The 57,671-nt window shown below is 42.8% G+C and carries 36 protein-coding genes and 1 riboswitch (2 of these 37 running past the window's edge); of the genes, 7 read left to right on the top strand and 29 right to left on the bottom strand.

The window, feature by feature from the left end; all coding sequences use genetic code 11:
- Positions 1–579, bottom strand: partial view of a TolC family protein gene (locus LC454_RS16210; RefSeq protein ID WP_223583519.1) — the beginning only. It extends 804 nt beyond the left edge of the window; 579 of the gene's 1,383 nt are visible here — the first part of the coding sequence; it begins with the start codon at positions 577–579; its stop codon lies off the left edge, out of view.
- Positions 580–843: 264 nt separating this feature from the next.
- Between LC454_RS16210 and LC454_RS16205 the strand changes: the two genes are divergently transcribed.
- Together LC454_RS16205 and LC454_RS16200 are read left to right on the top strand one after the other, a co-directional pair.
- Entirely contained in the window at positions 844–1,215 is a 372-nt protein-coding gene (locus LC454_RS16205) for a BlaI/MecI/CopY family transcriptional regulator (protein ID WP_120259032.1), read from the top strand.
- On the top strand, positions 1,208–2,677 hold the full coding sequence (locus tag LC454_RS16200) for an N-acetylmuramoyl-L-alanine amidase (protein ID WP_223583518.1): 1,470 nt from the start codon (positions 1,208–1,210) through the stop codon (positions 2,675–2,677). The genes LC454_RS16205 and LC454_RS16200 overlap by 8 nt, the downstream gene beginning before the upstream one ends.
- A gap of 60 nt (positions 2,678–2,737) precedes the next feature.
- On the opposite strand, the gene LC454_RS16195 is transcribed toward LC454_RS16200, so the two are convergent.
- Positions 2,738–3,502 (bottom strand): DUF3050 domain-containing protein, encoded by a 765-nt coding sequence (locus tag LC454_RS16195; RefSeq protein ID WP_223583517.1) that lies wholly within the window; start codon positions 3,500–3,502, stop codon positions 2,738–2,740.
- Positions 3,503–3,713: 211 nt separating this feature from the next.
- Positions 3,714–3,807: riboswitch (SAM-I-IV-variant riboswitch) on the top strand.
- Between the two features lie 67 nt (positions 3,808–3,874).
- Between LC454_RS16195 and LC454_RS16190 the strand changes: the two genes are divergently transcribed.
- The gene (locus LC454_RS16190) at positions 3,875–4,138 is read left to right on the top strand and encodes a 5-oxoprolinase (protein ID WP_223583516.1); all 264 of its coding nucleotides are present in this window, start codon (positions 3,875–3,877) and stop codon (positions 4,136–4,138) included.
- A 98-nt stretch (positions 4,139–4,236) separates the two neighbouring features.
- Here the strand turns inward: LC454_RS16190 and LC454_RS16185 are convergent, their stop codons facing one another.
- The 14 genes from LC454_RS16185 to LC454_RS16120 all read right to left on the bottom strand — a co-directional run bounded on the left by LC454_RS16185 (position 4,237) and on the right by LC454_RS16120 (position 30,779).
- Positions 4,237–5,754, bottom strand: a complete 1,518-nt coding sequence (locus LC454_RS16185; RefSeq protein ID WP_223583515.1) for a RagB/SusD family nutrient uptake outer membrane protein — start codon at positions 5,752–5,754, stop codon at positions 4,237–4,239.
- Positions 5,755–5,759: 5 nt separating this feature from the next.
- Complete coding sequence (locus LC454_RS16180; protein ID WP_223583514.1) at positions 5,760–8,957, bottom strand: SusC/RagA family TonB-linked outer membrane protein; 3,198 nt, start codon at positions 8,955–8,957, stop codon at positions 5,760–5,762.
- Positions 8,958–9,068: 111 nt separating this feature from the next.
- Positions 9,069–11,420, bottom strand: coding sequence for a glycosyl hydrolase family 95 catalytic domain-containing protein (locus tag LC454_RS16175; RefSeq protein ID WP_223583513.1), 2,352 nt, complete (start codon positions 11,418–11,420; stop codon positions 9,069–9,071).
- Between the two features lie 6 nt (positions 11,421–11,426).
- Complete coding sequence (locus LC454_RS16170) at positions 11,427–13,412, bottom strand: sialate O-acetylesterase (protein ID WP_223583512.1); 1,986 nt, start codon at positions 13,410–13,412, stop codon at positions 11,427–11,429.
- A gap of 97 nt (positions 13,413–13,509) precedes the next feature.
- Positions 13,510–15,708, bottom strand: a complete 2,199-nt coding sequence (locus tag LC454_RS16165) for an alpha-galactosidase (RefSeq protein ID WP_223583511.1) — start codon at positions 15,706–15,708, stop codon at positions 13,510–13,512.
- A gap of 12 nt (positions 15,709–15,720) precedes the next feature.
- A complete protein-coding gene (locus LC454_RS16160) occupies positions 15,721–17,961 on the bottom strand; it encodes a glycosyl hydrolase family 95 catalytic domain-containing protein (RefSeq protein WP_223583510.1) in 2,241 nt (746 codons plus the stop codon).
- 21 nt (positions 17,962–17,982) lie between these two features.
- The gene (locus tag LC454_RS16155; RefSeq protein WP_223583509.1) at positions 17,983–19,578 is read right to left on the bottom strand and encodes a solute:sodium symporter family transporter; all 1,596 of its coding nucleotides are present in this window, start codon (positions 19,576–19,578) and stop codon (positions 17,983–17,985) included.
- Positions 19,579–19,596: 18 nt separating this feature from the next.
- Positions 19,597–20,637 carry a GntR family transcriptional regulator gene (locus tag LC454_RS16150; protein ID WP_223583508.1) on the bottom strand — a complete coding sequence of 347 codons (1,041 nt, stop codon included), beginning with the start codon at positions 20,635–20,637 and terminating at the stop codon, positions 19,597–19,599.
- A gap of 9 nt (positions 20,638–20,646) precedes the next feature.
- Positions 20,647–22,671: an alpha-galactosidase gene (locus tag LC454_RS16145; RefSeq protein WP_223583507.1), complete on the bottom strand. Its 2,025-nt coding sequence runs from the start codon at positions 22,669–22,671 to the stop codon at positions 20,647–20,649.
- Between the two features lie 11 nt (positions 22,672–22,682).
- Positions 22,683–23,861 (bottom strand): DUF4998 domain-containing protein, encoded by a 1,179-nt coding sequence (locus LC454_RS16140; protein ID WP_223583506.1) that lies wholly within the window; start codon positions 23,859–23,861, stop codon positions 22,683–22,685.
- A gap of 20 nt (positions 23,862–23,881) precedes the next feature.
- Positions 23,882–25,072 carry a DUF5000 domain-containing lipoprotein gene (locus LC454_RS16135; RefSeq protein ID WP_223583505.1) on the bottom strand — a complete coding sequence of 397 codons (1,191 nt, stop codon included), beginning with the start codon at positions 25,070–25,072 and terminating at the stop codon, positions 23,882–23,884.
- Positions 25,073–25,094: 22 nt separating this feature from the next.
- Positions 25,095–26,993, bottom strand: coding sequence for a RagB/SusD family nutrient uptake outer membrane protein (locus LC454_RS16130; protein ID WP_223583504.1), 1,899 nt, complete (start codon positions 26,991–26,993; stop codon positions 25,095–25,097).
- A gap of 13 nt (positions 26,994–27,006) precedes the next feature.
- The gene (locus tag LC454_RS16125; RefSeq protein WP_223583503.1) at positions 27,007–30,198 is read right to left on the bottom strand and encodes a SusC/RagA family TonB-linked outer membrane protein; all 3,192 of its coding nucleotides are present in this window, start codon (positions 30,196–30,198) and stop codon (positions 27,007–27,009) included.
- Between the two features lie 275 nt (positions 30,199–30,473).
- Entirely contained in the window at positions 30,474–30,779 is a 306-nt protein-coding gene (locus LC454_RS16120) for a hypothetical protein (RefSeq protein ID WP_223583502.1), read from the bottom strand.
- Positions 30,780–30,994: 215 nt separating this feature from the next.
- On the opposite strand from LC454_RS16120, the gene LC454_RS16115 reads away from it, so the two are divergent.
- The gene (locus LC454_RS16115; RefSeq protein ID WP_223583501.1) at positions 30,995–31,564 is read left to right on the top strand and encodes a DKNYY domain-containing protein; all 570 of its coding nucleotides are present in this window, start codon (positions 30,995–30,997) and stop codon (positions 31,562–31,564) included.
- Position 31,565: 1 nt separating this feature from the next.
- On the opposite strand, the gene LC454_RS16110 is transcribed toward LC454_RS16115, so the two are convergent.
- Complete coding sequence (locus tag LC454_RS16110; RefSeq protein ID WP_223583500.1) at positions 31,566–32,660, bottom strand: hypothetical protein; 1,095 nt, start codon at positions 32,658–32,660, stop codon at positions 31,566–31,568.
- 16 nt (positions 32,661–32,676) lie between these two features.
- Positions 32,677–33,489: an RNA polymerase sigma factor gene (locus LC454_RS16105; protein ID WP_223583499.1), complete on the bottom strand. Its 813-nt coding sequence runs from the start codon at positions 33,487–33,489 to the stop codon at positions 32,677–32,679.
- Between the two features lie 1,740 nt (positions 33,490–35,229).
- On the opposite strand from LC454_RS16105, the gene LC454_RS16100 reads away from it, so the two are divergent.
- Complete coding sequence (locus LC454_RS16100; protein ID WP_223583498.1) at positions 35,230–35,730, top strand: helix-turn-helix domain-containing protein; 501 nt, start codon at positions 35,230–35,232, stop codon at positions 35,728–35,730.
- Between the two features lie 616 nt (positions 35,731–36,346).
- On the opposite strand, the gene LC454_RS16095 is transcribed toward LC454_RS16100, so the two are convergent.
- The 11 genes from LC454_RS16095 to LC454_RS16045 form a co-directional block, all read right to left on the bottom strand.
- Positions 36,347–37,810, bottom strand: a complete 1,464-nt coding sequence (locus LC454_RS16095) for a polysaccharide lyase 6 family protein (protein WP_223583497.1) — start codon at positions 37,808–37,810, stop codon at positions 36,347–36,349.
- Positions 37,811–37,850: 40 nt separating this feature from the next.
- The gene (locus LC454_RS16090) at positions 37,851–38,606 is read right to left on the bottom strand and encodes a hypothetical protein (protein ID WP_223583496.1); all 756 of its coding nucleotides are present in this window, start codon (positions 38,604–38,606) and stop codon (positions 37,851–37,853) included.
- Between the two features lie 24 nt (positions 38,607–38,630).
- Positions 38,631–40,184 (bottom strand): RagB/SusD family nutrient uptake outer membrane protein, encoded by a 1,554-nt coding sequence (locus LC454_RS16085; RefSeq protein ID WP_223583495.1) that lies wholly within the window; start codon positions 40,182–40,184, stop codon positions 38,631–38,633.
- 86 nt (positions 40,185–40,270) lie between these two features.
- Positions 40,271–43,369, bottom strand: a complete 3,099-nt coding sequence (locus LC454_RS16080) for a SusC/RagA family TonB-linked outer membrane protein (protein ID WP_223583494.1) — start codon at positions 43,367–43,369, stop codon at positions 40,271–40,273.
- A gap of 260 nt (positions 43,370–43,629) precedes the next feature.
- Positions 43,630–45,765, bottom strand: a complete 2,136-nt coding sequence (locus tag LC454_RS16075; protein WP_223583493.1) for a glycoside hydrolase family 31 protein — start codon at positions 45,763–45,765, stop codon at positions 43,630–43,632.
- Between the two features lie 5 nt (positions 45,766–45,770).
- Positions 45,771–46,907, bottom strand: coding sequence for a glycoside hydrolase family 105 protein (locus LC454_RS16070; RefSeq protein WP_223583492.1), 1,137 nt, complete (start codon positions 46,905–46,907; stop codon positions 45,771–45,773).
- A 121-nt stretch (positions 46,908–47,028) separates the two neighbouring features.
- Positions 47,029–48,198 carry an NRAMP family divalent metal transporter gene (locus tag LC454_RS16065; RefSeq protein WP_223583491.1) on the bottom strand — a complete coding sequence of 390 codons (1,170 nt, stop codon included), beginning with the start codon at positions 48,196–48,198 and terminating at the stop codon, positions 47,029–47,031.
- Positions 48,195–48,953: a LamB/YcsF family protein gene (locus LC454_RS16060; RefSeq protein ID WP_223583490.1), complete on the bottom strand. Its 759-nt coding sequence runs from the start codon at positions 48,951–48,953 to the stop codon at positions 48,195–48,197. Before LC454_RS16060 ends, LC454_RS16065 begins: the two co-directional genes overlap by 4 nt.
- Complete coding sequence (locus LC454_RS16055; protein WP_223583489.1) at positions 48,946–49,902, bottom strand: biotin-dependent carboxyltransferase family protein; 957 nt, start codon at positions 49,900–49,902, stop codon at positions 48,946–48,948. The genes LC454_RS16060 and LC454_RS16055 overlap by 8 nt, the downstream gene beginning before the upstream one ends.
- Complete coding sequence (pxpB, locus tag LC454_RS16050; RefSeq protein WP_223583488.1) at positions 49,892–50,617, bottom strand: 5-oxoprolinase subunit PxpB; 726 nt, start codon at positions 50,615–50,617, stop codon at positions 49,892–49,894. Before pxpB ends, LC454_RS16055 begins: the two co-directional genes overlap by 11 nt.
- 347 nt (positions 50,618–50,964) lie before the next feature.
- The gene (locus LC454_RS16045) at positions 50,965–54,195 is read right to left on the bottom strand and encodes a TonB-dependent receptor (RefSeq protein ID WP_223583487.1); all 3,231 of its coding nucleotides are present in this window, start codon (positions 54,193–54,195) and stop codon (positions 50,965–50,967) included.
- Between the two features lie 470 nt (positions 54,196–54,665).
- On the opposite strand from LC454_RS16045, the gene LC454_RS16040 reads away from it, so the two are divergent.
- Both LC454_RS16040 and LC454_RS16035 read left to right on the top strand, forming a co-directional pair.
- A complete protein-coding gene (locus LC454_RS16040; RefSeq protein ID WP_223583486.1) occupies positions 54,666–55,142 on the top strand; it encodes a hypothetical protein in 477 nt (158 codons plus the stop codon).
- Between the two features lie 569 nt (positions 55,143–55,711).
- Positions 55,712–57,671 carry the 5' portion of a SusC/RagA family TonB-linked outer membrane protein gene (locus tag LC454_RS16035; RefSeq protein WP_223583485.1) on the top strand. 1,166 nt of this gene lie beyond the right edge of the window, so 1,960 of the gene's 3,126 nt are visible here — the first part of the coding sequence; its start codon is at positions 55,712–55,714; its stop codon lies beyond the right edge, outside the window.

Genomic DNA, 57,671 nt, shown 5'->3' with positions numbered 1-57,671 from the left:
ATCCTGCTCGATCAGCAATTTGTTGCGATAGGCTAAATCCAGATCCAGAAACAAGTTACAGATCTCCAGCTTAATCTGTGCCGTGGAGCTTTTCCAATCAATGTTGGCCAGTTCCATTTCGAGCTTTTTTGATTCGATTTTCATAAGATCCCGATGGCCGTTGTAGAGGTTCAGGTAGAAATCGAGTCCGGTATCATACAGGTAATGGATAACATCGTGTTGTGATGGTTTGGCAAATATTCCCCGATCGTAGACCGGCATATTGCTCGCATAACTGGCGGAAGCCCTGACACTGATTTTCGGTAGCAATTCCATCCGTTGCTGCCGCAGGGCTATTCCTTTTTCCTGTAATTGCAAATGCGACTGTTCGATATACTTACTGTTTTGCAACGACTTACTGATCAGATCAGCGAGTGAGGTGCGTAGCGAGTCCTGGGCCTGCGTTTCTAAAACCGAGCATACAAGTACCACGATGGTGCCCATTGCTTTTGCCCAATACGGCGAAAAAAAGTTCAATGTCTTTCTGTTATTTTTTTGCGTTGCAAACTTAGACACTAATTGGAAAATGAATTTCTTCACAAACGCCAATATGTTATGTAAAAAAGACATTTTTTGATCAATTTTCCACAAAAGGACAAAATCTGCCAAAAATCCTCTCATCCCCTGGCATCTAATTCAGCCAACGATGGATACTCCCTACCCGCTTATCAGGCGGTGGCCGACTACCTATTGAAAAAATAAAATCACTAATAATCAATACATTATAGTTAATCAACTTATTTTTCAGTTTTAAAACTGAAAAACAAGTTGATTAACTGAAAAATAAGTTATAGCTTTATAACTATGGAAGAATTAACAAAAAAAGAAGAAGAAGTTATGCATGCTGTATGGAAATTAAAGCAGGCTTTTGTCAAAGATATTATTGAATATATGGATCCGACACAAACAACGCCTTATAATACCATATCATCCATTGTACGGATTTTAGAGAAAAAAGGGTATGTGGGTTTCAATTCCTATGGAAAGACTTACCAATATTATCCGCTGATCTCCAAGATGCAATACCGAAAGTTTTTCTTTTCGCGTGTCATGAACAAGTATTTTGATGATTCTGTCGAAAATCTTGTATCATTCATTGTCAAGGAACAAAAAATCAGCGAAACAGACATTGAGAAAATCAAGGAAATTATCAATAAAAGTAAAGAAGATGAATAACCTATTTTCCTATAGCATAGAGGCCAATATCAGTTTACTTATTTTAGTCTCGCTCTTTGTCCTGGCTTTTCGGCAGCTTTCATTTTTTCGTTGGAACCGGCTTTTGCTTATTGCGTTGGTGAGCTTTTGTACGCTGGTTCCTCTTCTTAAATTTAAGACTGATTATGTCAAATTAATCGATTCCAAAACAAATTCAAATCAGGAAATACAGTCGCCAGAGCAGCTGGGTTATTCCAATGCACCTTTTTTGATCGAACCCGAAGAACAGCTCAATCTATGGGACCGAATAGAGTTAAAAAAAATACTCGCTTACGCTTACTTATTGATCGTCATCTTCTTTCTGACACGATTAGTTTATCGCAGCTTAAAGCTCGTATGCTGTTTAAAGAAGATAGATTTTCAGGAGCATCAGGGAATTAAAGTAATCCCGCCGTTTAATCGCTTCAATAATTGTTCGATCTTTCATTATATCATTATGGATAAAAGCGCACTTGAAAATCCCGAAGGCAAGCTCATCTTTGCCCACGAGGCACAGCATATTTTAAAAGGACATGCCTGGGACAAATTATACATCGAGCTGATGTGCTGCATCTTCTGGATAAACCCCGCCATTTATTGGGTTCGGAAAGAACTGCATCGCCTACATGAGTTTCAAGTCGATATAGCGGTGGCTGAATGCTATGGAAAGACCGATTATGCGAGCTTCCTGCTGAATATGACACAACAAAATCAACAATTAGATTATATGCAAAGTAGAATTTTAAAAAACCAAAATGAATTGGTAGAACGCATCGACAGGTTGATGCGAAATCTATCACCACGCACGAAAGGTTATCAGTATCTGCTGTTTGTTCCTTGTATATTCGTGTTAATTGTCTCTTTTTCTTTTATTAATCCTCCGAAAGAAAAGATCTCCGCTACTAGCGCTGTTAAAAATGGCATAAAGACCATTGTTCTGGATCCGGGACATGGTGGCAAAGATAGTGGTGCCACCAACAGCAAGGGCCTCAAAGAGAAAGATCTCACTTTACAGGCTTGTAAGATGATTCAAAATGAACTTGAAAAAGAAGGTTTTCAGGTTGTATTGACCCATTCGAAAGACGAATTTATGATGCTCAAAGACCGTGCGGCCTTTACTGGTGACGCATTAATTTCTATTCATTTTGACATTGATCCTTCAAACGCCAAGCAGCCAATCGGCCTACGATATCCAAAAGCTGCTGAACTACCCAAGATACAGAATCAAAGCCGAGAACTTGCGTTCCGTCTCACAACAAATTTAAAAAATCAAGGATTAAGCACGCAGAAACCGGTTGAAAGCCATAGCCATGCGATCTTACGGGGAGCAAAAATACCAGCGCTCATTGTCAGCTTAGGGAATATGAATACCTTTTCCAACACATTGGATCCACAATTTATCAGCGCTTTTACCCAAGCCCTAAAAACGTCTCTGTCGGAGTAGTTTTCCGTAAAATTATCAGATCAATTCTTTTTACAAAGAAGCCAAACAATAGAAGATTCCTTATAGGGAATCTTCTATTGCGTTCCAGAGTTCAATGCGCTTTTGAAGCGCCTGTTTACTTATTATTTTCATTTCTTCCCACTTCTCATCATCCTCTTTGGCTAGATCGGCGATCATCTGCATTGCCAAAGGGCCATGCTCATCACCGTCCAAATCAATATGACGTTGGAAATAGTAGATAAAATTATCTAAGCTCGATTCAGGAAAGTTGGTTTTCAGCTCCTGCAAAATGGAGGTAAACATACCCGGGATAAGATCCTCACGACCAAATGTGAAAGCGGCAGCAATTTTATGTACCTCCCCTTCTTCGATCAATTCGAAAGTAAAATTCAGAAAATCTTTGATCCTTTTATCCAAGGTTGTCAATGCAATGGCATCAAAAATACTTTTGGATTTCTTGGCGTTCACGATAAACTTGTTAACCAGGTGCAGGTCTGCTCCCATTTCACTCATTGCGTCCAGATACATTTCAAAATGGCTCAAACGGCGACCATCGATATATTCATCGGATTCTTCCGCTAATACAATTTCGTTAATCAGATAGCGTGTCGAAGGATGCTCACTTGCAAACCAAGGCAAAGTTGTACAGGTCAATTTAATTTGCAAAGCTTTTAATAAAGACATAAAATCCCAAACGGCATACACATGCCCTTCGGTAAAAGAACGTAGATTCTTGATCGTTTTGATTTTAGGATACAAGGAGTGTTGCAATAATACCTCGCGTTCGGCAGCAATGTATTCGTTAATTTCCGCAATTCTATTCATGGCGCAAAAGTATTGTCTTATCTCTGTTTTTTAAAGTATTTTCAATGAGATTACAGTAACATGATAAATTACCGTCCAGCTATCCGCTTCATAACCAAATCACAGGCAACAGCCCGCCCCTGCTTTTTCACCTCCCCAGTCCTGTTGCTAACACTCATTTACAGTTAAAAACAAAAATATTTTTTATAATAAAAAATAATCTACTATATTTGTAGAGTATTCAGAATTGCATGATGCAATACCAACCGAGTGTAGACACCGCGGTGGTAAATTAATACGGGTTTCGACCAAAATAAACGTTATACAACGGTTATTTTCCCCAACAAGATCTGGATACAGTTTATGGTTTAATCCTTTAAATTTTTAAATTGTATGGCTACAACAACAAATCTTTACCAACACTTACTGGAAAAATTCAGCTACTATTCTACAGACGAACTGATACAGCTCAACAACGATACTATTTTGGGACAAGGCTGGGGTTCGGCCAAAGCGACCTTCCGGACAGCGCTGCTCAGTACCTTTTCCAAAAGAGGACTGGATCTCTCCAACATCATTTCCAAGGAAGACGGTTTTACCTCGGTGAAGCATGTTCCTGTACGCTTGGAACAGAACGTCTTGATTCCTTTACAGTAATCGTTATCGGCACAAAAATAGCGCGCATCGAAAGGACTTCGTGCGCGCTGCTGTTGTTGGTTTAGGAAATTGCCGATCTAAAGAAGGCTATAATCTTATTATTTATAGTTTGGATTCTGAATTAACACACCTGCGCTTTTCTCAATTTCTGTTTGTGGTAATGGCCAGCGGTAAAATTTGTCTTCAAAATGATATGGCACTTTACTGTCTTTGACCGCATTGAGTACTTCACCCGCGATATGCCAACGAATCAGGTCGTAATGCCGCAGTCCTTCGAAAGCAAGTTCTACTCTTCTTTCATGGCGAATACGGTCACGCATTTTTTCCTTGGTATAACCGGCAGGGAACCCGGGCATCTGGACGCGGCTCCTCAGGGTATTCATGGCATCGTAAACCGATGGATCTGGCCCGGCGATTTCATTTTGTGCTTCGGCATACATCAGTAGCACCTCTCCAAAGCGCAATACAACCGCATCCTGTTGGCTCAATGTTGAAAAGCCAAAAGGTAGGTTGGCCGGATCCAGGAATTTCAACACCCCATAACCTGTAGGCCTCGGATTCGACGGTGTATGGATCTTACCGCCGCCAAAGTCGGGATGATCCACGAAAATTGTTTTGCTCAAGCGCGGATCCCTATCTTTGAAGGGATTGGCTCGGTCAGTTAACGGTGATTCACCATAAGGCAGACCGTCTTTGCATTCATAGGTATCCACCAGGTTTTGCAACGGCGAAGCTGCTATCCAATCGCCTAGGTACATGTCCCAAGGGGCTGTATTATTCGGTGCCAGAAAATTGACCGAAAAGATAATCTCGGTATTGTTCTTCTGTGTCGCGTCGCGAAAGACATTTTCAAAAGCTGTACTCAGAGTATACTCTTTCATGACATCGGTGCATAAGTCTTTTACTTCTTTCAAAATTGCTAAATCGGGTACCCCTTTGTCGCCATAAGCCGCAAATAATAAAACCCGTGCTTTCAAGGCTTTTGCTGAACTTGCGGTCGCATGCCCCCCATTATTGAAATAAGGTTTAGCCGCTAAGTTGGCGATCCCAAAATCCAGATCAGCCCGAATTTGTTTTAGAATATTCTCCGCAGTTTCCTTTGGCTGACGCTGATTCTCCAGACTGAGGGAAGTCAGCACAAGCGGCACCTCACCATAAATACTGTACAATTGGAAATAAACAAAAGCACGGATAAAGCGGGCTTCGGCTTCCATGTTCTTCTTCTCCCCATCGTTCATATCGGAGCCGTTATAGCCCTGAAGCTTTTCGATCAGGCGATTGGCACGTCCTATTCCCACATAAGCATCGTTATAAATACCGGTCTCGTAGCCCCCTGTGGTCGGATTTAAGTTCCCACCGACGATTTCATTAACGCTACCTGAGTTGAACTGATTGTAGCCATTGTCGGTCAGACAGTCCCGGAAAGGCATCCCATAAGAGAAGGCTTCACTCTGCAATGACGCGTATACACCGGCCAAGGCATTATCAAAATCCGATTTCTTGCCAAAATAATTGTCCGAAGCAATCTGATCCAAAGGGTTGAGGTCCAAGGCACTGTTACAGGAACCCAATAATAGGCCGGATAGCATCAACGCTGTTATAAATTTCTTTTTCATAGCACTTAAAAGTTAACTTGTACACCAAATGAATAAATCTTGTTTTGAGGATATTGTATTAGATCTCCATTTCCATAGCGTTCAGGATCCAAGCCCTTAAATTTGGTCGCAGTAAGGAGGTTATCACCCGAAAAATAAACCCGCAAGCGATCAATTTTATATTTTTTTAATAACCCATCCGGTAAAGTATATCCTAACACGAGATTTTTCAACCTGAAATACGAAGCATCCTGTATAAAATAGCTGGAAGCCCGGCTGAATTTCTCCGGAGCACTCCACCCCCAATAAATACGGGGCATAGTAGTCGAAGGATTTTCAGGTGTCCAACGGTCTAACCAGTCTTTTGTCGGCGGGCTACCTTGCACAAATGGGGTTACGCCCCAGCCCGACACATAGGATTTGACGCCGTATACCCCTTGTAATAGGGCCGAAAAGTCAAAACCCCTAAAACTAGCACTTAGATTAAAACTATAGTTCAGCTTTGGATCTACACCGGCTATCATTGTTTTGTCGTTCGCATCTATTTTTCCGTCCCCATTGACATCTCGATACTTAAGGTCTCCCGGTAGTGTATTATCATTAAACTGCTTAGGCGCCCCCGCTACTTCGGCATCGGATTGAAATATGCCAATGACTTCGTAGGTATAAAAGCTGTCCATTGCATAGCCATTTTTTTTGATCGTATAGCCGCCGATTTCAGGTTCTCCAAATTTGACCAGCTTGTTTTTGAAACGATCGAGGTTTGCACCTAGCTGATAGCGTAAACCTTCCAATACCCCCGTGGTAAGCTGATTACGATAGGTAATTCCTAATTCAACACCTTTATTTTCAACGATACCGTCATTGATATTTGGGGCGCCCAATCCGACGATTGCCGTGATCTGCGAAGGGCGTAGGATGTCGGTTGTCCGTTTCTTATACCAGTCGAAAGTAATATCCAAATTTTTGAACAGGCTTAAATCTACCCCGACATCTGTCATGGTCGTTGTTTCCCATTTGATCAGTGGGTTGGTCAGTCTTTGCTGTGCCACCCCCGATTGCAGGCTATTGTTATCAAATGAATAATTACCTGTAAGTCCCAATACAGGCTGGTATGGATAATTTAAGGAGTAGCCATTCACATCCACCACGTTCTGATTCCCAAGTTGGCCCCAAGATCCACGGATCTTCAAATTATCCAACCAACCGGAAGCGAATTCCTTGACAAACGATTCTTCCGATACACGCCAGCCTGCAGAGAAAGAAGGAAACGCTGCCCAACGGTTTTTACCGTAAAACTTGGAACTACCGTCGTAACGCATATTGGCTTCCAAGAGGTATTTCCCTTGATAATCATAGTTCAACCGTCCGAAATACGAGATTAGCGCCCATTGGTTGGCTGTCCCGTTTGCCCGTTGAATATCCGATCCCCCGGCATTTAATTCTGTTAGCGTATCGTCGACAAAATTCTGTCTGAAGCCCTGGAGGTAGGTATACTTACTTTTTTCAATGCTATATCCGGCCTGAGCTTTGAGGTGGTGTGCCCCAAACGAGCGATCATAGTTGAGGTAAGTGAATAAATTGGTGTATATCGTTTGCTGATCCTGATCCGTAAGTCCCTTTCCAAGATCCAATGTCGTTCCGAGTGTGCCCGTATGGTAATAATATTCATCCAACGTTGATTTATAATCCTTGTACTTGTCCATATTGAAATTATAGGCACCTTTGGTGTACCAGGAAAGCCCCTTAAACAGCTGTACCTCCATCCAGGCCTGTAAATTAGCCGCATAGTCATCGGTATTGTAGGTGAATTTCCGGTCCAATACAGCCATCGGGTTTTTATTGTTGTACTCCCAGTCGTAAGCTTTGTAAGTATACCGTCCACTGCCATCCGGCAAAAAAGGACCATAGGTTGGTGCCTGCGACATGGCCGACAGGAAGAGGTCTTTGGATCCCCCCGGGATAGATTCCGTATGTCCTGTCTTGAGCAAGATATTTGTTCCGAATTTAATACCCTCCGAGATTTTGGTCGTCAGATTGAGCCGGGCGGAATAACGGTCGTAGTTAAAACCTTTGATCATTCCATCCTGATTGACGTAGCCCAAACCAACATTAAAGGTTGTCTTCTCGTTTCCGCCCTGGATACCGAGATTATGGGTATAAGTCGGTTTAGTTTGGAAAATAAGCCCCAGCCAGTCCGTATTTGGATATTTTATAGGATCGTTGCTATTGCGATAGGCAGCGATCACATCGGCGGGATATAGGCCATCGTTGAGATTGGAATTCTTACGCGCTTCGTTGTATAATTCCATATACTGCGCCGAATTGGTGATCAGATCAAACATTTTCGTGGGCTTATAGATACCCACATTTCCGTCATACTGAACGGTTGTTTTTCCCGATTTCCCTTGTTTCGTCGTGATCAGAATAACGCCATTGGCTGCGCGCGAGCCGTAGATTGCTGCGGAGGCGGCATCTTTCAGCACGCTGACATTTTCGATATCATTGGGATTGACGTCGGAGAATTTTCCCTGCACACCATCAATGAGCACCAAAGGATCCGATCCGGCACCGCTAAAGGTGCCCTTACCCCGAATACGGATGGATACGCCTTCATTGCCCGGTTCTCCCGAGCCTTGATTGATCTGAACACCCGGTACTGCCCCCTGCAGCATGGAAGCTGTATTGACAACGGGCCGTTTGATCATATCTTTGCCACTCACTGTAGCCACGGCACCGGTTAGGTTTACTTTCTTTTGTGTACCGTAACCGACGACAACGACCTCTTCCAAACTCGACGAAGCGTCGTTCAGCTGCACATTCACAGTTCCCTCATTGGCAGCAACAGCCATTTCCCGGCTTTCAAATCCCAGCGAAGAGAACGTCAGTACGACAGTTCCACCCGTCAGCCTGAGCTCGAATTGTCCCTGCTGATCCGTTTGTGTTTCCTGCATCGTATTTTTGACCCGTACTGTCACACCGGGTAGCGGGCGCCCTGTATTATCCAGCACTTTTCCTTTTATTGTACGCTGTTGACGTATTACACCCGCGACTGTGGAAGGAACTTTTTCTGTTGTGGCAAAACGACGATCTGTTTTCCTTAGTGATGCAGCGGAGCCCGTGTAGGGTACAGCTATCGAAAGACAGAGTGCCATTATACTGGCCTCAGGACCGAAGGACAGGCCCTTGATCAAAGGCCATTGTCTTGTCTTTTCTGTTTTCATATTTACTTTTTTTGTTTATAAGGTGCTTTTATCTTGAAATTTTTGGCACAAAGCATCCCCTATCATGCAAAAAATTGCATGATCCAATTCGGTTGAGGACGCTATGTTATGTTATTTTTCTTTTGTACGATAGGCGATCCAGTTATGATCTATACATACGTTAAGTTGTTGTGATTTGGCTGAATAAATCTGATAGTTCAGTATCTTACCATCTTTCCATTCCATATCTAATGTGTGATTTCCCTTGATGCGCATGCCCCTCACCCGACCTTCTTTTTTCCAGGCCTGAGGAACTGCGGGCAGAAGATACACCGTATCCTGATGGGACTGCACCAGCATCTCGGCAATGGCAGCTGCTCCACCAAAATTACCATCGATCTGAAATGGAGGACCTGCTGTTAGCAAATTAGCGTAAACACCACCACCGGCGCCATAATTGATATGTGTATCGACACGTGGGGTCATGAGTTGCCGAAATAATTTATAAGCCCGTTCGCCTTCATGCAATCTGGTCCAGAAGAGAAGTTTATGGGCAATGGCCCAGCTCGGTCCATCATCCCCCCGTACATCTAGGCTTTTTTTAGCGGCAAGCTGCCAGTCCGGATGTTCATCATAACGGATCAGATAACCGGGATACAAACCGTACAGATGCGAGATATGCCGATGCTGCGGATCCACCTCTTCATAATCTTCGATCCATTCCATGATGCGGCCATCTTTGGCGATCTGTACCGCCGGAGCTAAGCGTTTAAGCTGCGCTGCGACCTGCGTTAAAAAAGGATCCGATTGTTTGCCCAATAAACCCGCCGCATGAATGATATTTCCAAATAATTCACGTACGATCTGATTATCTATCGTTGGTCCCATCGTGACGTTTGCCTGCTGCCCATTCGGGAGCTTGAAGGAATTTTCGGGAGATACAGAGGGCGAAGTCAATAGCCAGCCCTTCGTTGGGTGTTCGGTCAGGGCACTGGAATAAAACTGTGCTGCTCCATAGAGAATCGGGTATATCCGCCGTAGATAGTCCATATCTTCGGTATAGAGGTAATGTTCCCAAAGGTTATTGCAGAGCCAGCCCGAGCCTGCATTGGCAATGCCCCAGGAAGCAGACTCTCCGGGTTCTGTATAGCCCCATACATTGGTGATCACATGGGCCACCCAGCCCGGTGCATTATAGTACGCTTTCGCGGTTTTTGCCCCCGGGGCCATAAGGCCTTCCACAAGACCCACCAAGGGTTCATTGAGCTCACCCAGGTTGGCCGCCCCGAGGTGCCAATGGTTCATCTGCACATTGATATCCAGGTGGTAGTCCCCATTCCAGGGTGTCTGAATCTGATTTGCCCATAAGCCCTGTAAGTTTGGTGGTAGCAAGCCTAAGCGCGTACTGCTGATACTAAGGTAACGACCATACTGATAGAATAGCGCTGCCAGCCCAGGATCCTGATCCGGTTCTTTACCAAAGGCCACCAGACGCTGATCGGTCGGTAAGTCATCTTTCGACTGCCCCAATCGGAGCGACAAACGGTTGAACTTTGCTAAATAGTTTCGTAGATGGTCGGCATACTGCTGGCTATAGGATTTTTTCAAAGCCTTTGTTAGCGTTACAGCTGTCGTACGCTCAAAATCCTTACCTTTAAAATCAGTATCTGTCGCCACGTAAATCAGCACTTCGTCAGCCTGCTGGATGACAATAGATTGTCCTTTTAGAAGCTGTTTTCCCCCTTTAATCTGTGCGCGGACACGTGTTTTAAACTGCATTCCTTTACCGTCCACACCATTATCCAATTGCCCTACCAAAACAAGCTCACCATCCTCGGTCCTGGCAGTCGCCCTTTCGGGACGGTCAATCTTGATTTCCAGGCTAATCTGCCCTTTTTTGCTGCTCTGTAAACGAATAACGCCCAGGTCATCAGCAAAGCTTGTCCAATATTCGCGGCTATACCTGACACCTTTGAGCTCATAGCTTGTTTTTGCCATCGCCTTATTGAGGTCCAGTTCCCGACGATAGTTCTGCACTGCGGTGAGATCCGTTTGTCCGTCAAAGGCAAGCATCAAATTGCCGAGCACTTGATAACAGCCCCATTGCTTGCCGCCCGATCCGGGGCCTTTGCAGATAAAATGCTGGTCTATCAGACGCTGAGCGAGGTCGTTTTTCCCACTTTTGATCAGATTTCGAATACTATCCAAATACCTGCTGGCCTCATAATTATTGGCATCCTGAGGACTTCCCGACCATAGGGTGATATCATTGAGTACAATATGGTCATTCTTCAATCCACCATCGGGCATCATGCCAATTTTTCCATTGCCCAGGGGTAGGGTCTCCTCCCATTGTTTTGCCGGCTGCCGATACCAAAGTTTGCCCCCCTGCACTTGCCCAAATAAATTGCCCGAAAAAAAGAAAACCACAAGCGTGCAAAGTAACTTACCTTTCCGAAGATTTATTTTTGATGATCTACTCATGTGGTTTTAGTTTTTTGTCCAGTCATCGGTTCGAAAGGGAGATCCGGGTATCCCGGCTTCGTTGTATAAAGTCAGATCCGGGTTATCGGCCCAGCCGTAGCGCACTGCGACGGGCGACGGTACTTCTTTGGCAGATACGATCAGCTTATTTCCGACCTGTTTGACTTCTGCAGGATAAAAGACCTGATCGGCACCAGCAATTGTGAAACTACCGTTGCGTTTATCCGCTCCTTTCAGCACCAGTTTTTTGCCCATGGGGTTAAAACTAAGTTCCATTTCTGCAGCTTTTGTCGTCCAATGCTGAAGGACAGGACCCGAATAAGGGATATTCTTGCCATAGAGCTGCGCTGTTGCGATCCAGCCAAGTCTTCTACCGACATCCTGCTTATTTTTCGGATGGATATCCTGTGCATCGCCGATATCCGTTATAACAGCCATACCTGTATAAGGCAATTTGAGTGTTTGGCGCTGCGCTTCCCGTAATCTCGCCCAGGAAGAAGGCTGCGGTGTTACACTTTTCGCTTTAAAGTTGGCCAGTTGAACAAAATAAAAAGGCATCTTTTCATTGTTCCACTGCTGGCGCCAGTCCTGAATCAGTGCTGGCAGCAGTTGCTGATAAGGAGCGTCTTTTGAATCCGCGTTACTTTCACCCTGGTACCAAATGGCGCCTTTTATTTTAAAATCCACAAAAGGCTTAACCATGGCATTGTAAAGCACAGTAGGTCTGTTGGGACCCTCCATCGCATTAGGTTTTGCCGGCAGCTTCGCCAGATCATAACCTACTTTGCATTTCCAGTCTCCAACGAGAGATAGCTGTTCGCCATTTGGCCCTTCCAGTCGCGGCTGTTCTGTTCCGCCATATATTCCACCATCGCCGGCTCCATCAAATACGCGAACGGCGATATGCAATAGGCTGCCGTTGTTGGCCGTTGCAGGAACAGTATACTTCCGAATCTGGTCGTAACCGACAGTTTCACCCACTTTTGTACCATTGACATAAGTGATGTCGTTGTCATCAATCGCTCCCAAAATCAACTTGAGGGGTTTACCTTGCCAATGTGCCGGTAGTTCAACGTCTTTGCCAAAATAAACGACACCATCCATTCCCGGAAATAGGTTCTTGTCAAAAAAGCTCGGAATTGTAATCGTAGACCAGCTGCTTTTATCCAATTGTGGCGCAAACCAATTGCCCTGCGTTGCTGTCTTCACCTGATCCTGCTGTTCGGCGACGCGATTCCATTCGGCCAGATCTTTCGCATAGATTTCCTGTGCATCCGGACGTTGAATTTTTTCAATGGCCGCCGTATAGGTTGAAAAAGGTGTAAGTGCCTCTCGGCTCATCCAGGCTTCAATGATTGTTCCGCCCCAGGAGGAATGGATCAGGCCAATGGGAATGCCTGTTTTCTCGTAGATCTCACGTGCAAAAAAATAGGCTGTCGCCGAAAACTCCGGAATACTTTGTGGCGTCACCGGATTCCATCCACCGGACTCCACCTTTACTGCTGTAGTAGGTTGATTGGCGGTTGCTTTTGGAATCTGCAAAATACGAATATTGGGAAAGTTGGCTGCTTTGATTTCCTGCTCAAAGTTATTGATCTTACCCCAGCCCGCCAGGGGCATTTCCATATTTGACTGTCCTGAACAAAACCAGACTTCACCGATCAGAATATTTTTTAGGATTAATTGATCACCATCGTTGATGGTAATTTGGTAGGGTCCACCGTATTTCGGTGTCTCCAGATAGACTTGCCAGCCTCCCTGCTGATCGACCTCAACCTGATAGCTCTTGTTGTTCCAGCTGGTGTTTACGCTAAGTTCCTTGCCGACTGCGGTACTGGTTCCCCAGATCTTGACCTTTTCTTTCTGCTGCATCACCATATTGTCGCCAATAAAAGCTGGCAGCTGTACTTTGGCCTGTAGTGCAGAAAATCCACTGGCAACGCTGAGTAGCAGGGCCAACAAAGTCCGTTTATACTGTTTAGGTTTTATCATGATTTTTGAGTTTGTTGCTCAATTGGGTTTATACATTTGGCGCATCCGAAGTCCGGGCTGTTAGCGTCGGAGCTTCGGATGTGCCACAGTTATTCTTTTAAAGTGCCGATATTTTTAGTAAAACACTGGGGCGGTTGCTATTCAGGTCTGGATTTACGCCAACTTTCATCAGGTAGTCGCCCGAATAGGTTTGTCCCTGGCCTAAGCTCGACTTGGTTCCCGGATACAGGTTGATCTCCTCCACCCGGTATTGCTTTTGGGCATCCAGTCCTTTTAAACGGACAGGATCGGTTGTTCCGATGCCATAGCGGTTATTGACCAGGTAGTTGAAGATGACAGCCTCGGTTTTTTGACTATTCACGTAGCTGAGGGCGGCAAAGTCTCCTTCACGTGGATCGGCCAAACGATACTGCTCCCCATGCCAGATTGTCCCTTTAAGCGCGTCGTAATTCTTTACCGCCTGCTGGCAGAATAACAGATCCTGTTCTTTCAGGTGGCTCACCACAATATCAAAACCCAGTTTACCCATCATAGCTACATCCGTACGGAATTTGAGGGACTGTTTTCCCCAGTCTGTCACATGGTTTGAGGTGCTGATTGCCGGGAAAAAGTACGAATACTCGTACTGCATAAAAATACGCTCCAAAGGGTCTGTATTGTCCGAAGGCCAAAATTCGGTAAAGTACCGAAGTGCCGCATAGTCCACACGACCACCACCGCCCGAACATAACATCATCGGCACTTTCGGATACTTCGAACGAATGCGCTCCAGCACTTTATAAAGGCCTTCCACATACGAAACATAGAAAGCACCCTGGTCTTTTAGAAATGCGGAATGCGCATTGTAAATGACCGCATTACAGTCCCATTTGATATAGGCCAATGTCGGATTTTTAGTAAACAGGTCGTCCAGAATCTGGAAAACAAAATCCTGCACCTTGGGATTTGTCAGATCCAGGATCAACTGATTTCGGAAGTAATGTTCTTCACGCTGTGGCTGTTTGACGACCCAATCCGGATGTTGCTCGTAGAGTTCGGATTTGGGGCTAACCATTTCGGGTTCTACCCAGATTCCGAATTTAACGCCCTGCTTGGTCGCTTCTTCCACGAGTGTTGCGATACCATTGGGCAGTTTTGTCCGGTTCGGTTGCCAATCTCCTAGACTGGAGTGATCGCTGTTACGCGGATATTTATTTCCAAACCAGCCATCATCCAATAAAAATAGATCAACGCCTAGTTTCTTGGTATCCTGGAGCAAACCTTTTAATTTTTGTTCATTAAAATCAAAGTAGGTCGCCTCCCAATTGTTGAGTAAAGTCAGACGTTCGCCATTTCCATCCAGCAGCTGATATTTACGGGCCCAATTGTGCAGATTTCGGGAGGCGGTGCCTTTTCCCTTTGTCGACAAGGTATAGATCAATTTGGGCGTTGTAAATTCCTGGTTGCTGGCTAATTTTACATTGGAAGCGTAGTTATTTATGCCGGCAATGATACGTAGGTTATTGAGGTAATCCACTTCAAAATCCACCTTAAAATTCCCACTATACCCCAGGCTTGCCATCAGTACTGTTCCTTCATCTTCGGATGCCGCCTTGCCCAGTGACACCATAAAGGAAGGTGGCTGGAATAAATTCGCGCGTGTTCCGAGCTTACTGTCCAACACTTTAATGCCATGAGTCAAGGGTGCCTCCTCTACTTGCATTTCTTTTGCCCAGTCGCCATGGTACTGCCGTAGCCAATACGCGTTGGAGCGCAGGGTCAGATTGGCCGAAGCAAATTTTTCCAGCGTGATGACTTTCTTTTCCTTATTTTGGATCGTTGCCCACTGCTCAATGATGTCCTCATTCAAAAACGATTTGTAGTGTAAAACGACATAAATATCGTATACCGGATCTTTTAGGGTGATATCAAGCTGTTTGACATTGGCATCCAGGTTTTTCACCTCATGCTTTTCATAGCGCAGGTCCAGGGACCGGTTACCATCGGCATGAACGACACTGATGGCGGGTTCCAGTAGGTTTTTTGAACCTGAGGGGGTATACGCCGCGTTGGAGAGGCCACTATAATCTGTCAATTGCCTATAACCGCTTGCAATGGTCGAGTACTCTTTAGAATCACTCAATTTTTCACCGTAATAGAGCATTTTCAGTGTTTTCGTGGAATCGTACTCCAACACTAGGGCATTCGATCTGGTTTCAATAGGAATCTGTTTGGACTGCGCCTGTGCCTCCAGATGGACAAGCCCCTGGGTCATCAAAAGCCCGAGTACAACATGTTTAAAATGATGGGTTGGCATATATAAATAGATTTAGGATTTGTTAACGAACTTGACTATTTTGTTTGCTTTCAATTGAACCTTATAAAGGTATTTACCATTGATTTCCTGCTGTGGGCTTAGACCTGCCAATGGGGAAGGACTTAACACCTGAATCGTTTGATCCTGCGGCGAAGAAAGAATAAGCTGCTTAATGCGGCTATTATTCCATTCCATCTTTTCGATGTGTACATTGCCACGGGCTTTGAGTCCTTTAACTGTTCCGGCCGACCAGCGATCAGGCAGTGCAGGAAGTAATTCCAGCACATCCGTTTGCGACTGCAGCAACATTTCACTCACCGCAGCTACATAACCCAAGTTGCCATCAATCTGAAAGGGTGGATGCGCGCAGAGCAAGTTGGCATACACTCCGCCTCCATTGTTATAATCGATGCCCTCTCCGCCAACGAGGTTAATGAAATTCGTTAAAATCTTATAGGCATGATTTCCATCCTGTAATCTCGCCCAAAAGGCAACCTTCCAGGCCATGGACCAACCGGTCGATTCGTCGCCACGCGCGGTGAGGGTAACTCGTGCAGCTTTGGCCAGTTCCGGTGTTTTTAAAACAGAGAATTGGTTACCGGGATACAGACCAAACAGATGCGATACATGGCGGTGCTTGTCCTCTGGATCATCACGATCCGTTTCCCACTCCTGCAGCTGTCCCCATTTACCGATTTTGGGTTTGAGCAGCGCATCGCGAAGTGCCGTGATATGCTTACGGTAATCGGTGTCCAACTTCAGAATTGTGCTCGCCTGGATGTAGTTGTTAAAGAGATCGTAAATAATCTGGTGGTCATAGCTCACGGCATCCTCTGTGGGGCCATGTTCCGGCGACCAGCCCTTTGGCGCCACCACAGTTCCGTCCGGTCTTCGAACCAGACGATCATCCCAAAACTCGCTTATTTCTTTTAAAATCGGGTATGCAAATTCGCGTAGGTATTTCTCGTCCTTGTTAAAGGCATAATGCTCCCAGAGCGCCTGTGCATACCAAGCACTTCCGGGGGTGTTCCAAAGGAAGCTCTCCCCACCGAAGATATTATTTTCGGTCTTTACGGTCCAGCCTCTTACGCCTGGAAATTCCTTTTGTGTATTTATTTTTTTCACCTCACGCATGCTATTGATATAATCGAGGTAAGGCCAGGCCGATTCACGCAGATTAGCGACTTCTGCAGGCCAATAGTTCATCTGTACATTGATATTGGAATGGTAATCTGAGCGCCATGGTGGATTGTTACTGTTGTTCCAGAGTCCCTGCAGGTTTGCAGGCAAACCGCCCTTCCGTGAGGAACTGATCAGCAAATAACGTCCATATTGGTATACCAATGCTTCCAGAGCCGGGATCGGCTGTTTTTTATAGGCTTCCAACAGTGCTTTTGTTGTTTGCTTGCTGTCCAGCTGGCTATGGTCGAGATCAAGCTCCACGCGGTTGAACAGCGCTGTATAATCTGCAACGTGCCGTGCCAGCAGCTTATTTACGCCATATTTTTCCGCTTGCTGCAGATAACGTTCATTGACCTTCATCGGTTCTTCGGCCGACTTCCATTTGGTAGCCCGTGTATTGGCATAATCAGTTGCGGCACTCAGCAGCAGAATAAGTCGATCGGCAGATTTTACGGTAAGGACAGCCTGTCCTTTTTCATCTGTCGTTTTGGAAAGTGAACCACCAACAACCTGCACGCGTACCTGTGCGGCATACCGCATACCATTGTCGAGCGTTCCCTGAAACCACAGATGACCATCTTCTACCTGCACCGCCTGCCCATGTGCATCCTGAAGTGCAATCTGGGCATTGAGTTTCCCTTTTTTACTGTTTGCATAGTCAAATACCATGACCTGATCGGGCTGACTCGCAAAATACCGACGGTTGATTTGCTGTCCATCCTGCTGATAAGCTATTTCATGCAGCCCTTTATCCAAATTCAATTTTCGGCTATAGGTGGTAAAGGATTTATTAACATCGGAGTCAAAGCGAACAAAAAGATCACCAAAAGCCTGATAGGCACCTGTTTCCTGTTCATCACCTGTCCATAGGCTATTTTCATTAAATTGAATATGTTCCTGATTTACGCCCGCGAAGATCATAGCGCCAATTCGTCCATTTCCGATGGGGTATGCTTCAGTCATCCAGTCCGTTGCGGGCTTATTATCCCAGAGGTAATAGCGTTGTGCATACGATGTGGCCGAATAGAGGGTCAAGCATATAAAGATGAGGCATTTAATTTTTCTGTGCATTAACATAGCGACTTATACAATTTATTGAGCGATGCCCAATGGTGAAAAAACAAAATAGATGACAATCATCAATAGGATGAGAAAGGCGCCGATCCGGTACCTTCCCTTCCAATAGCTGCCCTTGTCCTGGCCCGAAAACTCAAATTGATACTCCGATAGATAGTCTGGCTGGCTCAATTTACTTCCTCCCCAGATGACCAGTGCCACAGCGATAAACAACAGCGCGAACAAGTGCAGATAGTGCAGCTCTGTCTTCCAGACAAACACCAGGATGAAATAGCTGAACATGTACAGGAACAGGCCGATTTGTGCCATCCTTGGCGTGACACGGCGCGATAGAATCCCCAAGATCATAATGGTGAAAATGGGCATATTGAACAGCCCCGATACGGTTTGCAGGTACGTATAAAACCCGTCGTGGGCAAAAAGGATAAAAGGTGCAATAAACATGGCCGAGATAGAGATGATCAATTCAAACAGTTTTCCTTTTCTGACCAGCTCCCTTTCACTGAGCGTTCTGTTTTTACGTTCCAGGTAAGGTTTATAAATATTAAAAATAAATAAGCTACCACAGCTCTGAAGTCCAGCAGTATAGGTCGTCATTGCAGCACCAAAGACCAGTGCCAAGGAAAAACCAATCAGCACATCGGGAAAGATCAGTACAATAAGTTTTGGAAAAACGGAAGCTGTAGGCCGCACATGCGGCAATAAGTGTACCGCCAAAAGGCCCGGTAAATTGATCAGCAGCGGCATCAGGAGCTTACCTCCCGCAGCCAAAGTCATTCCTTTCTGTGCTTCCTTTAAGTTTTTAGCGCTTAATGCCTGTTGTGCAATATAGGGTTCCATGCCCCAATAGTAAAAGTTGATCAGGAGCATCCCGGTAAACAAGGTCGAAAAGGGCACAGCATCCTGTTTGGATCCCACAGCATTGAGATGTTCTTTCTTGTCGTGAAATAACTGGAGCACCCCCGTCCAGATATCGCCATTGCCCAAATGCCAAAAGGCAAAAATCGGAATCAGCAGTGCGAGCAAAAACAGACAGAGGCCCAAGCCTAGGTCAGACAGGGAAATCAACTTCAATCCCCCCAATATGCTGTATAAGCTCCCAATGATGCCCAGGGCCCAGACCAGTATCCAGATACTCTGCCAATAACCGATGTGCAACAGTCCGGGCACATCAAACATCGTGGCCAGACTTAGCGCACCACCGTATAATACCGGTGGCAATAAGTTAACGATGTATCCAACCAGAATAAGTATAGATACCAACATTTTAGTTTTTGGATCAAACCGCAGCGCAAGGAAGTCCGGCACTGTCCGAAAACCATGTTTAAAATAGATAGGTAGCAGAAATTCCGAAACCAGGAGCATCGCGACCACCGAGCTCACACCCCAGCCGATGACCGACAGGTTGTTGATATAGACCGATTCATTTTCACCAATAAACTGGTTGGCGCTCAGGTTGGTCAACAGCAAAGCCGAGCCCACCATCCAAAAACTGTTGCTCTTTCCTGCAAGGAAAAAGCCATTTAAGGTATTGGAATAGTTGGTTTTAAACTTCCATAAGGATCCCAAAGCAACCAAACCGGTAAAAAGACAAAAACTAAAAACTATCATCTTAAAAACTTCCTTATTTTAGACAGAGTTGCGGTCTGCCAATGTCGTTGGCACCACTTCTTTGATCAACGTTCTTTCGAGCACAAACTTGGCTGCTTCCGATCCGATACGTGCAAAACTTGTCGAAAAGGTGGTTATACCGCCGCTGATAATCTCTTTGATGACATCATCATTATGCGAAAGAATTCCCAGATCCTGCCCGAGGGTCCAGCCTTTTTGCAGCACCTCTTTCAACATCTGATAGAGCTCCGGATTATGAATGGTAAAATACAGTTTTCCCTTTTTTAGATCCCCCACATAGTATTGCTTTTCGATACGTCCTTTTACTTTATAGTCTTTCAGAAAGCGTAAGAAAGCATTTTTGATTTCATTGGGTTCGGCTGTATTTTCCCTAAAATAGAAGATCACTTCTTTATACTTTTTGATCTTTGGATAAAGTTCCTGAAAAACGGCATAAGTGGCTGCCTCAAATTCCTGGGAAACATAGGAATAATCATCGCCAAGATCCATCAAACGATCAATAATCAATAATTTGGATGCCGGGATGGAACGTAACAGCATTTCGGAATCTTTATTTTCAATCGGAGCAACAATATATACCGTATATCGTCCCTGAATACGATTGAAAATATCTTCAAAGGTTTCCATATTGTTGTGATGGAAAAAGAGATCCACGCTTACTTCTTCGGGAAGGTTGGTCCGCAGTTCATTCACCAAGGTATCTTGAAAGGTATCGTATGCATACAGCAGCACCGCAACTTTTTGTTTCATCTGTGTATTGTTGCTCACCACAAAATATCCTTTTCTGTTTTTCGATTCCACGACTCCGTGGGCAATCAGATCACGGTACGCCTTTGCGAAGGTTTCGCGTGCATACCCCAGGTATTGGATCAAGTTATTGACAGAAGGTAAACTGGCATGTACCTCCAGTTCATTGGCATCAATAGCATCCAACACCCCCTGCACAATACATTCATGTTTAGAGAGTGTATTCAATGCCTCCAGGCGTTTGATCCGATCGATCAATACTTTAAAATTTTCTTCTTTGCTTATCTTCATATATTGTGATTAAAACAGGGCAATCTTAAATAATTTTGCACCTGCCTGCTCAAAGGCAATGGATTTCTCAGCGACAAATTCCTGCGCTGTTTTTTCAAACAGTTCCACCGCCTTATATGTTGTATTTGGCGCCAGGCCAATCTGTTTAAAATCTATGTTTATTGCTGCCGGGGCTGTATTGTAATTAAATACGGCCACATACAGCGCTGTTCCAATCTTTTTGTAATAATACGTATTTGCTGCTTTTCCTTCTACAAATCCTGCCGGACGGAAGCTTTTACCGTCGGCTATGATTTTTAAAATTTCGGGATCCTGCAGATATTGATTCATCTTAGGCTGCCAGTTTTCTTTTTTGGACAGGTCGTCACCAAGGATAATGGTCCCCGTTACCACACCCGAAAGCAATCTGGCCTTATTGACTTCAGGGCTTTCATCATGAAAGACAAGGTGGTCGGCATCGATAAAGTCGTAGAGATAAGTTTGCCACCAGCCGTAACTAACACTATTTAAGGTATACTGTGTTTGGTCGATCGTCTTCCAGGCGTCGCAGGCTATTCTGCGCATGTGTGCAAATTGGGCTGTCGCCAAGGAAGGAGAAATTGCTGCGTAGATCAACATTTTACCCTGCAGCACGTCGACGAGATGTTTCATTCCCACAGCATAAGCCTGCATACCTGTCTGAATTTTCTTATCGTAAAAACCTGTGGATTCGATTGCCGCATGAGAGAGGAAATCGACCTTGATCATTCGGAAACCACAGTCGACCAATTTCCCCAGGATCACATCCATACGGGCCAACGTACCGGGATGTGTCGGATCCAAGGCACGTCCACCATCTAAATTGTGGTAGCCTTTTTGGGTTTTGGTCCAAAGCTGGCCAAAGGTAAACTGGCTTCCCTCCGCCTTGCGGTCGGGTCCACTCCCATGGCCCCAGTCTGTAAAAGGCGCCCAATACACACCGGGCTTGAGGCCCAAAGAGTCACAATAGCGAACAAATTGCTTCAGCTGTGTGTAGTCGCCTGACATACCTCCGGGTGTCATATTATCCCAGAAAGAGTCAAGATCTATAAAAGCCTCGCCATCTGCGTTGCGGAAATAAGGAATATCTTTCGCAAAATAGTCTGCCGTGCCCGTGGCATTCTGAAAATTAAGTTTTTCCTGTATAACGCCCCAGCTGTTCCAACCGACAGGTGTGGCTCCTTGCCAAGATTTCACATAGGCCGGCGATAGCTTCCGGTGGATTTTAGCATAGTTTTCGAGCCCAATGCGCCAATCCTTGTCGTAAGACACGAGGTATTTTGGGGAGCGAATTACATCCCCCTTCACCGTCCCGTGCGCCATGGAATCACGTGTGATAGTTACATCTGTAAATCCCGCCTGTGCTGCCAGGTGGGTATATTGCCCCTGATCTCCTTTGATCGCAATACCCGATTTCCAGACGGATTGATCCAATGAACCAATCAACAGACCTTTTCCACTGTCCTTATCGTATACAACTCCGACCTCGGCGCTGCGCTTACTATTCTTTGCGAGGATATTGTTTTCATACGAAATAAACGTATCGTTATCAAAAGGAACGGCCAGCTGATACAAGGATTTTCCCAGACCGGCAATTGAAGCATTTGACCAGATCGGCACAAGTTCATTACTGGCTATATTTTTACCCCTAACTTCCAGTTCAAGGATGACACCATCTATTGTGTCGTAGAAATAAAAATGCTGCAGCAATGTGATGCCCTGTTGGGTTTTAACAGAAATGGTATACTGTATACCTTTGCCTAAATTGTCCTGAATGGGCTTTTCTGTGACGCTGCGGGTTCCTGTCAGTTTATCTGTACTAATTTTCTGTCCATTAGCAAGTGCCAGATAGGCACTTGCTTGCTGTATATAGGCGACTTGATCTTTACTTAGTGAATATGTTCCATCTTGTTTGTTATAGGTCAACGTTAGGCCATTTTTCTTGACCTGAAAAGGCTGTGCGTATAACATGAAGGTACATAGCATAAAACTTAGCGCAAAAATAACTGTCTTCATTCTGCTTGATATTATTGTAAATTGATTTGAAAAGCGTTTATCTTCATGTAATGGTCAGGTTGAAAATTGACCAGCATCCCCATATTGACAATAACCTTTTCTTTGATTTCAAAATAAACACCATCTGATTTAACATCAGCATGGGCCATTGCCTGTTGAATCTGCTCAAGATCTGGAATTCCACTGTTTGCTTTGCTAACAACCAGTTTTGCTGGCGGTTGATCATAATTTGTCCAGGATAAGTTACAAAAAAAACGATATTTACCGGGGAATAAGGTTACTTTTTGCTCAATTTTACCATTTACGATCGCAGGAGCGCCCCATCCGGCTTCAATATTAACTACACCACCATCATCCGAACCAAAGCCACCATAGCCATTGTGGTTTTTCATACTCGTATTGGTTATCCAATGATCCAGATTTCCCCAACGGTTGCCATCGAAAGCCGTCGCTGTAAACGGAGTTTTGTAATTCTTCAGACACCAAATACTGATGTCGCCTTTTTTTATCGGTATTTTGTTGCGCTGCACCATAAAGGTATCAATCGCATTGCTATCAGGCCGAAATACAGTCTGGTAAGCAATCTCCTGATTCGGCAGATAGTCCAACAGGTTAATTTTCTCATTCAGCTCTTTCGTACGCACGACAGTATCCGTAGTTGTATTGTTCTGATTCTTATAATTCATACGAATGGCATAGAATCCCACACTTGGTGTCACATCCTGTAAGACAAGTTGAAATTGTTGGTCAGCCATAAAATTCTGTTCCAATATTGTCCGCTGGAAAAGTCCTTCACGATAGCGATCGCCATAAACGTTTCCGACAAGAAAGGTCGGAACCGAAAATCTTCCTTGGCTATCTACTGTACGGATTTCGAAATTCATGGGTCCTTCCGGTAGATTTTCAATCACATAATGTACGGTATCGATAGCATCAGTCAATTTTACCGGAAACTTCATCGAATCCTGTTTACTGTTCCAATACACGCGCAGCTCGGAAACTCCGGCGTTCACCCGAAAGATGCCATCTACTTGTACCCGATATTTTCCCGACCGTATTTTGATGGAATCTAGCTTCGCAGGATATACAATTTCCTGTCCATCGGTGAATTTGGTAAATTCATCCATCTTGGAACATGCGCCGAATAAACAAACGCCGAACAAGGCCAGTATGCATAGATATGTTCTCATCTTCATTTTCTTTTTAATAGTTAATAAACACCCCATACTTGTACTTGGGCAATCTGGATAAAGTAACTACCACGCCAGTTACGCAGATTGCGGATCCGTAGATATTTGAATTTTGGAGCATCTTCGGGCATATCAAAAGACCAACCTGCGATGCCATACACTTCATCTGCGTTGGTATTTGTTCCAGCGGGAGTACCCGAAGGTTTTCGCACGGTACAGGTTGCCAGTTTAGACCAAGATTCCCAGGAGCCATCCAGATTTGGACTGTTACTTCCCCAGACTTCAAATTCACGCATGTTACCCTTATCATAAAAACCATTTTCCCGACGTGGGAAAATCACGACGCGGCTCAATTTTGCTTCTTTGCCGATAGAAAAGGTCAGGGATTGCGGCGCACCGGCACTTTCAACCGTATATAAGGCCGGCCAGCGTGAGGGGTTCATATTGCCGTCCCACATCATTTCCGAAGTCGTCCCGTACATATATTGCGCATCCCCCGGTAAGTGCAGCGCTGAAAACTGCTGTCTCGGAAAAAGATTTTCCTCCAAAGGTGTCAGCGAGGTATATAAGGTATCCGATTTGTTTAACCATCGGTCACGTACATAAAAGGCAAATTTCATCTCACGGGACTTGAGCCCGCGGATATTATATAAGATCAGCGAATCCTGGCTATAATAGTTGTCCAGAGGTAGATATTCCCCATTATTCAATGAATCAACCATCGGGACAATCACCACATCGCCTTTTTCCTGATTGACTGAACTGATCCGGACGCCACCAAATGTCGGCGCAATTTTCATTTGTCCGAATACAAGATCAAAAATCGGTGTTTTAGGTTCTACTGTAACGTCCACAGCATCTGAAGCCACTTCAGCCTTGTTTACAGCATAAAGTTTCACCGTATGTTTTTGTGTATCGGGGAAACCGTCGATTAAGATCTCATTTTTATAGGTTGATGATTTTACAACCCGTGTCTGCCCATTGGCCATGACATATTCAGCCTTGACATACAATACATTTTTACTGGACGGTAAACTATAATGTATTGTTGCCTGTCCGTAGCCATTGGTCACAGAAGTATTTTGCACAACACCTGGTTTCGTTTGGTCATCTTCCAGCAGCGTCCATCCCTTTTCCTCTTTACAACCAGCCAATAGATAAAAAAGGCCGACCAAGAAATAGCAATAATTTAAATATTTTAGATTTTTCATAATTTCTCTATTTAATAAGGGATTACCAACCTGGGTTCTGTACTAAGTTAGGATTGACCAAAAGGTTGTTTTCCCGTATCGGCCAGAAGTAATCTCTTGGTGCCACAAAACGTTGTTGAAAAAAGGTCTGTTCTTTATAGAAAAGTTCCGGATGATCTTTATCCTGGTTTCTATCCCAACCAGTGATATTTTTATTCAGTTCCTGTGCCGCCAATTTCCATCGTTTCAGATCCCAAAAGCGTGATCCCTCAAAGCTCATTTCAATATTCCGTTCACGTTGGATAATACTGCGCAAACCGTCCTTGCTTGTCGGTTTGGCAGGATTTAACGCATACTTTGACCAGGATTCTTGGACACCTTCCAGTCCAGCCCTTTGACGGATTTTATCCAGGTATAAAAATACATCAGCGGTTGGTCCCTCGCTTTCGTTCAAAGCTTCGGCATACATCAGGTACAGATCTGCCAAGCGCATCATCGGCCAGGGATATTCTTCAATGTGAGAACTATTGCCGTCTTTGAAAGCGAATTTCCAGTTTACCAATTTTTTAGGGTAGTACGTCGTCACAGGAATAGAGAGCCCGCTGCCAAATAATCCCAGGCGCAGCTGTGTGGTCCAGGTATTTTCATCACTACGGCTCGGACTATTTTCCATAAACCAGATCCCCCCGTCAAAACCAACATTGGCGTAAAATCTATTTTCACGGTCAAAATGCACGCGGGCAGTCTGATAATTCTGGATATTATTAAACCGCTCGGCATAAATACCCGCACGAAGCTGGTTTTTATTACTGAAATCCAGGGTTTTATCTTCATCCATCGGCACGCCATTTCGGGTATAGAATTGGTCAACAATTTTTAAGGAAGGCGCTAAGGTACCATGCACACTGTTATTGCCTGCGTTATTGGGGTCTATATGTGCCATAGATGAATACTGCATCTGCCAAGCCCGTGAAGTCGGATTTGCCCAGACGATTTCCTTATTCCATTTTTCAGTAACAGCATTGCGAACGCTCATTTGAATCATTGTTGTATCGGAGAGCGGAAATACAGTACCTGGAAATTGGTATAAGCCCATTCCCAGGTTCTCGCATGCGGTAATCGCTTCCTTTGCAGCGCGGGCGGCCCGCTGCCATTTTTCCAACTGAAAACTCTGGTTGAAAAACAACGTACCATCGACATTTTTAAAGGTTGCATAATCCGTATTACCGTTGAACAGCGGACTCGCGGCATACAATAATACTTTTGCTTTAATCCCTAAGGCAATAGGCTTGGTAATACGGCCCAAATCCGTAACCGGAGACTGGACCGTATTGGGTAGTTTAGGAATTGCCTCGTCAAGAACCTTGACTATATAGTCGACAACCTCATCAATAGGCTGTCGTTTAACTTTTGCATCCTCGATAGAGGTATTTACAGATAAGTTGACATCCATTGTAGGAATAGGTCCGTAATGCCGCATCAACATAAAATGATAGTATGCTTTTAAGAACATAACCTCCCCTTCCCAGGTGGTGCGCTCGTCCTGTGTCATATCCCGTACTTTTTCGGGATTACGAATATTTTCCAGAAAAATATTACAGTCGCGAATGGCATTATACATATAACCATCCCAATAGTTCACGTAGGGACTGGTGACATTCTGATTTCCGCGGGCGATATTCCAGTTTGTCCCATCAATACTGAGGGTTGGGTAGTCCAGCCAGAATTCATCCCCCGCTAGATAAGCAGGATTTCTGGTCGGATCACCATCTGGTGGCAGGTATGAATAACAGGTAGCCAAGTACTTTATTGCTTCGCTACGCATCGTAAATGCATTATCTATTGTCGCCACATTATCCGGCACGACATCCAAATAGTTGCAGGATTGAAAAAACAACAAACCTGACGCAACCAATAATTTAATTAATCTTAGATTTTTCATGATAAACTGCCTTTTAAAATCCCACGTTAATACCTACGTTATACACAGCCTGCACAGGATAGCCTAATCCTTCACCACCCATTTCGGGATCCCACATCTTGAATTTGCTCCACACAGCAAGGTTGAGGGCGTTGACATAAAAACGCACATTGGACATCTTAAACTTGTTGAGAAACTGATTCGGTAAATTGTAGCCCAATTCAACAGATTTCAATCGTAAGAATGCGCCATTACGCATCCACCAGGTCGAAAACTGATTATTATTGTTGTTAAATCCATCCGTCAAGCGTGGCCACAGCGCCCTGACATCCTGGTTATCTTCGGACCAATAGCTGTTGGCCACTTCCTGCAACAAACCGTTTTGATAAGGTCCGTTGATCGCAAAAGGTGTAATGTTTCCCGGATCAATAAAGAATGATGAACGGGCAGATCCCTGTAGAAATGCACTGACATCAAAGCCTTTGAAACCCACAGAAAAACCCATCCCATAAATAATTTGCGGATCTGTCGGATAACCGATCGGCACTTTGTCTAAATCCGTGATTTTACCATCGCCATTGATATCCCTGTATTTGATATCACCACCCATAGTTTTAAAGGCGCCACCAAAATTCTGTAATGGTGAGTTTTCGGCTTCAATATCATCAACAAACAAGCGTTCGGCAATCAGACCATACGATTGTTTGATCGGATGTCCCAATCGAGACAGGTAGGATAAATTTGCCGGATAGTCCGGTTCCTCATTAACCAGCAATTTGTTCGTTGCATAGGTCATATTTGCCCGCAACTGAGTCCACCAGGTATTTTGAAAAGACTTATTGTAATCCAAGGCCAGATCAAATCCCCGGCTCTGCGCCTTCCCTATATTGGCCTGGATATCGGCCTGAAAACCGGTTGTAGAAGGAATATTAGAACGCACCATCAGGATATTGCTCCGGGTAGAGTTGTAATAATCAAACACTACACCCAAGCCATTTTTTAGATTCAGGTCAAATCCAGCATCGAAGGTTTTTGCCCGTTCCCAGGTAATATCACGATTTTCATACCGCGATATGGAATAACCAGGCCGTGTGTAATCCCAGTTATTTCCCCAAGAGAAACCTCGGCCACCGTTATTCGGATTCACTTGCGATAGGTAGAAGAAACGATCCCGGTCCTCCCCGATCTGATCGTTACCCACCAGACCATAGGTTGCCCTCAATTTTAAGCGGGAAACAACGGGATTCATAAATTCAAACATTTTTTCCTCATTCAGATTCCACCCCACACCAAAAGATGGGAAGAAACCAAAGCGATGATCTTTGGAGAAACGTTCGGAACCGTTGTAGCCGAAGTTGAACTCAAAAAGGTAGCGGTTTTTGTAGGCATAGGTCGCCCGACCTGACACCCCGAGATTACGAGCAGGCAATGAAGCCTGCAAGTCACCACCGTTAGCGGTCTGATAATTACGGATAATACCGATCAACATCCCAGTAATATCATGGTCTTCAGCGATCGTGCGGTTGTAATTGACAGCAAACTCACCGTAGGTCGTCGTATTTAGGATTTTATTTCCCTGGTTGTAATCTAGGTATTCTGTACCCTCATTTTCGTTGAGCAGACTTAAAACCGTATTGCTTGTACCCGGGATTCGGACCAAGTTGTAATAAAATGGTTTAAAGCTCCGTGTGACAGAAAAATACGAATAGCGTTGTGTATAGGCCATTAAGCGAGCGGATAGACCTTTGGTAATAAAATCGAAATTCTGTTTCAGTTCCAATTGCACATTGACCGTGGAGCTATTATATTCCTGAAAACCATTGACCATATTGGCGTAGGGATTGTTATATAGCGTTTTGGTGGTTGGAATAAAGTTATTTCCGAAAAGTGGATGTGTAGCAAATGGAGAATAGGACGATGGATAAATTGCTGGAAACATTACCGGGTTGGACCAAATTGCTTCACGAAATACGCGTTGTCCACCATTGATCAGATTTCCCCATTTATCATAGCCCCCTATTGGTCCTGTATAGTCATCAAATTGGGCCGAAGTACGGATAATTCCAATAGTCGTTGGGGTAACATTTAAGGTAATATTAGAACGTAAGGAGTAGTTTTTCAGGTTGATATTATTATCAAAGCTATTGCTATTTTCGGATCGCAGAATTCCCTTATCGTTATTAAAGGTACCTGCAACATAATATTGCGCAAGGTTCCCTCCACCGGTGACATTGAAGTTAAAACGTTGGTTGTTGGTATAATCCTTTATCAGCTGGTCGATCCAGTTATTATTGGGATAGAGCAACGGATCGTCTCCCTGTTCTGTATGATCAATTTTGTTTTGGCTATAAGGAAGGGTTCCTTTCGGATCTCTGGTCAATACCGCCTCATTAGCCATCTTCATATACGTGATATTATCGGCGAATTTAAAATTACGCGTGTTGGTTGAGATGGAGTTCTCAAAACGTGCATTGAATTTTGCCTTACCGACAATACCGCTTTTGGTATTGACCAAAACAACCCCATTTGCACCTCTAGCGCCGTATAATGAAGATGCTGCAGCATCTTTCAATACGGAAAAACCAGCGATATCATCCGGCTGTAAACGGGCCAGTGCTGTGGTATTGGATTCCATTCCGTCGATCAAAATCAAAGGATCTTTTTTCCCTGCGCCAAAAGAACCGACGCCGCGAATAAAGAAGGAAGCATTGTCATTCCCCGGTTCTCCACTCCGCTGATAAGCAATTAGTCCAGCTACCCGGCCTGCCAGCATGGAGGTCAGATTGGATGTTGGTCCCTTAATTTCTTTCGGATTGATCGAGGTAATGGAGGCCACCATGCTCGTTTTTTTCTGTGTACCGTAGGCCACGACAGTCACTTCATCCAGATTGGAACTTGATGAGGATAAGTAAATGGTCATACGATTGGTACTCGTGACCCGAACAGTTTTACGGTCGAACCCGACCGAAGTCAGGACAAGCTGATCGTTGATGTGCGCATCTTTAATCAGGAATTGTCCCTGTGCATCCGTTGATACAACTGCATTCTTTCCCATAAAGGCAATTGTAACATTGGAAATGGGTAAATGTCCGACGCTATCCAATACAACTCCTCTCAATTCAAACGATTGGTTCTGTGCTTGCGCAAAACCCGCCATTAGCATAAAAAGGAAGACAAGACTACATCGCTGCCATTTACAGATTAGGTAATACATGTGGTAGATCATAAATTGGTCTTCTTATAGATTGGTTATTATACAGTAGTATGGCTAGTATTAATCTATACTATTCTATACTACTATACAATAGTAAAAACATTTTCTGACATCCGCAAATATTTTTTTATAATCGGTTGTGTATGTACCCTATACTGCGTTAGTGGGGCAACTACGAATGTAGGATTTGTTATAAAAGTAAAGCGGTATATACCGTGATGTGTGACGTTATATACCGCTAGGGAACCTACTTAGAAAATTTTACACAAAAAAAAGGTAGGCCTAGCCTACCCTTTTGTCAATGAGTGGTGATATTTTAAGGTATGATTGAGCGAATGTGCAGTCTGTCGGGCATCGTCCTGATAAGACGACAGATCCCCACAATTTCGAATGTCTGCCACATCCACTTTCTTTCTTACTTTGCTGATGACCTGATTTAGTTCGGATTTCCAGTTGCCCGGATCACCAAAATCGTCCATCCAATTTTTATTGATAAACCTTTTGTAGTTCAAAAGCAAAATATACAATTCCTCACCACTCCCGGCGCGATTGATTGACGTGCGCCAGTTCTCTAATTTTTCTTTAAAACTCATAACCAGCAATATACAAAAAAATATTGACATTCCAAAATCACTTCATTTGAAATGAATGAATATTGTTAAAAATTAAGTGATAAAATGATTAAACCTTCGGTGAATTATTTTGGTCATAAGGTAGAGGTTTAATATTACATTACACAACAGAATAAATTATGGTCTTTTTCCACTTAAAAAATATGCTTGTTATTTCCTTTGCATTGCTATGTATAATGGAGAGAAGTATTGCTAAACACATTGGGGACAATGAAAGATCTACGTCTCAGACGACCTTTCGGCATGACAGAGAAAACGAGTATGTCAACATAGGCAACCGGGTTTTCTACAGGGATAGGAAGATGGAAGATGTCGATGCACGATCTTTCAAAGACTTAGGTAATGCTTATGCAAGAGACAACTGGAATGCCTATTATCGTGGTGTCAAGATCAAAGATGTATTGCCACATTCTTTCCAGTCACTTGGTTGGGGATATGCCAAAGATAGTTGGAATGCCTATTATCGGGGCGTTAAGATTAAAGATGTCTCTGCGCCCAGCTTAAAAATACTGGATGCAGGATATGCCAAAGACAGTTGGAATGTCTATTATAGAGGCAATCGAATAAAAGACGTATCCGCCCCAAGCTTTGTTCTTCTCGGCGACGGATACAGCAAAGATAGCTGGAAAGTATATTATTTTGGTCAGGAGATAAAAGATGCGACTGCTTTCACATTTAAATATCTGGGTAAAGGGTATGCGAAGGATAGCTGGAATGAATATTATAAAGGAAAAAAATTAGATTGATTTATTCGATAATAATGTTAATGCCGACCATTTTAGCTTTATATTTAATCTTTTCGATCAGTCCATAGTAGCTCCAGTTTCGCAACAAGAATTCATCACCTTTGGCAATTTCTTCTTTATTGGATTGGTTGACCAGTAAGAGTGTCCCCGCTTGAGCTTTCACACAAAGCTCTATTAACCTGCGACTATACAGGTGGAGCTTTGTGTCTACGTAATTTTTCTCCTTTTCATTATAGTTTTCCAAGCTTTTCATTTTCCGCTTACGACCACGCCCACCTTTGTCAAATGCGGCAGCTTTCTGCAAGCGATGTCGCGCTGCTTGAATGGCCATACGGCGGTAAGTAAACTCTTCTTTATTGCCGATCTGAAAGGATTCCTTACCAATAGTCACTGCTATAGGGTGTTCGATAGAAAGGGACGCTTCAGCGATAACGTTATCTTTCAATTCTTGGATCTTTTTCGGAAGCTCAAGTGCCAACAGCAGAAAGATTTTACCTTTAACAATTTTGAGTGCGCTACTACAGATTTTGATCTGCCCCACGAGTGCACGTTGGAGCAACACCCTTTTATCCGATCGGTCTTTACCGAGGTATGTCCGAAAAGGTATTTTGAATAGTGTGAATTTAAAATCTCTATTATTCTCATCTTTACACAAATTAATTTGGCGACCAGAAAAAGGAATAGGCATGTCTTTTTTATAATTGCGGAGTGATTTTTCACCCTTCCAGTATGAGAGACGATCTGCCTGAAAATATTTGATTAAAGCCGTGTTTATCTGTGATAGAATATCCGTAGGAATTCGTCCCTTAAAATAACTGGACAGCAGGCGATAAGTTGTATTCATCCGTGAAGTATTCAATACACCTTCCGGATCTTTCGCCTGGTCTGCAAGTTTTATTTTCACATCCTCTTGTAGATAGATTAGATCTTTGAGATTCTCTTGTACATATTGATGTGTGATGACCATATTAGCACCACGGAAGACAAGGTCCTGCCATTCAAAGAGTTGTTTGAAATATTCCGATCGTTTTTCTTTATTGTCACAATCCACAAAAACCTGTATTTTGCGGGTCAATACCATTGTATCAGCTGCCATATCTTTTTATGTTTAGTTATGCCGTTTTCTTAGCAGATTTAATTTTTGCATGTGCATTAATAAATAATGTACGCACCTCTCCCCCATCCAATTGTAACGCTTCTGAAATCTTGTCAAAAGAATACTGTAATTCATAGCGCATGCGGAAGACTTCAGCCTCCTCTTCAGTCATTTCGCCATTTAATTTAAATTCCACAGGTTTAGCCATGAGCTGCATTTTCTCTTCACTATGAATGATGGAACGCAGGTATTCGATTGTTTTCTCAATTTGTAGACCAACCTCATAATCAGATATATTTCCCATATAATAAGCGATACGTTCATAGTTAAAACTATATTTGAGACAAAGGCGAATAAAAAGCTGTTGATCGCTATTGAGGTTAGGCAGAACGGCATTGAGCTGATCCATTTTCTTTTTCTTCTCCAATTCCAGCTGTTCGATATAAAGCACATCGTCTTCGCTTTCCTCTTCGAGTTCATAGCCCAGCATAAACTCCTGATAGTCCTCGATGCTGTCGAGGCGGAGTAAGCTTCGGTGAAATCTATTACGTGATTTTTGATAAAAAGCCTGAATGGCAGACTTTACCTGGACTTTCAGAAACTCGAAAACCTCAGTTTCGGAATGCACATTTTCTCGGAACAGCCAAAGACGGAGAAATGCCTCTTGAACGATACTTTCGCCCGTACATTCATCATCGGTTGCACGGTGGGCACGAAAAAGGAAATGTGTATAGAATTTTTGGTAGAAAAATTTAAGTCCTTTTTCATGACCATTGTGAAGGTGTTCAATAGCAGTTTTGATGTCCTTGTTTAGTAGAAGTAGTTTCATAATTCGTTTTTATAATTGGTACGCGATGAATTACTTACCGCAGCTCCGGCGGAACTTGACGGATTTTTATGAAAACCGAAGCTGGGTAAGTGTAAATCGTTATATGGTTATAAAAACTTATTGGTATTGAGCGGGAGGTATTGGCGTGACGCGTTCCAGTTGTGTATCCCCTGTATTTTGGGGTCATCCCCACCCTCAACGAAAAGTTTGCCTAAATTTAAGCTGATTATCTATACCCTATATTTTTTAAATCGTCAACATCTGCGACCTACGCTAAATGGTCAAATAAGATGTTGTATATAACCTACTTTTTGAGATCATCAACATCATGTTATTTAACAGACAGATCGGAAAACCTATTGTGTATACCCTTGATTTCGAGATCATCAACATCCTAACTCCTAGTATCGTATAATAATCAATAACATAGCGTAGAATGTAAACCAATATTTTATAAAAAGGGTATTTAGTGAGTCACCAATGCGCTCACCCTACGGCATAACAAGCTGCCTCTATATATAATTTTGAAAATCCTAGTATCACTCAAAAAAACAGTAGTAGCCCACGAGCTAGTTGCATATACTCTAAATTCTGAGATCATCAGCAACCGGGTTATCGCAAAACAAATATAATTGTCAATACCCTACTTTTTGAGATAATCACCATCCTCAACGAAAAGTTTGACTAAATTTATGGTGATTGTCCATACCCTATATTTTTTGAATCGTCAACATCTCCTAAGGATGAGCAAATCGTAATCCATTAGTTGTAAACCCTGCATTTTGAGAGCATCAGCATCAGTAAAAACAAAAGAGCAATAACTGTAACGCTGTGTATATCCTACATTTTTGATATCACCAACATTCGGCATCAGAAAACACAGCCACAAGACTCTGTTGTTTATACCCTACGCTATGAGGTCATCAACATTATATGATTTAAAATATATCCCAGAGGCCCAGTTGTGTATACCCTTCATTTTGATATCATCGGCATCTCTCAGATGCGGTGTTAGACAGTTACATGGTTGCGTATCCCCTACATTTTCATATTACCGACATCCCAAGGCAATAGTAAAGCACTGTACATCAGCATTGTGTATACCCTACATCTTGAAATCATTAACGTCCAACGTAGCACTGTTAAAAAATTAATTAACATTGTGTATAACCAGCATTTTCTTAAAAGGGGTATTTAGTGAGTCGCCATTGCGCTCACCCTACGGCATAACAAGATGCCTCCTATCCTAATCAAACCGATCAACAATACATCTGATCAGCCTATATTCTTATATCTTCCTTTTTCAATACCAATAAGTCAAAGAACATCCCTCACGCAAAATAATTACTTTATTTTTGCGCAAACAGACCTTAAACAAACTCAACAGGGAGTCTATTTTAACTATTCAAATTATTTTATTTTTTATTAATCCTATGCTTTGAATGGCAGTTACAAGTCAATAATAGGGGTTATCAACATAGGATGCTAGATACAAGTCTATCAAATAGAAATCAATTTTATTCTGGAGACTTTGCGATATTTTTAATACTTAATTTTCTCATTCTTTAGATTTTATTCCTGCAGCAACAGTCCGACACTCGTCTTCAATGCTGTTGTTGTAGCTTATATTTAGTTATCGGCTCTCGTTTAAACAAAAATAAAAATAAATATTCATTTGCACAAATAAAAATACAAATATTATTATTCTAAAAATGCGCAAATAAGTTTTCCATTTGTATTATGGGAGATATCAATGAGAATATACTGGAAGAAATTGGCGAGCAATTGCGCATTCAACGTGAAAAATTATACTACACACTTAAAGATGTAGCCAATATGACGGGATTAACCACCAACACAATAGCAGCTGTTGAAAAAGGAAAAGGTGCCTCACTGAATAACTTTATCCTGATCTGCCGCGCCTTAAAAATTCAACCACATACTATATTCAAAAAACAAATAGATTTAACACCGCTCTACAATATTCCTCCTGAGTCAAAGCGTCGTATTGACCTGACGAAAGAACTGGATGATCTTGTTTATAATTCCAATTTTTTCGAAATACCCCGTCGTGTTTCTGATATCATCCAACAGCTGAATGCCAACAAGGGGCAAAGCAATAAATTTTCTGTTTATCTCAGTAGCTACTGTGAGGAAGGTACACTCGAATACGAAAAGCATGGAAATTATAAAGAATACCGAAAAAAGCATTCTCCAAAGCCCGTTAAAAAATATAAATGAAAATTAACCAAACTTGCATATCTATGATTGCAAGAGTTTATGGCCCTTTCCCATCATCAAATGGAACAACCTCCAATCCAGTGAGAAATCGGACCCTGCATACCTTTTGATTTAATTATTTGAGTAGTTTATCCACAAATAAGTATTATTAATACAAATATTTAGATAAATATAAACCTGTGCAGCGTAGCTTTTTCTTTTATAATTTTAAGTGCAGCAAACCATGATCAAATAGTAACCAAATTAGGCCTTTTGACAATACTTGTTCAGTGCTCGTTCAGTGCTTGTTCAGTGATTACTCAGTATAGACTGAATAAACAATGACTGATTACTGTCTAAAAACTGATAAAGAATTGTTTTTAGGAATAATTTGGTATTAGTATGTTCTCATTTTAATGTTTATCTGATTTTTTATGCCCTAATCTGGCAGTTAGCGCAATCATCTAAAATGGCGTTAATGGGGCTGTTTACGGGAAAGCAGGATCTGTTGTGTTTGTGTTGACCAAAAACAGGAAATTATGTACAATCCTGCTTTCGAGATATACGTATAAAATCGCATAAAAAAGGGACTATCCAACCTTTTTGGATAGCCCCATAAAACAATATTTAGAATCAATTAAGGATTTATTACCAGACTGCTCCCTAGACCCGTCATAAATCCCGGACCGATATTCTGTGCTTTCAATAAATCCCGATGTTTGGCGTCCAATTTTGGAGCACCAGCATCCGCTGCGGTAGCAAAAGGATAATTACCAACAAAAGCACCCAACACCGGACTGGTACTGGTGGGCTCATAGATTCCATCAGTTGTCAATGTATATTTTGGATTCTGACGGATGAACCCCGTCGGAAGCTGTTGGCTCGTTGGCACATCATACACGATATTTCCTTGGTAAGTAAAATTAACGGGTTGATCGGTAAAGGTCAGCATGGTTGATGTCGAAGCTTGCGACACCACATTATTGGCGATATGTCCATCTGTTGGTGGCAAGGTGCGACTGTTTCCCCCTTTTCCCGAACCGATGTCGAATGACTGTTTACATTTGATCATCGTATTGGCCACCACCTTCACACGTTTTACTTGATAGTAACCACTTAACGGTGAATTAGGTACACCATCCATGATAGCCAAAGGTGCTTTTTGTCCTGTTCCCGCCATATTTTGGAAGTAATTATTATAGACAATATGATCCTCTCCGATGATCCGGATACCACCAGCTGCACTATTGCCGTTACCGACAAAATAGTTGCCGTAAACAGCAGAACCATTTCCATGTCTCAAACATAGCGTCCCTTCGCTCTCGTGGAAGAAATTATTGCGAATGGTATCGCCGCCCATTTTGTTCGAGATAATTTCAGTTTCACCGTTGCAACGTTGAAAAATATTATCTTCAATCGTCGTGAATGCACTTGTCATGGACCAGTCACTTGTTCCGATACGGATGGTTTCGCCGCCGTTATTCGGTAGCTCTGCCCGTTCCCCAAAGAAATTGTGATCGATCCGATGTTTCATCGTTTTGCTCGTTCCCCACACAACCATTGTAGGGCCCTGATGAGCTTTGCCTTTGAGATAACAATGATCAATACGATGATTTGATCCGTTAATGGAGACCCATCTATAATCAGTAGTCGCTGTAGGTGGATTATAGTCCACAATAGCCGTATTTGTCAACCGACAATTTGAAGAAGAAGACGTGAAATCAACCACGTTTTTTCCAGAGGTATATCCATTTTGGAAGACAAGACCACTGACCACAAGCCATTTTCCGGTGATACTAACAGAAGAAGTGCCTTTCATAAGTACCGTTCCAGGTTGTTCAGCCAGCAGTACAATGGGTTGTTGACTTGTTCCCTGCGCGTTGAATGTTAGTTCCTGGTTTGTCCAGTCGCCAGATTTCATAATCACGGTATCGCCCGGCTGGAGACTTAAGGCCTGCAGATCAGCCGCTGATTGAATGGTATGGCATTGTAGACAGGCGATACCATTTAGTTGCAATTTTACCGCAGCTGGTTTTTCACAGCTACTCCCCATCACTAATAAAAGTGATAAAGCGGATAATACTGAAAAGTTTCTCATCATATTTACATTTGTTTATAAGGTTCATTTTGTGCCTCAGTAGTTAAAAAGGATATACTGTGGTATTTCCTTTGGATCCAAAAACATGGACCACGCCATTTGTTGTCACGTAACCACCAGATCTATTGGTTGTTTTATCGTTGATCTGAATCGGCGCCAGATCATTGTTATTGACCAGTTTTAGATACATCACACCCTCCTGATTAAAACCTTTCCCTTCGTTCATGTAACCCAACAGGGAGCTTTTGCTTGCCACTGTATTTACCGGAAGCAATGTTTTGGCTTTGACATTGGATATAGTCAATTTATCAAAGTTGTAATTTCCTTGTAAAATGAGATAAAGAAAATAATTGCGAACATCATCGCGGTTATAATCTTCCCATTTCGTAGCTGGTCTGGTGATAGGCTTGCCTGTACCATCTACCCCAGTGACAATAGGAACATCGAAGAAAAGTCCAGCAGTTACCTTTTTTGTTTTTGTATCCCATGTCTTTATCGCGTCATTGTGTAAAAAGATAAATGTGCGATCCGTTTTATCCAATTCCTCAAGACCGATACCAGCATACTCCAATCCTTTACGCATCCATTTAAAGATCGTATCCGATGGATTCTCTGTAGTTTCATAGGAACGATTTTCTAAAAATTTACGTGCACTGATGCCAATATTGGGATCCAGTGTTTTATGTTTGTAATCGTAATTTTCCTGTAATTCCAAATCGAAAAGCGAGCAGCCTGTCAGCAGCAAACTTGCTGCGATAACCATACATTGTGCCCATTTTATATTACATATTCCTTTCATGACTCTCTGATTTATATTCATCTATTAATCGGTATACCCCGGATTTTGAACCAATAGCGTATTGGAGTTTAACACATTTCGATGAACAGGCCAATACACTCTTCTTTGTGGATCCAGAAATCCCGGTTTGTCTAAATTTCCGGCATCCTCTTGTCTACGTTTTAGAATAGGATCCATCACTTCTTTTACACGGCCGGTACGCACGAGATCAAACCAGCGCTTTCCTTCACCATAAAGTTCCATGCGACGTTCGTTTAAAATCGCTGTTTCTAACTGATAAGCAGTTGCCAAATCAGGATTACTCGCTTCATACTCTGGCAGATTGGCACGTTTGCGCACAAAATTGAGGTATTTTAAGGCATTTGCCTTGTCTCCCAACCCATTTAAAGCTTCAGCATACAAGAGGTAAATATCAGCCAATCTATAGATCGTCAAATAGACCGGAAGCATTTGATTGGTTGCCGGCCAAGGATCTTCTTTGGTCGGTGTCGCACTGGTAGGGTACCATTTAATAAAGCGGTCGCGCTTGTTATTCGGTAAACCGTAGTAGACATCAAGAGTCTGTTGCGGACGAATATCAGGACTTGGTGTGCCGGTCGTCTGGGGTTGGAACAAATCCGTCCATGCTGTTTCGTCGACAACAATAGGTTTATTATTGGGGGCCCATGAGGTCTGCATACAAGCACATCCGTTTTTCGTATAATCCCAATGTATACTCCAAATGGCTTCCTTACTATTCAATGGCCCAGTGAAAATTGCCTTCCAGGTGGCAGCGTCCTGCAAATTTTTCTCATTGGTACCCGCATAGCTCGCACCGGTAGGAGATTTGGCCAAAAACAATTTTTCGATCCATATCTTCGCATTCGGATAATCTTTCTTCCACATATAAACATCGGCCATCATGGCACATATCCCTGCACTACCGATCGTCCATAGTGGGTTTTTGGCATCCTTATCCACCTGAGCATATGCTTTTGCCAGATCAGGAATAATCACTTCATCCATGATCTTTTCCTTTTTGTCCCTTAGGCGTGATGCCGGCTGGTTAAGATCCTCATAAGGTTCCAACCATATCGGAGCATCTCCCCATACGCGAACCAGGTAGAAATAACACATTGCCCGGAGGGCATAACATTGTGCTAAATAATCATCAACCATTTGTGGTGTAATCCGGCTATCTAATTTAGCCGCCTGAGGAATATATTTAATATTCAGATTGGCTCTTCCGATAATGTTGTACAAACCACTCCAGTCTGAAAATTGATTAGTCGGAGTAATACCATTTAATACAATCTCATCAATAAAATCTTTGGTATAACTAATGGCCCGGTCAAAATTATCCGACCGATATTCTCCCCAATACAAGTATTTCTCCAAAAAATTATCTTTTGCATTACCTACGCCAATCATTTCTATCTGAAATCCACTGTACATCCCTGCCATTGCAGCCTGTACATCATATAGATTTTTAAAATGCTGATCTAATGCAACTTCTGCCAAAGGTTTTTCCTCCAGAAATTTACTACATCCCCCTAAGGTGGCTGACAAAAGTAATAGTGCTAAAATCTTTGTTTTCATCTGTATAATTTTTTCTTAAAAGTGATGAAGCGATCTGATTTACTTTTCATTTGGATAAATCGTGATGGTTTCATAACCAATATCTCTTAAAAATTGATATTTACTCCAAATCCATATTCTCTTCTTCTTGGATAACGTCCATCATCCTCACCCGGTGTCAATGGATTCGTTGTGCTGAATTCCGGATCATAGCCCCTATAATTTGTCCAGGTCAATAGATTCGTTCCATAGACATAAGCCGTAAGCCCTTTCATTTTCAACTTATTGATCAATTGCTGATCAAATGTGTAAGATAAGCGTGCACTGGCAAGACGCACAAACGATCCGTCTTCGATATATAGGCTATTTTGATTGGTTTTCATATTTCCGCGGTTATTTTTTTCCAAATAGTAAGGATATTTGGCCTGATCACCTGGTTTGCGCCACACATTATAGACCATATCCGGCGAACCCGCCCCTGTATTTGTAGGGTAATTCTGGCGCTGTAATAGCGCATTGTACACTTCACGCCCAAAGGAACCATTGAAAAGAACATTTAGTGAAAACCGCTTATAGGTAAAAGTCTGTATAAAACCGAAGTAGAAATCGGGAGTTGCATTACCGAGAACCATCCGGTCTTCGTCGTTGATCAAGCTATCTTTTTTATTATTAAACCATTCAGCATCTCCGCCTTTTAATTTGCCATCAGGTGCATATAACTGTTTTACAGTTCCGTTATAATCACGGCCATCGAAGGTATAGACAGGCTTTCCATCACGGTATAAAGGTTTACCTTGATCATCCAATGCCAGCGTTAACTTATCCCAATTATCATTGTAGGCATTCGATTCATCCCAGGCATAGACACCCAGATTGCGCCAACCATAAAAATTACCAATACGGCCGCCCTCTTCTACATACCATTTATTGCCGGCAAATGTCGGTACACCATCCGCCAGTTTTAAGATCTTATTACGTTCAAAAGATATGTTTCCACTAACTTCCCAGGTAAAATCGCGCGTCACAATCGGTTTACCATTCACGATCAATTCCACTCCTTTGGAACGAATCGAGCCAAAATTTACATTAACTTTTGAAAATCCAGCTTCTTTAGCCAACTCTCTTGGGTATAGTAAATCTGTGGTTGTCTTTACATAATAATCAGCTGTAACTCCTAAGCGTCCACTTAAGAAGGTCAGATCCAATCCTGCGTTATGCTGTGTTGTCTTTTCCCATCTGATCAAGTTATTTCCGAATGTCGGTGTCAATGAAGCTCCACCGATTCCATTGTAGTTACCACCGAATTTTACCTTGGTATAAGATTCATAATCTCCGATCTGATCATTTCCGAGCTGACCGATACTATATCTAATTTTCGCATCCTGTAACGCTGGCTTTGCCCACTTCATAAAGTTTTCATCCGAGAATCGCCATGCTGCGGATCCCGAGAAAAAATTCACCCATTTATTGGCCTGAGCAAATCGCGAGGAACCATCTCTTCTGAAAGAGCCCTGTACCAAATAGCGTCCTTTATAATTGTAACCGACTCTGCCAAAAATAGATGCCGTCGCATTAGCAGTCGCCCAGGTGTTTGTATTCGCCAACACCAGATAATCGGGCAATGTGACCCGGATTTCCTCATTGACGCTATTCATGTACTCCGAATGAAAGCGATCTGTTCTTCTTCGATCAGCACTAAATCCCAATAGCGCGTAAACATTGTGATCCTGTGCAAAGGTTTTGTTATAATTCAGATACGATTGAAATTCCCATGTAAAGACCTTATTAAACTCGTTTGTTCCATAATTTTGATCCAATTTGGCAGACAGAAAGCGCGGCGAAAATTCAGTATTCTGCGTATTATCTAATCGCGCATTAAATAATGTGGTAAATTTTAGATCATCTCTTATTTGATAATCAAGCTGATTATTGAATTGTCCTGCATAGGTCTGAATCAGATTTTCTTCATACAGCGCATTGGCAATAGGGTTTCGCTTCGATCCGATGTAACTCGTCAACGATCCATCTGGATAATAAATTAAAGAATAAGCGGGTCGATCCATAAGGACACGGATGGTATTTCCAATTGGTGTCGCATTTGTTTTTTGCCAAGAAAAGGAAATATTATTGGAATAGCGCAATTTGGACGACATCTGGTACTCGACATTGATACGTGATTGCAATCTTTTTGCATAGCTGTTTAACATAATGGATTTATCATCCAAATAGTTCAAACTACTGTAGTAGCGAAGATTTTTCTGACCACCACCAATACTCAATTTAATCTCTTTCTTTTGGGCGAGGTTCCCTAATAATAAACGCTGAAGGTCATTATCGGCATTGAAACTGGGATTTATGGAATCCGTATTGGTTGCGTTCCCCTGTATATTTCTGAACTCCCGAACTTCGGCCGAATTACTAACTGGTATGTAATGCGACAAGCGACCAAAAAGATGATTGTAATTTAAATTGATCAATGGTCTTCCCTCCGACCCGCGTTTGGTGGTAATTAAAATTACCCCATTGGCACCCCGTGTACCATAAATTGACGCCGAACCAGCATCTTTTAGGACCTCAATACTCTCAATGTCTGTGGGGTTGATATTTGCTCCTTCAGGATTAATGATACCGTCTACTAAATACAAAGGGCCATTACCACCATTTAATGTCGAAGTCCCACGCACCTGGATACTACCAGTTGCTCCGGGAGCACCACCACCATCATTGGTGACGAGTACCCCTGCTGCTTGTCCCTGTAAGGCATCAAAAATGTTGATCGGCTGGCGCTCTTCAATCTTTTTTGCACTGACAGAAGATATTGCCCCAGTCAGATCACGCTTTTTAACAGCACTACCGTAGCCCGTCACGACGATCTCATCCAAGGCATTGTTATTTTCAACCAGCTGTACGTCGATCTGTCGTTGAGCACCGACGGTACGCTCCTCGGCTTTCATGCCCACCTGACTAAAAACGAGTATACTTGCCGGAGCAGCCTCAATCTGATACTTCCCGGAAGCATCTGTACTTGTTCCCTGACTCTTTCCTTTTACCCGGACGCTCACCCCCTGTAGTGCGTCACCTTTGCTATTGGTCACTTTACCTGAAAGCTGAACATTTTGCTGGGCAAAGAGCGGTAAGCCCATACTTCCCATTATTAAAAATAGGCAGAGTACAAAGCACCCCATTTTTGTGATACTTTTCATCATAAGTTAGATATTTATTAATTGGTTATTTATTATACTAAGGTATCCTGGCCATAAAGGCCACATTTCGTCTCAGCTTCCATATTGATCGAAGCTAATGACAGGCTCATCTGTATTCCCCTATTTGGTTATTTGTTTATAATTCGTTATTACTCAAATATCGCTCAGTTCCTCCTGTCAGAGGGTGTAAATTCTGTTCTTTTTAGCAGTAAAAAATGGTCATTTAATCTCAAAAAGCACTTTTTTAGATCATCAGAGATAGGCTATTTTGTCATAAATTCAAATTGAACCTTCCCAAATGTATTTGGTTTTCCCGCTTGCGGTCCAGATATTTCTCCACTCAAGCTCCCTTTTTCATCTTTTTTGACCAACACCCGACGCCAGACATAACTTCCTTTTTCGTAATCAAAGCTTACACCGTCATCGTCATATAGCTGATAGTTCCCTTCCTTCTCCCCATAATGACGGATGGTCAAATCAACTTTTTCATTGGGGAGCGGCGTGTGTAAACGACTGGCCATCATGGGTATAATACCACCATCTTTGATGTAGACCGGTATGCGGTCCATACCTGGATCTGCTACGATCTCTTCTCCATTGCCCACATATTTCCCCGTATAGAAATCATACCAGTTGCCTTTGGGCAACAGCACTTTTCGGGACGACTCTCCAGCGAATAGCGGCGCAACCAGTATATATTCACCACACATATACTGATCCTTTACTTCCCTATTCACGGCTTCCAGGTAAGGATTTGTTTCCAGATCCTGATTGCCCGCCACAGCTTTGGCCTGTCCTTGGAAACCTTCTTCCAATATCATCGCCCTAAAAGGAGGTGTGCCATCAAAATGATACTTCGCAAATTCGGAATATAAATACGGCATCAACTCCATTCTCAATTGTGCATAATATTTTACCTGTTCAGCGACTTCGGGAAAAGACCAGGGCTTTGTCCCACTGGACCAGGCATTGATCATCGCCATTGGCGAAAAGACAACAGACTGAAAACGACGTAGCCATTCCTGTCCTGTTTTCGATCCCCGTACCTCCGGCGTCCATAGTACACCGCAAAATCCACTATTGACCAGTGCAGTAATAAAATCTTGATGACTGTAATAGTCATTGTAGATGACATAAGGCAAATTATTGGCTCCGGCATTGGATGCACGCACCAATCCATACGTGCGTTTATTCTGACTTCTGTATAAACTATCGGTCAGTTTCTGCGCAAGTACACCATAGGTTTGCCGCATCTGGATACCACCGATACCCGATGGAAATTTGGCCATATCGGGCCAAAGATAATAATCGTAACCGTCTACCTCATCCATTTTATAACCGCTGACGCCAATGTTGAGCTGGGCATCCATAAATTGTTTAGCGAGGATTTTTTTAGCTTCGGGATGGTTCAAATCAGGCACTGTCCCATTCCAGACGGTATGAGAACCTGTATAAGGTTCGATAGCCTTACTAATACCAGCTTCTGGTGAGATATAAGGATTTGTCCAAAGATTTAGACGGATTCCCTTCGTGGCCAATTTCTTAATCAAAGCAGCTGGATCCGGAAAACGCCCTTTGTCCCATTCAAAGGTACATGGATAAGCGCGCGACTGCCATCCTGGCTCGAGACCAATGAAATCAAGCGGAAAACCATGTTCCTCAAACTGGGCGGCTTCATTGAGTACCTCTTCGGCCGTATAGAGTTTTTGTACCCGCTGTGTAAATCCCAGCCCCCATCGTGGCGGCAATGTACCACCACCACAGAATAGATTATACCGTTTGATTGCATCCAAGGCATTGATACCTGCAAAGACATAAATTTCCACGCCTGCAGCTGGGATATAAATCTCTACCGCATCTGAATAAGGACGCGAGTTCCAGCTTTTATCGGTATTACGATCCTTGGCTTCTGCCGGCTCCTTAGCATCTTTACGAACACCCGTACCCACGTAATAGGTCAGATACTGCGCAGAATTAACAAGCACCCCATAGCCTTTGGAGGATACATAAAAAGGAACTGGGGCATGCGTACGGCCATTATCTTTGCCACCATAGTGGTCGACATGCAGATTAAGTATCTTACCACGTTGGTGAACAGTTTGGAAATTCAGGCCTAAACCATAGATCTGCTCATTTTTTGTCAACGGCATCCGCACATAGGTTTTCCCGTCAATCAGTTCCGCATGAACTTCCATTTTCGGAAATGGAAAATCAGTTGATTGCAGCTGTTCAAGTGTTGCAGTGCGCGGTTTACTATCTGCAGCACCCAGCAACGTGTATTTCTCAGGCTGACCAAACGTACCTTTCCATACACCGGGATACTGTTCTTTCCATTGAATAGGTTGCGCTTTTGCCTGCGCACAGAGCAACAGCATAAGGATCATCAAGATTCTCTCCATAGCATTTATTTTTTTAACAGGGCATTTACACACCAGAGTATCGGTGCCTGCCCATGCATGTCACCCGTCTTTTGTTTTCGGTCCAGATAATATTGATAATCATTTTTTCTATTCGTTCCTTCGCAAACATTAGAGATATCCCCTTGTTCGTTGATATAGCCAACGAGAGCTAACCAAGCTTTGCGTGCAATAGACGAATATTCTTTGGCATCAAGCCAGCCATTTCTCACACCTGTAATCAGGGCATAGGTAAACATGGCTGACCCCGAAGTTTCGACCCAGGATTCCGGTTTATCAATCAGTTGGCCCCAAAGCCCATCCTCCCGTTGATACTTTTTGAGGCTGGCCATCATTTTATTGTAAGAGGCTAATATCGCAGGTCTATTGGGATTATCGGTAGGTAAAGAAGACAGCAGTTCACTCATCCCTGCCGCCATCCAGCCATTCCCCCTTCCCCAAAAGAAGGGCGCATCCGGGGCATGATAGAACAGTCCATTCTCCTTTTGGATGGTATCGAGATAGACCAGCATTTCATGGGCAGCCCGATCGATGTATTTACGTTCCCCAGTCACCTGAAATGCCTTGGACTGCACCATGGTAATCATATACATGTCGTCTATCCAGTAACGTGTCTGCCAGGTGAGTCCCTTATCCAGAAACTTTTGGTAGGCATCTTTCACGGTTTGGGGCGAATCAATGGGGATGCTCCATTGGGCATCGGCAAAGTGCATTCCCATCTCGCGAAAAGTCTTGTTTTTTGTCTGCTGATAAAGTTCAAGGGGGACGGTTCCAAATACAGCAAAATCCACATGCCAAGGTCGTGGCACCAAATGTTTCTCCGTATCAAAAAGAGGCATAAAGCGCTGGGTAAGTTGCTCAAGTAGTGCCTTGTCATGGCTGATGTCGGCAAACTTCAATGCACCGTACCAGGTACAGACTTCGGGATAGGTAATAGATCTCGGGGGTGCTGGTGGTTTAAAGCTGTTATGTGGACTTTCGACAAAACGCTGTGCGACCAAACGGCCAACGGTTATGGGATTAGCCTTTTCGGGCCAGGTTTTCAAATCTATGCTTTGTGCCTGACCATATAGTGCCAAGGACACAGCAATACCCGAGAGTATTGACCTCACAATAGTTATCATTAGCTGGGTTTATATTTAGTTATTAGACCAAATATCGCTAAGTAACTACTTTTTTGAGGGGTAATTTTCGACCTTTTAGGTGGAAATATTGACACTCGTGGTCTTGTGACGCCGAAAAGAATTACAAATCCATTAGCACGTGTAGACTCATATACGCCATTAACACAACGATTGTCGCACCCACCAATGTCAGCAGAACCGGCTGTTTATAGACGCCCACAATAGCAGGTTTGTAAGCTGCTATCAGCATCACCGTTAGTGAGATCGGCAATATAACACCATTCACAGCACCAGCGATAATCAATAGATGGACAGGCTTACCAACAAAAACAAATATTAGGGTAGAAATCAATATAAAGGCAATGATAATCCAATTTTCATTTTTAGCAATCCGTGTACTGAATGTTTTTATAAATGAAACAGAAGTATAAGCTGATCCGATAATGGAGGTAATCGAAGCCGCGAACATCACCAGACCAAACAGGCGATAACCAAAATTGCCTGCCGCAAGGTGGAAAACTGATGCTGTAGGATTACTATCGTCAATCGACAAACCCTGACTTAGTATCCCTAATGATGCTAAAAATAGACAGACCCTGACCAACGAGGCAACAGATATCCCCATGACAGCGCTTCTATTGACTGTCGGCAAGGCATCGAATCCCTTTACTCCCGCATCAATCAAGCGATGACCACCTGCAAAAGTAATATACCCACCGACGGTGCCCCCTACCAATGTTATGATCGAAACAAAGTCGATCTTTGCCGGAGCCACTGTATGCAGTACAGCCTCACCCAATGGCGGCGAAGATATCAATGTGATATAGATAAATGCCAATATCATAATTGCCCCCATCAGCTGTGTAAAACGATCCATGGCTTTGCCGATCTGCTTGTTTACAAAAACAGCAATGGCAATGAATGCCGAGATACATGCCCCAGTCATGACATTTACACCAAAGAGTGCCTCCAACCCCAATCCTGCTCCGGCGACATTGCCAATATTGAATGCTAGACCACCGAGGATAATCAGTAGCGAGATAAACCCACCCAATCCCGGCAACAGTTTGTTCGCGATATCCTGCGCCCTCATTTCGGAGACGGCGATCACACGCCAGATATTTAACTGCACACCGATATCAATCAGGATGGATACCAGAATCACGAATCCAAAGCTGGCGCCCAGTGATTTTGTAAAAACCGTCGTTTGCGTCAGGAAGCCCGGACCGATTGCCGATGTCGCCATCAGTAATGCCGCACCAATAAGCGCTGAAGTATTTCTTTGTTTCATCGGATCAGTATATCGTGGTCTTTTAACGTTTGGTTGATTGTCTTGGCAAATTGTACGGCTTCTGGGCTATCACCATGCAGGCAGATGGTATCGGCCTGGATGTCCACTGCAGTACCTTGCAGGGAAGTCACTTTCCCCGTCCTAATCATACCTACGACCTGTTCTACTACCTGCTCAGGATCATGAATAAGCGCATTTTTATCCGATCTTGCTGTCAATGTGCCATCCTGTTGGTAAGTGCGGTCGGCAAAGACCTCGCTATATACCTTCAACCCTTTGTTCCGACCGGCGTTAATCAATTCGCTGCCCGAAAGACCATATAGGATGAGATTTGGATCGATCGCGTAGACGGCCGCTGCGATGGCATCGGCCAATTCAGGTTTGCGCGCCGCCATATTATAGAGGGCTCCATGTGGTTTCACATGTTGTAATATTGTCTGTTGTACCTTGGCACATGCTGCAAGTGCACCAATCTGATAGACGACCAGTTCGTAAACTTCCTGAGCTGTAGTCTGAACCTCCCGTCTTCCAAAACCTACCAGATCCTGAAAACCGGGATGGGCGCCTATTTTGACATTATATTTTAGGGCCAGCTGAATAGTTTTCATCATTGTCGAAGGATCTCCGGCGTGAAAACCACAGGCAATATTGACAGCGGAAACATAGGGCATTATCGCCTCATCATGGCCCATTGTCCAAGCGCCAAAACTCTCGCCCATATCGCAATTTAAATCTATAGTCAGTTGCTTATTCATATTTCAATGCGATTGCTCTTTTCAATTTAATTAATTGTATTTGCCGCTGTTTCAATAAATTTTGGGCTTCATCCAGGTTGATCCGTTCAAAACGGATGTTCTCCTCGGGTCCCTTTTGCGCCAGGAGCGGAAGGTCTACTGTAGCCACCTGGCCAATGACGGGATAACCGCCTGTGGTTGGATGGTCGGCCATTAAGATAATTGCATTGCCATCAGGAGGTACCTGTATACTACCGAAGGTGACGGCCGTTGACAACAACTCCTTTTTTTCTTTTAGCTGTAATGGTTTGGATTGTAGACGGTATCCCATGCGATCCGAGTTTTTGCTAATGGTAAACACATCCGCAAAGAAGCTTTTCAGTGCGTCGCTTTCAAACTGATCCCGCTGTGGGCCGTCCATCACTCGGATGACTCCAGTGGAAAGGTCGGGATAGAGCGCAGGGTCAATGCTCCAAAAGAATTGGGCTTCTCCACTCTCATAGGGATAGTTGAAAGCAATCCTATCCTGTTCTTTGAGCGGCCGACCTTGCCAGCCACCTATTTGCCCTTTGCTATAAGTCGATCTGCTGCCCAGTATTTCGGGGATATCAAGTCCACCGCGAAAACAGATATAAGCCCGACAGCCCGAATTTGGTCGCCCGAAGGAAAGCAGTGAACCAGCCTCAATCAAGACAGGTTTCCACATTGGTAAGGGCTGACCATCAACCTTGGGCGACAGATCTGCCCCTGTCACAGCGATAAGCTGTGCCTGTTCGAAATAAATGGTAGGACCAATGATAGTACATTCTATTGCGGCTTCGTTGTCTGCATTTCCCAGTATACTGTTGCCCAGAAGTAACGCATAGCTATCCATCGCCCCACTAACTGCCATACCGTAACGCTGTAGACCATAGCGTCCCAAGTCCTGTATCGTAGTCAACATGCCCGCCTTGATAATCTTAATGCCCATAGGATTCTGTTTTTAGTTTTACAAACTCATTATAAGTTATAGGCACAAAACACACAAGATCCCCTACTTCAAGCAAGGAGGGTTTTTCACGTTTGAGGTCAAACAGTTGCAACGGCGTATGTCCAATGATCTGCCAGCCTCCAGGTGTCGCGATCGGATACACTCCAGTCTGTTGTCCTGCAATCCCCACCGCTCCAGCCTCAATCTTCAAGCGGGGTACTTCTTTTCGTGCTGTTGCGATCCGGCTGTCCATGCCACCTAAATAGGGAAATCCAGGAACAAAACCGATCATATATACCCGGTATTCCGGAGCACTGTGGATATGAATAACTTCTTCTTCCGTCAACCCATTATATTGGGCTACATAAGCGAGGTCATCCCCATTGTAATAGACGGGGATTTCCTTTTTTACACCCTTATATTTCGGATCATCCGATATATCTTGTATGATTGTTTGAAATGCAGTCAATAGTTCCTGATAGGTAATCGTCAGTGGATCATAGTATATCGTGATCGTAGTGTAGGCCGGAACATATTCGATTATGCCTGGCTGCGACCAGTTTTCGATACAGGCCACGACCTTACGGACCTGTGTATTGACAGCTTCGGAAAGCGAATCACCAAAAGAAAGGACAATCGCCTGATCTCCCATGGGATAATGCCGGATGGAATCTGGCAAGGCTATACCTAAAGACTGGTCGTGGGGACTTCCCATAATTTGTATGTTATAATCTATACAAAGATTATAAATACCAGACGATAATCAAACAACAGAATTTAAAAATCAGTTTACGAAAAACTCAAGATTTGCCCCAAACCCCGACTAGTTTTTGGCACATAGTATTCAACAATAACACGATTGCTCCCGATTAACAATCCCTCTTTGTGTAATATATTTCAGAGAAAGCCGATCTTTTTTCCAATGATCGGATTGGTCAATAATCTGGTAGTTCAGAGGCCTAAATCGTACTATATCTGTACTTAGAAAATACAGATATATCAAAACAATAAAAAAGACCGTCCTAAAATTTAGGACGGTCTTTTTAAGATATGTTCTTCAAATTAATTAAAGATATAACGAATACCTAATTGCATTTGATATCTCGAATCTATACCTGTATTGTTTCTGAATGTCTTCTCCTTAAGATTTTGACTAACAGTATACGTAGGTTTATTGTCAGTTACACCCTGATATTGCATAAAGTTGGTAATATTAGGTGTTTTGGTAACACCCCATTTGCTACTTAATAAGTTACCAACATTGATAATATCAAAGGAAACTTGCAATCTGTGATTATCTTTTGTTTTCAACACCTTAGATAATTCTTGCATGATCCGAATGTCAAAACGATTCATCCAAGGGTACTCCGCACCATTTCTTTCTGCATATTGCCCTCTTCTAGTGCTCAAATATTTGTCTTGGCTAATATAGGCATCAAGTCTTGCCCATTGTGCATCTGCCGTTTCAGCTTTAGTTTTATCCTTAACCTCCTTGATATCAACTAAAGCAATATCTGCGCGATCTTTAGGCACATACATTAAAACATTTGAAAAGCGCCCACTTCCATTTAGTATATCACCGCTTACCGTGTAGTTAAATCTTGTTCCACCAAAAACATCTCCATATGGTCTACCTTCATAGACTAAACCAATTCTAGTAGGTAATTGCGGAGTGATATTGAAATTCACGTTTACTGCTGCAATGATACGATTTCTGACAACAAAACTTGAATAAGCTAGAACCGGAGAATTTGGATTACTTACCATCGCATTACCAGTGTATGCAGAATTCGCTTGAGATCCAGGATTTGAAGTGATATCTTTTGCACTACTATGGGTATAGGCAATCATTGCATCTCCATATTTACCAAAACGTTTCTCCAATTGTGCTGTAATGCTATATGCATTTCCCTTGGAAGTATTATCTAATACAATAGCACGTGTAATAGATGGATTGATTTGTCTGGCATTATCTGTCGCCAACCAATATGCTCGTGTATCACCGGTGCCAGTAAATCTTCCTTTTGGATCTGTTAGGTTCGCATCCCGATGATACACTTCATTAATAGATTTGGTGTAAATCCCTTCTAAAGTAGCCTTCATATCCCATGGCAAGCTATACTCAACAGCTAAATTCGAACGCCAGATTTGTGGCATTTTAAAATCTCTCGAAGTCACATCGATTTCATAGGTTGCCGGATCCTGACGATCTGCGGGTAAATATGCAGTGGGATCTGGATTAAATGGCCTATTAATTTTACTAGTTTCAAATATAGAGCCAAATGTCATACCTGTCTGACCAGCTTGATTTGTTAACCATACGCCTGGTACACCACCTGTGAATATACCCGTTCCCCCGCGTAATACAAATGACCGATCTTGTCTAATATCCCAATCAAATCCAGCTCTTGGTGATACCAATACTCTCGCTTTCGGTAAACGGGATACATCTAATTTTTCATCATTAGCAAAGGTCATTCCAAGCACTTTTTCGTTGGTTACAAGATCCGTGGTATACACTGGAATATCTGCTCTGATACCATAACTTAATTTAAAGTTTGATTTCACAAACCACTCATCTTGTGCATACAAGGCGATAGGCATCATGCTAAAATCAGCTGATGGTCTTTCGTTACCCGGTACAACAGAATATGTTAATTGATATTGTGTAGGCTGTATTGTTTTATCGCCTTTAGCCGCAGCGATAAAATCGTCCATATTTTTGTAACGGAACTGACCGCTTATAAACTGCGCAAACGAATTCCTGAATTTTTGATAGTTCAATGATCCACCAAATGTAAGGGTATGTGCCCCAGCAAAAATATTAAAGTTATCCGTGATACTAAATAAATTTTGATCCAGTTTATTTAATCCTGAAAATGGTTCCTGTCCAAATGAAATATAGTTTGCACCACTACCATTTTCTATATCCACAGTAGGAAATGCAGTTCCTAGTGGATCTCTAAAATCTCTAAATGCCGAATAAACAACTTGGATCTGATTCGCGTATTTACTGTTAAATGTGGAGTTTAACTCCGCAGTAATGGAATTGATATTATTGTTTTGACGATAGCGTAGGTTTGAGAAAATCATAGATGTGGTACTAGGACCTCTACCACTTCGGCTATTAGATCCACTTGGGTTAATATCTCTATAAGAATCTAAATGATTATAACGGAGTGTAAACTTATGTTTTTCGCTAATATTCCAGTCAATTTTTGCAGTAATATTATTTGCTTTTTGATCATTATTAAATCCTTCGTAAACTCCCGGATCATAACCAAATTGATCCATTAAAGTTTGCTTGACTAAATCCAAGTCTGAAGCCTTTACTCCAGATTCATTTGCTGCTCCTGTACCTCGATTTGCAAGGATATTAGAACCTGGAGTTGTACGTTTTGTTGTTTCACCATTCAGGAAGAAGAATAACTTATTCTTAATGATGGGCCCACCTACACTAAAACCCAATTGGTTGTTTTTATAACTCTCCGTTTTTGGTAATTTTTCACCATCAACTTTATAGCCTTGTAAATCTTGATTCTTAAAATACCAGTAGGCCGATCCGGTCACTGTATTGGTACCTGATTTTGTAATCGCATTGACACCTGCTCCTGTAAATCCGCCTTGTTTCACATCATAAGGGGAAAGGTTGATCTGAATAGACTCGATCGCATCTAACGAAAATGGTTGCGCATTTGTTTGACCTCCTGGTAAAGCAGACAAACCGAATGCATTATTCATTTGTGCTCCGTCCAAGGTCAAAGAGTTGAACAAACTATTTCTACCAGCAAACGAAAAACCGTCACCTTGCGAGTTTGCCTGTGGATTTAATTTTGTCAAATCCGTAATACTTCTGGAAATAGCAGGCATTTCCTCAATTTTCTTTCTACTTACAATAGTAGACACCCCAGTTTTTGTAGCACCTCTACGGGCAGTAACAGTTACTTCCTCTAAAGTAGTACTCTTATCTGCAAATACAGGATTCAATACAAAAGGTTGTCCTAACTGTAAATAAACATCATTATAAATAATTGGGTCTTGTCCAACATACGTCACTTCAATCGTGTAAGGTCCCCCAACACGCATATTTGCCAAGTTAAATCTTCCAGCAGCATTTGCCGATCCAGTATAAACTGTTCCCGATGGCACGTGCGTTGCCTTGATAGTAGCTCCCGAAGTTAGACTGCCGTTTGCTTCTTTTACAATACCTGTAACGCTACTTGTCGTAACCTGAGCTTGTACAGCACCATAACTGGCCATTACAAGAGCGAAAAAGAGTAAAGATCTTTTCATATAATGTGATTTGTTAAAAAATGTTAAGCAAAATTACTAAGAGATTTCAAATAACAAAGGACTTAATATAAACTTAACATACTATAGCACATCTACTTCCTTTCATCTATTCGAAAATCCGTACTTTCGCACATAATTTTTTAATAAAAAAAACGTTATAACACCTTTTAAACCACCATTCCCAGAGAACGGAGCCTATATAAAATAGTTTTCCACAGTCAATTGCTCCGATTTATTTGTAACAACATTCTTCCATTCTTAACTTGAACTTTTTAAAAAAAATTCATTAACTTTCTTTCAACCGAGAATTTTATTAATCAACTCGTTTTTTTGTAGTAATTGCGCTACTGTGCCTTGTATTTATTAAAAACTATAAACTATTGTCCCTGCGAACTGGTTTCTTTAAAAATCTGCTTTTAAAAACGGATAACTTTTTAGAAATTCGCACACCTTTATAATTCACTTTTTTCATGGAAGTCGGTATTCAAAATTCTTCTTTTCAGGAACCCGCAGACATTAAGTTGTCTCCAGCAGGGCTTTCTTTCTTAGCTTCAGCAGCTAAATGGGCTATTTTTTTGGCTATTCTCTGTTTTATACTTATTGGGTTATCGGTCATAACCATGATTAGCCTGATGTTCGGGGCAAGTGCACTATCTTTAGATCAAGGTGAATATATTTCTTCCAGCACAATATCTACCTTTGGTGTACTTTACCTGCTGATGATGGCTTTCTCCTGTCTCCCGATCTATTTCCTCTATAATTTTGGTTCCAAAGCAAAAAAAGCTGTCGAAAACCGCGATAGCATCCAGCTTGAACTCTGCCTGGAGTCCCTAAAAAAACATTATAAGTTTATCGGAATAATAGCCATCATCACCATCGGCTTTAATTTCTTGGGACTTGTCGTGGGGGTTATATTAGGTATCTCCGACGGAATCGCTGGCGTGTAAACCTATCTATTCGAAAAACACACTCCCTATTATCCAAGGCTGACAACGGAATGGTTCAGCTATTCCGTTGTCTATCGATTTCCTCTTCTTCCCCCCTATTTTACACCAATCCTAACAATACGATTCGAGAAACAAATGATTTCGAAGTATTTTGGGGTAATATTTTTCATTTAATTTAATTTTTCTCAAACAATATCTTGCTTAAATCGTTATAGCAATAATGAAAGGAAAAAATAAGATCAACAGTTCTTATACTTTCAGTTTGAAAATAACCAATTTGTATAATCTAAAACCTAACCTTTATGCAAAAAAACAGTGTATTGATTTAATTATTGTAGCCTGTTTTAGCTCATTAGGAAACTGGCTAAAACAGACAGTAAAGGCTGTACCGAAAACCTGAATAAGAAGAAATAACCAAATTATTTAAACAAACTTAAACCACTTTTATTTTTAGGGCAACTCCTGTATTGGGGGCTCCTTGTCTATAAAAAGGAAGAATCGATGAGCGCATTATGCGTACTCTTCCCAAAAGTAAATAAACCAATTAATTCACCTAATTACCTAACACTATGCAAAAACGAAAAGAAAAACTATTTCTTTTCCTATTGCTCTTTACCTTACCTATGCTGTCTTTTGCTCAAAAGCAACTTACTGGTATTGTGAAAGATGCATCAAATGGAGAAAAAATCGAAAGCGTTACCATTCTCAAGAACAGGGTTCCGGTGACGAAGTCCAATGCGAATGGAGAGTTTCAACTGTCCGGTATTGTGGGCGACAGCCTAGTCTTTAAGTTTGTCGGAAAGAAAGATGAAACTCGCGTTATCGGCCCACAGAATATTCTTGAAGTATTAATGTATGATGATGGAAAGAGTCTTGATGAAGTTACCGTCGTCGCCTTCGGAACACAGAAAAAAGCTACAGTAGTCGGTGCCATTACCACCGTAAAAGCCTCGGAGTTAAAAATTCCTGCAACCAACCTCACCAGCGCTTTTGCAGGGCGCATACCCGGCGTGATTTCCTTTCAGAACTCAGGCGAACCGGGCGCCGATAATGCCCAATTCTTCGTCCGTGGGGTAACAACTTTTGGCTATCAGGCTTCCCCCCTGATCCTGATTGACGGTTTTGAATCAACCACAGACAATCTCGCCCGGATGCAGCCCGATGATATCGAAAGCTTTTCGATATTAAAAGACGCCTCGGCAACCGTACTCTATGGTGCCCGCGGCGCCAACGGTATTATCATGGTCACCACCAAAGCTGGAAGAGAAGGCCCTGTGGGACTGAATGCCCGCGTAGATGTTAATACCGCATCGCCGACCCGAATGATCAAAATGGTCGATGGTATTGATTACATGAAACTCTATAATGAGGCACGCATGACCAGAGATCCTATTCTTGGTCCTTATTATTCCCAGCAGAAAATACAGTCAACTATAGATAATGAAAATCCCATGATCTTCCCTAATATTGACTGGTACAATACTCTACTCAAGAACTATACAGTCAATACAAAAGCCAATGTCAATCTCAGCGGTGGTGGACAAGTGGCCACATACTATGTATCAGGTGGTTTTGATAAAGAGTCCGGTTTGCTGAAAGTGGATGACCGAAATAATTTCAATAACAACATCAATATCAACCGTTTTTTTATCCGTTCAAATGTCATCTTTAAGCTGACAAAAACAACCACATTAGACACCCGGATCCAGGGACGGTTTGAACGTTATAATGGGCCTTTCAGATCGGCAAGCGATATCTTCCGGATGGTCATGAACAGTAATCCCGTTGATTTTCCGGCAGTATTTTCCCCTGATGCCAAAAACGAATTTACGCAACACACTTTATTTGGAAATACCTTTGTAACAGGATCTCTAAAAAACAATCCCTATGCGGAGATGGTGCGGGGTTATGAAGACCGCAATGAAAATACCATCACAGCGCAGGCTACACTGATGCAAGACTTAGCTTTTTTGACACCAGGTTTGAAACTCCAAGGTCGGGCATCGGTAACAACTTGGAGCAAATATGCCGGTACCAGGAGCTATGATCCCTTTTATTACGACCTGGAGAATTACAACCAGATTACTGGCGAGTACAGTCTTTATGCGCTCAACCCAACAACAGGTCGAGCTACACTAGGCGACGTAGAGCCGAAAAGAGATGCTAGCTCCAATTATTATTTCGAGGCTCGTTTTAACTGGAACCGTAGTTTTGGCAATCACAATTTAGGTGCCATGACCGTGGGTATGATCGAGGAAAAATTGCTGACATCCGGAAATAGCAATTCCATTTACGAAACCTTACCCGAACGCAATATGGGAAACTCGGGACGTCTGACCTATGATTTCGACAATAAATACTTTGCTGAATTTGCTTATGGCCTAAATGGTTCGGAAAAATTCATGGGTCAAAAACGTTTCGGTTTCTTCCCATCTTTGGGCGGAGGTTGGATGGTCTCGAGCGAACGCTTCTTTGAACCACTTAAATCTGTCGTCAGCACATTAAAACTACGTGGTACCTGGGGACGTG

Source organism: Sphingobacterium sp. GVS05A (assembly GCF_019969845.1).
GTDB lineage: Bacteria > Bacteroidota > Bacteroidia > Sphingobacteriales > Sphingobacteriaceae > Sphingobacterium.
The sequence above is the reverse complement of the archived record's forward strand: the minus strand, read 5'-3'. Positions and strand labels throughout refer to the sequence as shown.

Excerpts from the sequence above, each read along its gene's own strand:
- LC454_RS16040 (WP_223583486.1), top strand. The coding sequence starts at position 54,666 with ATGGAAGTCGGTATTCAAAATTCTTCTTTTCAGGAACCCGCAGACATT.
- LC454_RS16135 (WP_223583505.1), bottom strand. The coding sequence starts at position 25,072 with ATGAAAAATCTAAAATATTTAAATTATTGCTATTTCTTGGTCGGCCTT.
- LC454_RS16055 (WP_223583489.1), bottom strand. The coding sequence starts at position 49,902 with ATGGGCATTAAGATTATCAAGGCGGGCATGTTGACTACGATACAGGAC.
- LC454_RS16165 (WP_223583511.1), bottom strand. The coding sequence starts at position 15,708 with ATGCCAACCCATCATTTTAAACATGTTGTACTCGGGCTTTTGATGACC.
- LC454_RS16185 (WP_223583515.1), bottom strand. The coding sequence starts at position 5,754 with ATGAAAAAGAAATTTATAACAGCGTTGATGCTATCCGGCCTATTATTG.
- LC454_RS16190 (WP_223583516.1), top strand. The coding sequence starts at position 3,875 with ATGGCTACAACAACAAATCTTTACCAACACTTACTGGAAAAATTCAGC.
- LC454_RS16145 (WP_223583507.1), bottom strand. The coding sequence starts at position 22,671 with ATGAAGACAGTTATTTTTGCGCTAAGTTTTATGCTATGTACCTTCATG.
- LC454_RS16115 (WP_223583501.1), top strand. The coding sequence starts at position 30,995 with ATGGAGAGAAGTATTGCTAAACACATTGGGGACAATGAAAGATCTACG.
- LC454_RS16085 (WP_223583495.1), bottom strand. The coding sequence starts at position 40,184 with ATGAAAACAAAGATTTTAGCACTATTACTTTTGTCAGCCACCTTAGGG.
- LC454_RS16155 (WP_223583509.1), bottom strand. The coding sequence starts at position 19,578 with ATGATAGTTTTTAGTTTTTGTCTTTTTACCGGTTTGGTTGCTTTGGGA.
- LC454_RS16160 (WP_223583510.1), bottom strand. The coding sequence starts at position 17,961 with ATGCACAGAAAAATTAAATGCCTCATCTTTATATGCTTGACCCTCTAT.
- LC454_RS16075 (WP_223583493.1), bottom strand. The coding sequence starts at position 45,765 with ATGGAGAGAATCTTGATGATCCTTATGCTGTTGCTCTGTGCGCAGGCA.
- LC454_RS16125 (WP_223583503.1), bottom strand. The coding sequence starts at position 30,198 with ATGATCTACCACATGTATTACCTAATCTGTAAATGGCAGCGATGTAGT.
- LC454_RS16180 (WP_223583514.1), bottom strand. The coding sequence starts at position 8,957 with ATGAAAACAGAAAAGACAAGACAATGGCCTTTGATCAAGGGCCTGTCC.
- LC454_RS16150 (WP_223583508.1), bottom strand. The coding sequence starts at position 20,637 with ATGAAGATAAGCAAAGAAGAAAATTTTAAAGTATTGATCGATCGGATC.
- LC454_RS16200 (WP_223583518.1), top strand. The coding sequence starts at position 1,208 with ATGAATAACCTATTTTCCTATAGCATAGAGGCCAATATCAGTTTACTT.
- LC454_RS16065 (WP_223583491.1), bottom strand. The coding sequence starts at position 48,198 with ATGAAACAAAGAAATACTTCAGCGCTTATTGGTGCGGCATTACTGATG.
- LC454_RS16105 (WP_223583499.1), bottom strand. The coding sequence starts at position 33,489 with ATGAAACTACTTCTACTAAACAAGGACATCAAAACTGCTATTGAACAC.
- LC454_RS16080 (WP_223583494.1), bottom strand. The coding sequence starts at position 43,369 with ATGATGAAAAGTATCACAAAAATGGGGTGCTTTGTACTCTGCCTATTT.
- LC454_RS16110 (WP_223583500.1), bottom strand. The coding sequence starts at position 32,660 with ATGGCAGCTGATACAATGGTATTGACCCGCAAAATACAGGTTTTTGTG.
- LC454_RS16070 (WP_223583492.1), bottom strand. The coding sequence starts at position 46,907 with ATGATAACTATTGTGAGGTCAATACTCTCGGGTATTGCTGTGTCCTTG.
- LC454_RS16060 (WP_223583490.1), bottom strand. The coding sequence starts at position 48,953 with ATGAATAAGCAACTGACTATAGATTTAAATTGCGATATGGGCGAGAGT.
- LC454_RS16140 (WP_223583506.1), bottom strand. The coding sequence starts at position 23,861 with ATGAGAACATATCTATGCATACTGGCCTTGTTCGGCGTTTGTTTATTC.
- LC454_RS16130 (WP_223583504.1), bottom strand. The coding sequence starts at position 26,993 with ATGAAAAATCTAAGATTAATTAAATTATTGGTTGCGTCAGGTTTGTTG.
- LC454_RS16090 (WP_223583496.1), bottom strand. The coding sequence starts at position 38,606 with ATGAAAGGAATATGTAATATAAAATGGGCACAATGTATGGTTATCGCA.
- LC454_RS16170 (WP_223583512.1), bottom strand. The coding sequence starts at position 13,412 with ATGATAAAACCTAAACAGTATAAACGGACTTTGTTGGCCCTGCTACTC.
- LC454_RS16095 (WP_223583497.1), bottom strand. The coding sequence starts at position 37,810 with ATGATGAGAAACTTTTCAGTATTATCCGCTTTATCACTTTTATTAGTG.
- LC454_RS16195 (WP_223583517.1), bottom strand. The coding sequence starts at position 3,502 with ATGAATAGAATTGCGGAAATTAACGAATACATTGCTGCCGAACGCGAG.
- LC454_RS16205 (WP_120259032.1), top strand. The coding sequence starts at position 844 with ATGGAAGAATTAACAAAAAAAGAAGAAGAAGTTATGCATGCTGTATGG.
- LC454_RS16120 (WP_223583502.1), bottom strand. The coding sequence starts at position 30,779 with ATGAGTTTTAAAGAAAAATTAGAGAACTGGCGCACGTCAATCAATCGC.
- LC454_RS16175 (WP_223583513.1), bottom strand. The coding sequence starts at position 11,420 with ATGAGTAGATCATCAAAAATAAATCTTCGGAAAGGTAAGTTACTTTGC.
- pxpB (WP_223583488.1), bottom strand. The coding sequence starts at position 50,617 with ATGGGAAGTCCCCACGACCAGTCTTTAGGTATAGCCTTGCCAGATTCC.
- LC454_RS16100 (WP_223583498.1), top strand. The coding sequence starts at position 35,230 with ATGGGAGATATCAATGAGAATATACTGGAAGAAATTGGCGAGCAATTG.
- LC454_RS16045 (WP_223583487.1), bottom strand. The coding sequence starts at position 54,195 with ATGAAAAGATCTTTACTCTTTTTCGCTCTTGTAATGGCCAGTTATGGT.